This window comes from Amycolatopsis sp. NPDC045836, from assembly GCF_056431745.1.
The window spans coordinates 1-55,481 of sequence record NZ_JBWKKF010000027.1; the positions used below are offsets into that span (position 1 = coordinate 1).

At 71.6% G+C, this 55,481-nt stretch carries 54 protein-coding genes and 2 pseudogenes (1 of these 56 running past the window's edge); 27 read left to right on the forward strand and 29 right to left on the reverse strand.

From position 1 onward, the window contains the following. From AC07EG_RS34740 to AC07EG_RS34750, 3 genes are all read left to right on the forward strand, one after another. A partial coding sequence (locus AC07EG_RS34740) for a LysM peptidoglycan-binding domain-containing protein (protein ID WP_478257494.1) occupies window positions 1-535 on the forward strand: 535 nt, incomplete at its 5' end. Beyond that, entirely contained in the window at window positions 517-948 is a 432-nt protein-coding gene (locus tag AC07EG_RS34745; protein WP_478257495.1) for a hypothetical protein, read from the forward strand. The genes AC07EG_RS34740 and AC07EG_RS34745, both read left to right, overlap by 19 nt. Continuing rightward, window positions 941-1,123, forward strand: a complete 183-nt coding sequence (locus AC07EG_RS34750) for a hypothetical protein (protein WP_478257496.1) — start codon at window positions 941-943, stop codon at window positions 1,121-1,123. Before AC07EG_RS34745 ends, AC07EG_RS34750 begins: the two co-directional genes overlap by 8 nt. A gap of 58 nt (window positions 1,124-1,181) precedes the next feature. Here AC07EG_RS34750 and AC07EG_RS34755 read toward each other — a convergent pair whose 3' ends face one another. From AC07EG_RS34755 to AC07EG_RS34765, 3 genes are all read right to left on the reverse strand, one after another. Further along, the gene (locus AC07EG_RS34755) at window positions 1,182-2,843 is read right to left on the reverse strand and encodes a recombinase family protein (RefSeq protein ID WP_478257497.1); all 1,662 of its coding nucleotides are present in this window, start codon (window positions 2,841-2,843) and stop codon (window positions 1,182-1,184) included. Between the two features lie 879 nt (window positions 2,844-3,722). Then, window positions 3,723-6,116 (reverse strand): ATP-binding cassette domain-containing protein, encoded by a 2,394-nt coding sequence (locus AC07EG_RS34760; protein WP_478257498.1) that lies wholly within the window; start codon window positions 6,114-6,116, stop codon window positions 3,723-3,725. A gap of 105 nt (window positions 6,117-6,221) precedes the next feature. Next, complete coding sequence (locus AC07EG_RS34765; RefSeq protein ID WP_478257499.1) at window positions 6,222-6,512, reverse strand: Dabb family protein; 291 nt, start codon at window positions 6,510-6,512, stop codon at window positions 6,222-6,224. Between the two features lie 81 nt (window positions 6,513-6,593). Here AC07EG_RS34765 and AC07EG_RS34770 point away from each other — a divergent pair, with 81 nt between their 5' ends. Then, entirely contained in the window at window positions 6,594-6,905 is a 312-nt protein-coding gene (locus AC07EG_RS34770) for a hypothetical protein (protein ID WP_478257500.1), read from the forward strand. Between the two features lie 332 nt (window positions 6,906-7,237). Continuing rightward, the gene (locus tag AC07EG_RS34775; protein ID WP_478257501.1) at window positions 7,238-7,840 is read left to right on the forward strand and encodes a TetR/AcrR family transcriptional regulator; all 603 of its coding nucleotides are present in this window, start codon (window positions 7,238-7,240) and stop codon (window positions 7,838-7,840) included. Here AC07EG_RS34775 and AC07EG_RS34780 read toward each other — a convergent pair. Next, complete coding sequence (locus AC07EG_RS34780) at window positions 7,828-8,787, reverse strand: phosphotransferase (protein ID WP_478257502.1); 960 nt, start codon at window positions 8,785-8,787, stop codon at window positions 7,828-7,830. The genes AC07EG_RS34775 and AC07EG_RS34780 overlap by 13 nt on opposite strands. Window positions 8,788-8,869: 82 nt before the next feature. Here AC07EG_RS34780 and AC07EG_RS34785 point away from each other — a divergent pair, with 82 nt between their 5' ends. From AC07EG_RS34785 to AC07EG_RS34810, 6 genes are all read left to right on the forward strand, one after another. After that, the gene (locus tag AC07EG_RS34785; protein WP_478257503.1) at window positions 8,870-9,619 is read left to right on the forward strand and encodes a ZIP family metal transporter; all 750 of its coding nucleotides are present in this window, start codon (window positions 8,870-8,872) and stop codon (window positions 9,617-9,619) included. Between the two features lie 682 nt (window positions 9,620-10,301). Next, window positions 10,302-11,645: a sensor histidine kinase gene (locus AC07EG_RS34790; RefSeq protein WP_478257504.1), complete on the forward strand. Its 1,344-nt coding sequence runs from the start codon at window positions 10,302-10,304 to the stop codon at window positions 11,643-11,645. Window positions 11,646-11,706: 61 nt separating this feature from the next. Beyond that, the gene (locus AC07EG_RS34795) at window positions 11,707-12,123 is read left to right on the forward strand and encodes a roadblock/LC7 domain-containing protein (RefSeq protein ID WP_478257505.1); all 417 of its coding nucleotides are present in this window, start codon (window positions 11,707-11,709) and stop codon (window positions 12,121-12,123) included. After that, window positions 12,120-12,479, forward strand: coding sequence for a DUF742 domain-containing protein (locus AC07EG_RS34800; protein ID WP_478257506.1), 360 nt, complete (start codon window positions 12,120-12,122; stop codon window positions 12,477-12,479). Before AC07EG_RS34795 ends, AC07EG_RS34800 begins: the two co-directional genes overlap by 4 nt. Next, complete coding sequence (locus tag AC07EG_RS34805) at window positions 12,460-13,080, forward strand: GTP-binding protein (RefSeq protein WP_478257507.1); 621 nt, start codon at window positions 12,460-12,462, stop codon at window positions 13,078-13,080. The genes AC07EG_RS34800 and AC07EG_RS34805 overlap by 20 nt, the downstream gene beginning before the upstream one ends. Continuing rightward, window positions 13,077-14,345, forward strand: coding sequence for a cytochrome P450 (locus AC07EG_RS34810; protein WP_478257508.1), 1,269 nt, complete (start codon window positions 13,077-13,079; stop codon window positions 14,343-14,345). The genes AC07EG_RS34805 and AC07EG_RS34810 overlap by 4 nt, the downstream gene beginning before the upstream one ends. Window positions 14,346-14,385: 40 nt before the next feature. Here the strand turns inward: AC07EG_RS34810 and AC07EG_RS34815 are convergent, their stop codons facing one another. Together AC07EG_RS34815 and AC07EG_RS34820 are read right to left on the reverse strand one after the other, a co-directional pair. After that, window positions 14,386-15,603, reverse strand: coding sequence for a cytochrome P450 (locus AC07EG_RS34815; RefSeq protein WP_478257509.1), 1,218 nt, complete (start codon window positions 15,601-15,603; stop codon window positions 14,386-14,388). 284 nt (window positions 15,604-15,887) lie between these two features. Further along, on the reverse strand, window positions 15,888-16,331 hold the full coding sequence (locus tag AC07EG_RS34820) for an NUDIX hydrolase (protein ID WP_478257510.1): 444 nt from the start codon (window positions 16,329-16,331) through the stop codon (window positions 15,888-15,890). 23 nt (window positions 16,332-16,354) lie between these two features. Here AC07EG_RS34820 and AC07EG_RS34825 point away from each other — a divergent pair, with 23 nt between their 5' ends. Continuing rightward, complete coding sequence (locus tag AC07EG_RS34825; protein ID WP_478257511.1) at window positions 16,355-17,557, forward strand: PucR family transcriptional regulator; 1,203 nt, start codon at window positions 16,355-16,357, stop codon at window positions 17,555-17,557. Window positions 17,558-18,074: 517 nt separating this feature from the next. On the opposite strand, the gene AC07EG_RS34830 is transcribed toward AC07EG_RS34825, so the two are convergent. Together AC07EG_RS34830 and AC07EG_RS34835 are read right to left on the reverse strand one after the other, a co-directional pair. Beyond that, window positions 18,075-18,908 carry an SGNH/GDSL hydrolase family protein gene (locus AC07EG_RS34830; RefSeq protein ID WP_478257512.1) on the reverse strand — a complete coding sequence of 278 codons (834 nt, stop codon included), beginning with the start codon at window positions 18,906-18,908 and terminating at the stop codon, window positions 18,075-18,077. Window positions 18,909-19,010: 102 nt separating this feature from the next. Further along, entirely contained in the window at window positions 19,011-19,604 is a 594-nt protein-coding gene (locus AC07EG_RS34835) for a TetR/AcrR family transcriptional regulator (protein ID WP_478257513.1), read from the reverse strand. 86 nt (window positions 19,605-19,690) lie between these two features. Between AC07EG_RS34835 and AC07EG_RS34840 the strand changes: the two genes are divergently transcribed. From AC07EG_RS34840 to AC07EG_RS34850, 3 genes and pseudogenes are all read left to right on the forward strand, one after another. Continuing rightward, window positions 19,691-21,424: an ABC transporter ATP-binding protein gene (locus AC07EG_RS34840; protein WP_478257514.1), complete on the forward strand. Its 1,734-nt coding sequence runs from the start codon at window positions 19,691-19,693 to the stop codon at window positions 21,422-21,424. Then, entirely contained in the window at window positions 21,421-23,268 is a 1,848-nt protein-coding gene (locus tag AC07EG_RS34845; protein WP_478257515.1) for an ABC transporter ATP-binding protein, read from the forward strand. Before AC07EG_RS34840 ends, AC07EG_RS34845 begins: the two co-directional genes overlap by 4 nt. A gap of 156 nt (window positions 23,269-23,424) precedes the next feature. Then, a pseudogene (locus AC07EG_RS34850) lies at window positions 23,425-23,839 on the forward strand (YkvA family protein). A 10-nt stretch (window positions 23,840-23,849) separates the two neighbouring features. Here AC07EG_RS34850 and AC07EG_RS34855 read toward each other — a convergent pair. After that, window positions 23,850-25,010 (reverse strand): MFS transporter, encoded by a 1,161-nt coding sequence (locus AC07EG_RS34855; RefSeq protein WP_478257516.1) that lies wholly within the window; start codon window positions 25,008-25,010, stop codon window positions 23,850-23,852. 53 nt (window positions 25,011-25,063) lie between these two features. On the opposite strand from AC07EG_RS34855, the gene AC07EG_RS34860 reads away from it, so the two are divergent. Next, window positions 25,064-25,603 (forward strand): ArsR/SmtB family transcription factor, encoded by a 540-nt coding sequence (locus tag AC07EG_RS34860; RefSeq protein ID WP_478257517.1) that lies wholly within the window; start codon window positions 25,064-25,066, stop codon window positions 25,601-25,603. Between the two features lie 18 nt (window positions 25,604-25,621). On the opposite strand, the gene AC07EG_RS34865 is transcribed toward AC07EG_RS34860, so the two are convergent. The 4 genes from AC07EG_RS34865 to AC07EG_RS34880 all read right to left on the reverse strand — a co-directional run bounded on the left by AC07EG_RS34865 (window position 25,622) and on the right by AC07EG_RS34880 (window position 29,322). Next, window positions 25,622-25,888, reverse strand: coding sequence for a hypothetical protein (locus AC07EG_RS34865; RefSeq protein WP_478257518.1), 267 nt, complete (start codon window positions 25,886-25,888; stop codon window positions 25,622-25,624). A 149-nt stretch (window positions 25,889-26,037) separates the two neighbouring features. Beyond that, window positions 26,038-26,658 carry a TetR/AcrR family transcriptional regulator gene (locus AC07EG_RS34870; RefSeq protein ID WP_478257519.1) on the reverse strand — a complete coding sequence of 207 codons (621 nt, stop codon included), beginning with the start codon at window positions 26,656-26,658 and terminating at the stop codon, window positions 26,038-26,040. Window positions 26,659-26,705: 47 nt separating this feature from the next. Then, the gene (locus AC07EG_RS34875; protein WP_478257520.1) at window positions 26,706-28,475 is read right to left on the reverse strand and encodes a TIM barrel protein; all 1,770 of its coding nucleotides are present in this window, start codon (window positions 28,473-28,475) and stop codon (window positions 26,706-26,708) included. Beyond that, window positions 28,468-29,322, reverse strand: a complete 855-nt coding sequence (locus tag AC07EG_RS34880; RefSeq protein ID WP_478257521.1) for a shikimate dehydrogenase — start codon at window positions 29,320-29,322, stop codon at window positions 28,468-28,470. The genes AC07EG_RS34875 and AC07EG_RS34880 overlap by 8 nt, the downstream gene beginning before the upstream one ends. A 115-nt stretch (window positions 29,323-29,437) precedes the next feature. Here AC07EG_RS34880 and AC07EG_RS34885 point away from each other — a divergent pair, with 115 nt between their 5' ends. From AC07EG_RS34885 to AC07EG_RS34900, 4 genes are all read left to right on the forward strand, one after another. Then, window positions 29,438-30,079, forward strand: a complete 642-nt coding sequence (locus tag AC07EG_RS34885) for a TetR/AcrR family transcriptional regulator (protein WP_478257522.1) — start codon at window positions 29,438-29,440, stop codon at window positions 30,077-30,079. A 133-nt stretch (window positions 30,080-30,212) separates the two neighbouring features. Further along, window positions 30,213-31,625 (forward strand): MFS transporter, encoded by a 1,413-nt coding sequence (locus AC07EG_RS34890; RefSeq protein ID WP_478257523.1) that lies wholly within the window; start codon window positions 30,213-30,215, stop codon window positions 31,623-31,625. Beyond that, window positions 31,570-32,136 (forward strand): class I SAM-dependent methyltransferase, encoded by a 567-nt coding sequence (locus AC07EG_RS34895; protein ID WP_478257524.1) that lies wholly within the window; start codon window positions 31,570-31,572, stop codon window positions 32,134-32,136. The genes AC07EG_RS34890 and AC07EG_RS34895 overlap by 56 nt, the downstream gene beginning before the upstream one ends. Before the next feature lie 72 nt (window positions 32,137-32,208). Then, entirely contained in the window at window positions 32,209-34,101 is a 1,893-nt protein-coding gene (locus tag AC07EG_RS34900; protein ID WP_478257525.1) for a hypothetical protein, read from the forward strand. Between the two features lie 9 nt (window positions 34,102-34,110). Here the strand turns inward: AC07EG_RS34900 and AC07EG_RS34905 are convergent, their stop codons facing one another. Both AC07EG_RS34905 and AC07EG_RS34910 read right to left on the reverse strand, forming a co-directional pair. Then, on the reverse strand, window positions 34,111-35,409 hold the full coding sequence (locus AC07EG_RS34905) for an MFS transporter (protein ID WP_478257526.1): 1,299 nt from the start codon (window positions 35,407-35,409) through the stop codon (window positions 34,111-34,113). 27 nt (window positions 35,410-35,436) lie between these two features. Beyond that, on the reverse strand, window positions 35,437-36,327 hold the full coding sequence (locus AC07EG_RS34910) for an amidohydrolase family protein (RefSeq protein WP_478257527.1): 891 nt from the start codon (window positions 36,325-36,327) through the stop codon (window positions 35,437-35,439). 92 nt (window positions 36,328-36,419) lie between these two features. Here AC07EG_RS34910 and AC07EG_RS34915 point away from each other — a divergent pair, with 92 nt between their 5' ends. Next, on the forward strand, window positions 36,420-37,268 hold the full coding sequence (locus AC07EG_RS34915; protein ID WP_478257528.1) for a PaaX family transcriptional regulator: 849 nt from the start codon (window positions 36,420-36,422) through the stop codon (window positions 37,266-37,268). Between the two features lie 426 nt (window positions 37,269-37,694). Here the strand turns inward: AC07EG_RS34915 and AC07EG_RS34920 are convergent, their stop codons facing one another. From AC07EG_RS34920 to AC07EG_RS34935, 4 genes are all read right to left on the reverse strand, one after another. Continuing rightward, the gene (locus tag AC07EG_RS34920) at window positions 37,695-38,120 is read right to left on the reverse strand and encodes a hypothetical protein (protein ID WP_478257529.1); all 426 of its coding nucleotides are present in this window, start codon (window positions 38,118-38,120) and stop codon (window positions 37,695-37,697) included. Window positions 38,121-38,285: 165 nt separating this feature from the next. Beyond that, window positions 38,286-38,774 (reverse strand): nuclear transport factor 2 family protein, encoded by a 489-nt coding sequence (locus AC07EG_RS34925; protein ID WP_478257530.1) that lies wholly within the window; start codon window positions 38,772-38,774, stop codon window positions 38,286-38,288. Further along, window positions 38,774-39,682, reverse strand: coding sequence for a mycofactocin-coupled SDR family oxidoreductase (locus AC07EG_RS34930; protein ID WP_478257531.1), 909 nt, complete (start codon window positions 39,680-39,682; stop codon window positions 38,774-38,776). Before AC07EG_RS34930 ends, AC07EG_RS34925 begins: the two co-directional genes overlap by 1 nt. Continuing rightward, window positions 39,679-40,941: an MFS transporter gene (locus AC07EG_RS34935; RefSeq protein WP_478257532.1), complete on the reverse strand. Its 1,263-nt coding sequence runs from the start codon at window positions 40,939-40,941 to the stop codon at window positions 39,679-39,681. The genes AC07EG_RS34930 and AC07EG_RS34935 overlap by 4 nt, the downstream gene beginning before the upstream one ends. Before the next feature lie 82 nt (window positions 40,942-41,023). On the opposite strand from AC07EG_RS34935, the gene AC07EG_RS34940 reads away from it, so the two are divergent. After that, window positions 41,024-41,920: a LysR family transcriptional regulator gene (locus AC07EG_RS34940; RefSeq protein WP_478257533.1), complete on the forward strand. Its 897-nt coding sequence runs from the start codon at window positions 41,024-41,026 to the stop codon at window positions 41,918-41,920. 30 nt (window positions 41,921-41,950) lie between these two features. Here AC07EG_RS34940 and AC07EG_RS34945 read toward each other — a convergent pair whose 3' ends face one another. Together AC07EG_RS34945 and AC07EG_RS34950 are read right to left on the reverse strand one after the other, a co-directional pair. Continuing rightward, entirely contained in the window at window positions 41,951-43,324 is a 1,374-nt protein-coding gene (locus AC07EG_RS34945) for a GntT/GntP/DsdX family permease (RefSeq protein WP_478257534.1), read from the reverse strand. Then, window positions 43,321-43,818: a gluconokinase gene (locus AC07EG_RS34950; RefSeq protein WP_478257535.1), complete on the reverse strand. Its 498-nt coding sequence runs from the start codon at window positions 43,816-43,818 to the stop codon at window positions 43,321-43,323. Before AC07EG_RS34950 ends, AC07EG_RS34945 begins: the two co-directional genes overlap by 4 nt. Before the next feature lie 122 nt (window positions 43,819-43,940). Here AC07EG_RS34950 and AC07EG_RS34955 point away from each other — a divergent pair, with 122 nt between their 5' ends. Further along, the gene (locus AC07EG_RS34955; protein WP_478257579.1) at window positions 43,941-44,609 is read left to right on the forward strand and encodes a FadR/GntR family transcriptional regulator; all 669 of its coding nucleotides are present in this window, start codon (window positions 43,941-43,943) and stop codon (window positions 44,607-44,609) included. A 71-nt stretch (window positions 44,610-44,680) separates the two neighbouring features. Then, entirely contained in the window at window positions 44,681-45,616 is a 936-nt protein-coding gene (locus tag AC07EG_RS34960) for a sporulation protein (protein ID WP_478257536.1), read from the forward strand. A gap of 1 nt (window position 45,617) precedes the next feature. On the opposite strand, the gene AC07EG_RS34965 is transcribed toward AC07EG_RS34960, so the two are convergent. Together AC07EG_RS34965 and AC07EG_RS34970 are read right to left on the reverse strand one after the other, a co-directional pair. Next, window positions 45,618-45,911 (reverse strand): DUF6204 family protein, encoded by a 294-nt coding sequence (locus AC07EG_RS34965; protein WP_478257537.1) that lies wholly within the window; start codon window positions 45,909-45,911, stop codon window positions 45,618-45,620. Next, window positions 45,908-46,555 carry a TetR/AcrR family transcriptional regulator gene (locus AC07EG_RS34970; RefSeq protein WP_478257538.1) on the reverse strand — a complete coding sequence of 216 codons (648 nt, stop codon included), beginning with the start codon at window positions 46,553-46,555 and terminating at the stop codon, window positions 45,908-45,910. The genes AC07EG_RS34965 and AC07EG_RS34970 overlap by 4 nt, the downstream gene beginning before the upstream one ends. A 69-nt stretch (window positions 46,556-46,624) precedes the next feature. Here AC07EG_RS34970 and AC07EG_RS34975 point away from each other — a divergent pair, with 69 nt between their 5' ends. Further along, entirely contained in the window at window positions 46,625-47,071 is a 447-nt protein-coding gene (locus tag AC07EG_RS34975) for a MarR family winged helix-turn-helix transcriptional regulator (RefSeq protein ID WP_478257539.1), read from the forward strand. Window positions 47,072-47,145: 74 nt separating this feature from the next. Here the strand turns inward: AC07EG_RS34975 and AC07EG_RS34980 are convergent, their stop codons facing one another. Next, the gene (locus AC07EG_RS34980) at window positions 47,146-47,460 is read right to left on the reverse strand and encodes a hypothetical protein (RefSeq protein ID WP_478257540.1); all 315 of its coding nucleotides are present in this window, start codon (window positions 47,458-47,460) and stop codon (window positions 47,146-47,148) included. 145 nt (window positions 47,461-47,605) lie between these two features. Here AC07EG_RS34980 and AC07EG_RS34985 point away from each other — a divergent pair. Next, window positions 47,606-47,668: pseudogene (locus AC07EG_RS34985) on the forward strand (hypothetical protein); the annotation flags it as partial. A 111-nt stretch (window positions 47,669-47,779) separates the two neighbouring features. Here AC07EG_RS34985 and AC07EG_RS34990 read toward each other — a convergent pair. From AC07EG_RS34990 to AC07EG_RS35010, 5 genes are all read right to left on the reverse strand, one after another. After that, a complete protein-coding gene (locus tag AC07EG_RS34990) occupies window positions 47,780-48,082 on the reverse strand; it encodes a hypothetical protein (protein ID WP_478257541.1) in 303 nt (100 codons plus the stop codon). Further along, on the reverse strand, window positions 48,079-48,570 hold the full coding sequence (locus AC07EG_RS34995; protein WP_478257542.1) for an AAA family ATPase: 492 nt from the start codon (window positions 48,568-48,570) through the stop codon (window positions 48,079-48,081). Before AC07EG_RS34995 ends, AC07EG_RS34990 begins: the two co-directional genes overlap by 4 nt. A gap of 42 nt (window positions 48,571-48,612) precedes the next feature. Further along, the gene (locus AC07EG_RS35000) at window positions 48,613-50,826 is read right to left on the reverse strand and encodes a xyloglucanase (RefSeq protein WP_478257543.1); all 2,214 of its coding nucleotides are present in this window, start codon (window positions 50,824-50,826) and stop codon (window positions 48,613-48,615) included. Then, complete coding sequence (locus AC07EG_RS35005; RefSeq protein WP_478257544.1) at window positions 50,823-52,859, reverse strand: cellulase family glycosylhydrolase; 2,037 nt, start codon at window positions 52,857-52,859, stop codon at window positions 50,823-50,825. The genes AC07EG_RS35000 and AC07EG_RS35005 overlap by 4 nt, the downstream gene beginning before the upstream one ends. A 71-nt stretch (window positions 52,860-52,930) precedes the next feature. Then, window positions 52,931-54,160, reverse strand: coding sequence for an aminotransferase class V-fold PLP-dependent enzyme (locus tag AC07EG_RS35010; protein ID WP_478257545.1), 1,230 nt, complete (start codon window positions 54,158-54,160; stop codon window positions 52,931-52,933). Between AC07EG_RS35010 and AC07EG_RS35015 the strand changes: the two genes are divergently transcribed. Beyond that, window positions 54,159-55,481, forward strand: the 5' portion of a protein-coding gene (locus AC07EG_RS35015) for an aminotransferase-like domain-containing protein (RefSeq protein WP_478257546.1). It continues 66 nt past the right edge of the window; the window shows 1,323 of its 1,389 coding nt (coding positions 1-1,323); the start codon lies at window positions 54,159-54,161; the stop codon falls past the right edge of the window. The genes AC07EG_RS35010 and AC07EG_RS35015 overlap by 2 nt on opposite strands.

A 55,481-nucleotide genomic window follows, 5' to 3' on the forward strand; every position in this document is an offset into this window, starting at 1 on the left:
CATCCGCCCACACTGCTACCCCAGCGGTCAACCCACGCGAACATCAACCGGCGTGTCACCAACCCGGCCAACCTATGTGGTCACAGCACTAGCGCTGCACCAGCACACCTCCTCCGGCACCGTGCCGGGCATCCCGGGCAAGGTCGACCGCAACGTCACCCTCGGCGGCTACACCCTCGCGCACCTGCTCATCGACGGTGCCGCGCCCGCACCGACCCCGCCGCCCACCGACCATGGCGGCACCTACACCGTGACCGCCGGAGACACCCTCTCCGCGATCGCCGCCAAGTTCGGCACCACCGTGGCCGCCCTCGCCGCGCTCAACAACCTCGCCAACCCCAACCTCATCCACCCCGGCCAAGTCCTCACCCTGCCGGGCGTTATCGCCGGACCCAAGCGCTACCAGATCCGCCCCGGCGACACCCTCTCCCGCATCGCCACCCAGCACGGCACCACCACGGCCGCCCTCGCCTCGCTCAACGGCATCGCCAACCCCAACCGAATCCGAGCAGGCGCATGGCTGTCCCTGCCGTAGACCCGCTGGGCTCCCTACTCCTGCTGGCCATCGTCTTCGGCTGGCTGACCTGGAAAGCCGCCTGCGGCTTCGTCCGACTCTACGACTACCTCAACGACCTGCCACCCCGAGAAGAGAAGAGAACACCTGTGTCCCGTCACCCGCTGCGCATCGCCGCGTCCGTCGTCGGCGCCCTGTCCGCCGTCGTGTCCGGCCTGGTCGGCTCCGGCCTGTTCACCGCCGACCAGGGCAACGCCGCTACCGGCCTCATCACCGCCCTGCTCACCCTGCTTGCCGCGTTCGGCGTGGCCATCTCCACCGAGAAGAAGGTCACTCCGCTGGTCGACCCGCGCGACCAGGACGGACAGCCGCTGAGCCCGGCACCGGCCCCGCAGACCACCAAGCCGCAGGACTGGGGCACCTTCGGTGCCTGACAAGCCAGCCGAACCGGTCGCGCTCGACCCGGATTCCGTGCTGACACCGGCCGAACTCGCCCGGGCGCACGAGGCCGCAGCCGACGCACCACCGTTCACCGACGACCAGCGCGACCACCTGCGCAACATCTTCGGCCCCGCCGTCCGGCGCCTGCGCCAGTCCGCCATCTCCTAGACGACATTAAGGCCCCGGCGCTCGTTTCGAGCGCCGGGGCCTTTTCGTCGTTGACCGATCAGGCTGCCGTATCGTCCTGTGGTAGAGGAGCAGGTTTGCCCAGCCACGACAACGTGATTAGCGTGGGGTCGAACCCGCGCCGCCCTTTCCCCGCCGGTAGCAGTCTCGGACGCACGATCGCACGCAGAACTTCCCGCCGCTGAACGAGCGACAGGGTTTGCCATACCTCCGGCGCACGCGAACCGATCAAGTCGCTAACCAGCGGACTGACCGCAGCTTGCTTAGCGCGCGTTTCTGCCGCTTCGATCCGAGGAAGCAACTTCGCCTCGATCCGCGCCAACCGTTCCGGAGTCAATTCCCCGTCAGCGGCCTTATCTGCGAATCCGTTCAAGCGTGCCCGTAGGACTTTCGCGTCCTCGATCGCAGCCGAGACGTCCTCGGCTTGTTCTTCATAGCGAAACAGTTCTGCGGCACTGTCAGAGGATAGCCGCCGCAAGACAGCCTCGACCACAACGGAGTCCGTTTTCTGCATCGCCCGGCTGACATGCCCAACCTTGCACTGATAGACCTTCCTGTCGAGCTTCCCACTAGTGGTCACCGGGTCGTTGCACACATCGCAGACCAGAATGCCGCCAAGCAGATACTTGACTCGGCTTCCGTCGCGGACCGAACGACGAGAAGGGTCGGATAGTTTCGCCACAACATTGTAGTGGGTCTCCTTATCGATGACGGCAGGCCATTTACCGTCGCCGAGTACCTCCTTGCGAAAGACGCGCAAGCCTGCCACTGCGGGATTCGTTGCAACGTTGTAGACCTTCGCGCAATTCCACCGACCAGGGAACGGATGGGGCCACTGGCTGCGATTCATCAACTTGGCCACCTGGGACGGCGACTCCTCGCGTAAGTAATCGAGAGCCAGAGTAACCGCTTCCGCTTTCTCCGCTGAAAGCGTCTCATTGAAGCGCGCCCAACTGATCTCATCAGTGGACAACGAGTACAGCTTACGCACGTGACCCGCATGCCACGCGAGCCCCCGTGGAGCAACAATGCCGCGCCGATTCAAATCCGCCGCAATCAGGGAGGTACTTCCCGTCTCGAGAACGCGAGCCACGATCTCCTCGACGATGGGCCGTGCTTCCTCGTCGATCTCGCGACCCGCTTCACCGGTGTGCGGATCATAAAAGAGGCGATAGCCGTAAGGCACAGGGCCTGCCCACAAACCGGTATGAGCACGACTGGTGACGCCTCGCCGGACGCGCTTGCGCAGCTTCTCCGACTCGCGCTCGGCATCCATCGCGTCTTCGGCGGTGTCGATACGATCGTCGGGGTCGTCCATGTCGTACAGCCGATCGTCGTAGGCCCAGAAGCCACCGACTTTGACCAGAAGGCGCCGCAGCCTGACGAACGTGTCCAGCTCGCGCTGAGCACGACTGTTCTCCCAAGTCCAAAGCGTGTTCGCCGCCCCGGTCTCCAGCAGCCGCAACGCCTCTTCGAAGTTCACCCGCTCCTCAGTCGCGTAGCGAGAGGCCGACAGATCGTTGTCCACCAAGACAGCAACGATCTCCGCATTGGACTCGGCACACCAGCGACGTCCCTGCTCGACCTGCGACCCGACCGAAATCTTGCGCCCTTTGCCATCCTTCGACGCCCGCGCATAGATCACCACCCGCAGAGGCGCAGCCACTCGATCCCGCAGCCGACTGTTCAACGCCCTGCTCACCTGACCACTCCCCGCCGATTGACCCGGATACGCGCACGAGTTCGGAACCCGTCCTGCCGGTCGATCATAGACACAAAAGTCCAGGTCAACGGGGGTTTACCGACCGTGCGAGAGACACCGACCCTGTCGAGGACACCCCGACCGCGCCGAGAAAGACCCGACTCGTTATGCAGTGAGAGCAAGACCAGTGGATTGCCGGACCCTGCCCCCTTGTTCATGCAGTAGCTCATGGCAAACAACGTAAGTTGCAACGCAGCCGGGAGTACCTTGACAAAGCGATCTCCGCCGTGTTCTGGCTTCGGATCGGGGTGGGGCGGGGGGTGTGGGTGGTGGCTGGGTGGGGGGCCGGCTGCACGTTCGCAGCCCCGGGGCGATTGTGCTGTTTGGTGTGAGTCGCTCGGCTGGGTGAGCCGCCCGGTCGGGTGGTGACGCCACTTCACGCGCGTGGCTCGGCTGGCCGAGTCGCACAATCCGGGTGGTGGCGCCACTTCACGCCCATGGCTCGGCTAGTTGAGCCGCACAACCCGATTAGTGACCCCACTTCACGCGTGGCCGCTCGGCTGGGTGAGCCGCACGGTCCCGGTGGGGGCACCACTTCGCGCGCGTGGCTCGGCTGGCCGAGTCGCGTGCCTCGGGCAGCTGCGCCACGTCGCGAGGGCTCGGCTAAGCAAATCACCCGCGCCGGGCGGCTGCGCCACTCCACGCACGTAACCCGGCTGGGCACACCTCAGGTGGCTGCGCCACCCCGCGCCGGGCGGCTGCGCCACTCCGCACAAGCGGGCGGCTGCGCACTTCGGCGCGAGCTACCCGGCCGCACTCCTCACCAGCGCCACCCGGCCGCCTGCTCGGGTGAGGTGTCACCCGAGCAGGCGGTGCCGGTCAGGCGCCCACGTAGTCCGCCAGGTGTTCGGCGGTGAGGGTCGAGCGCTTCGCCACCAGATCGGCCGGGGTGCCTTCGAAGACGACCTTGCCGCCGTCGTGGCCGGCGCCGGGGCCCAGGTCGATGATCCAGTCGGCGTGGGCCATCACGGCCTGGTGGTGTTCGATGACGATCACCGACTTGCCGGCGTCGACCAGGCGGTCGAGCAGGCCGAGCAGTTGCTCCACGTCGGCCAGGTGCAGGCCGGTGGTGGGCTCGTCCAGCACGTAGATCCCGCCCTTCTCCCCCATGTGGGTGGCCAGCTTGAGCCGCTGGCGCTCACCGCCGGAGAGCGTGGTGAGGGGCTGGCCGAGCTTCAGGTAACCCAGGCCGACGTCGGCGAGCCTGCCGAGGATGGTGTGGGCGGCCGGGGTGCGGGCCTCGCCCTCGCCGAAGAAGGACTCCGCTTCGGCCACCGACATCGCCAGCACCTCGCTGATGTCGCGCCCGCCGAACTTCAGTTCCAGCACCGCGGCCTGGAACCGCTTGCCCTCGCACTGCTCGCACGGCGTGGCGACCCCGGCCATCAGGCCCAGGTCGGTGTAGATGACCCCGTTGCCGTTGCAGGTGGGGCAGGCGCCCTCGGAGTTGGCGCTGAACAAGGCCGGCTTCACCCCGTTGGCCTTGGCGAACGCCTTGCGGATCGGCTCCAGCAGGCCGGTGTAGGTGGCCGGGTTGCTGCGCCGCGAACCGCGGATCGCGCCCTGGTCGACCGAGACCACCCCGGCCGAGGCCGGCACCGAGCCGTGGATCAGCGAACTCTTGCCGGACCCGGCGACGCCGGTGATGGCGACCAGCACGCCGAGCGGGATGTCGACGTCGACGTCGCGCAGGTTGTGCTTGTCCGCACCGCGGATCTCCAGTGCCCCGGACGGCGTGCGCACCTCCGGCTTCAGCTTGGCCCGGTCGTCGAGGTGGCGGCCGGTGAGCGTGCCGCTGGCCCGCAGCCCCTCGATGGTGCCTTCGAAGCAGATGGTGCCGCCCTCGGAACCCGCGCCGGGGCCGAGGTCGACCACGTGGTCGGCGATCGCGATGGCCTCCGGCTTGTGCTCGACCACCAGCACCGTGTTGCCCTTGTCCCGCAGTTGCAGCAGCAGGTTGTTCATCCGCTGGATGTCGTGCGGGTGCAGGCCGATGGTGGGCTCGTCGAAGACGTAGGTGACGTCGGTCAGCGAGGAACCGAGGTGGCGGATCATCTTGGTGCGCTGCGCCTCACCCCCGGACAGCGTGCCCGACGGCCGGTCCAGCGAGAGGTAACCGAGCCCGATCTCGACGAAGGAGTCCAGGGTGTGCCGCAGGGTGGCCAGCAGCGGCGCCACCGACGGCTCCTCGATCCCGCTGACCCACTCGGCGAGGTCGCTGATCTGCATCGCGCAGGCGTCGGCGATGCTCTTGCCCTTGATCTTCGACGACCTGGCGGCCTCGGTGAGCCGGGTCCCGTCGCACTCCGGGCAGGTGGTGAAGGTGACCGCGCGGTCGACGAAGGCCCGGATGTGCGGCTGCATCGCCTCGCGGTCCTTCGACAGGAACGACTTCTGGATCTTCGGGATCAGCCCCTCGTAGGTCAGGTTGATGCCGTTGACCTTGATCTTGATCGGCTCGTGGTAGAGGAAGTCCCGCAGTTCCTTCTTGGTGTACTTCCGGATCGGCTTGTCCGGATCCACCAGGCCGGACTGGGCGTAGGTCTGCACCGTCCACTGGCTGTCCGACTTCCAGCCGGGAATGGTGAACGCGCCCTCCGACAGCGACTTCGAGTCGTCGTAGAGCTGGGTGAGGTCGATGTCGGAGACGTTGCCGCGGCCCTCGCACCGCGGGCACATGCCGCCGACGATGTTGAAGTCCCGCCGCTCCTTGGTGGTCCGCCCGCCCTTCTCGAAGGTCACCGCGCCCGCACCGCTGATCGAGGCGACGTTGAAGGAGAACGCCTGCGGTGAGCCGATGTGGGGCTTGCCGAGCCTGCTGAACAGGATGCGCAGCAGCGCGTTGGCGTCGGTGGCGGTGCCCACGGTCGACCGCGGGTTGGCGCCCATCCGCTCCTGGTCGACGATGATCGCCGTGGTCAGCCCGTCCAGCACGTCGACCTCGGGGCGCGCCAGCGTCGGCATGAAGCCCTGCACGAACGCGCTGTAGGTCTCGTTGATCAGCCGCTGCGACTCCGCCGCGACCGTGCCGAACACCAGCGAACTCTTGCCCGAGCCGGAGACCCCGGTGAACACGGTCAGCCGGCGCTTCGGGATCTCCAGGCTGACGTCCTTGAGGTTGTTCACGCGCGCGCCGTGCACGCGGATCCGGTCGTGGCTGTCCGCGGGGTGGGGCTCCGGCGCCTTGGTGCCCGCCCTCTTGGCCTTGCTCATCTTCTCTCCATCGGTTTCCTCGGAGCGCGGGTGTGCCGTCGCCCGCCGGCGGTCACGTTAGGTGGTGTTCGCGGCCGCGTGCTTCTCGATTCCTGATCGGTCCGGTCACAGCCGCTCGTAGTCGAGCTCGAGGAAGTCCTCGACCTCGGGCACCCAGCGCTCGGCGACGAAGGCGGTGTGCACGGGGTGCTCGTTGTAGGCGGTGTAGGCGGCCTGGTCGGCGAACTCCATCGAGAAGCCGAACCGGAAGTCGTTCTTGGCGCTGGTCTGCCGCAGCTGCTCGAAGCGCTGCACGCCGGGGATATCGGCGAGGGCGAGCGCGGCGTCGAGGAACTCGCGCTCCTCGGCCGAGCCGGGAGCGTGACGGAGCCGGAAGGAGACGGTGTGGCGGATCATGGGGCAACCTTAACCTCGGCCACCGACAGTCCGGCGCAAACCGGAAGAGGTCGCGGCCGGGGTCCGGCCTACCGTCGGGTCATGCGACTGCTGATCGCCCCCTCGGGTCCCGAGCTGGCCGAACCCGACGACTGCACCCGCTTCCACGTCGAGATCAGCGCGGACCTCGGCGGCGACCGGCTCCGCACCCAGCTCGCCGAACACGGCCTCGGCAGGCCCGGCGACGACGGGGACCACGTGTTCGTCGCCGTCGAAGCGCTGCGGGCGCTGGCCGCGGACCGCACCTCCGCCGACTGGGGCACCCGGTTCGACGGCATGCTCTCCTACGCCGCGTCGAAGGGCTGGCTGGACGAGTCCGGCACGCACGTCCGCGCCCACGTCGAACGGTCCTGAGCGGGTGCGAAGGCGCTCTCGCACCCGGACGCCTCGAAAGGCGCTCAGCTCAGGAACTCGAGGATCCGCCGGTTGACCTGGTCGGGCGCTTCGAGGAATCGGCTGGGTGGGAGTTGTCCCGGTAGCGCCGAGTCCCGCACGCGGGCTGACCGGCGAGCGCAGGGCGTCCTCCCCGGCCTGCCGGTCCACAGTGGAGTCGAAACCCGGTACGGGGCCGCTCCGGTGCTGCCGGAGCCAGCCGTGGGCGAAGTCGATGCCGACGGCGGTGACGCACTCGGTTTCCATGAGTCTCCTCGAATTGGAACGAACGTTCCAACCGGTACGGTGAGGAGATGAACGCCACCACACGCCGTCGGGCGGACGCGGGTCCCGGCACCCGTGACCGGCTGGTCCACACGACTTCACGGCTGATGCAGCGGCAGGGCTACGAAGCGACCGGCATCAAGCAGATCTCCCGGGAGGCCGGCGTCGCGCTCAGCTCGGTCTACCACTTCTTCCCCGACGGCAAGCACGAACTGGCCGCCGAGGCGGTCCGCCACGCCGATCACGAGTTCGCCGTCATGCTGCGGGAAGCGCTGGCGAGCGAGGACGACCCCGGCGAGGCGATCATCGCCTGCACCCGGCTGCTGGCCACCTCCCTGCGCGAGTCGGACTGGCTCGACGGCTGCCCGATCACCGCCACCGCGCTGGAGACCTCCGGCAAGGTCCCCGAGATCCAGCAGGCCGTCCGCGAAGCCTTCGAGCACTGGCGGGGCCTGGTCACCGACAAGCTCCGCGGCGCGGGCATCGGCGAGGACGAGGTGGCCGGCCTCGCGCACACCGTGATCAACACCCTCGAAGGCGCCGAACTCGACGCGCAGGTGTCCCACAGCGAAGAGCCCCTGCTGGTCGCCGGGCGGCACCTGGCCAGGCTGATCGGCTCCTACCGGTCCTGACCGAGCCGCTCGACGACCTCGGCCAGTCCGGCCCACGCCAGTCCGGTGTCCTCGGAACGGCGGTGCGGTGCCCGGAACCAGGCGGTGTAGATCGCCAGCTCGTCGAGGTCCCAGCGCAGGCGGTAGCACGCCAGCGCGGCCGGGTCCGGCCGGTGCCCGGTCAACTCCGCGTACCGCGTCAACTCGGCCTCGGTGGCGAAGGCGAAGTCGCGTTCACGCACGGCGAGGCCGACGGTGTCCCAGTCGAGCAGCAGCCGCTCCTCCCCCACCCGCAGCACGTTGCCGGGGTGCGGCTCGCCGTGGGTGACCACCCGGTCCGGGCTCAACCCGGCGATCCGGCGGTCGAACTCCGCCAGCCGACGCCGCAGCCCGGTCCGGTGCGCGGCCAGCAGCTCCCTGGCCGGTTCGGCGTACGGACCGCCCGTCCATCCGCCGTCCAGGTCCGCCAGGGACGCCGTCAGCTCCGTGCGCAGGGCCAGGTCCGGGTCGAGCACCGGCACGCGGCCGGGCGGGTCGGCGGCGTGCAGTTCGGCGAGCAGGTCGACCACCGAGCCGGCCGGTGCGTCCCCGAAGTCGCCGGAAACCCCGTCCAGGTGGGGGAAGACGCTGACGGCGAACCGGTCCCCCACCGGCCGGAGCACCGCACCGGCCGCCGCCGGCACCGGGGCCACCACAAAATCCAGCCCGCGTTCCGCCCGCAGGCGCCACGCGGTGTCCATCGCCCGCGCCAGCCCCCGCCCGGCCGCGGCCACCCCGAGTCCACAGTGGACTTTGTTGGCCAGGTCGGCCAGCGTGACGAACCAGCGGCGCCCGTCCGCCCCGGTGGCGGTCCAGTGGTGGTCACCGAAGCCGACCGCCGCGTATTCCAGCACCACGGCATCGATGTCCCAATCGCGCAGAGCCGCCCGGAGTTCCGGTTCGCCGATTTCGTCCGGTTGTTCCTTCATGCCGCGAAGCTAACCCGTCCGGTGTGCGCGGCCCAGCGATTTCCGCGGTGGCCGGGTACGGTTTTCCCGGGAAGGAGCGAACATGCCGGAACTGCTCGCCGCCGGGGGCTGGGGTCTGCTGGCCGGTTCGGCGCTGCTGCTCGGGGCGCTGCTCGGCTACCTGGTCCGGATTCCGGCCGGGCTGGTCGCCGCGGTGATGGCCTTCGGCAGCGGCGTGCTGCTCTCGGCGGTCTCCTTCGAACTGATCGCCGAAGCCCACGAACAGGGCGGCCTGCTGCCCACCGCGGCGGGCGCGCTGGGCGGTGCGGTGGTCTACACCCTGGCGAACGTGGTGCTGGCGCGCCGCGGCGCCCGGCACCGCAAGCGCTCCGGTGACCAGCAGCCCAGCGAAGCCGAGCAGTCCGGTTCGGGCACCGCGATCGCGCTGGGCGCGCTGCTCGACGGCATCCCGGAATCGATGGTGATCGGCACCAGCCTGCTCGGCGGCGGCTCGGTCAGCGCGGTCACGGTGATCGCGGTGTTCATCAGCAACGTTCCGGAAGGACTGTCCAGCGCCTCGGGCATGCGCCGCGCCGGGCGCGGTCCCCGGTACGTCTTCGCCTTGTGGGGCGGGATCGCGGTGCTCAGCGCGGTGGCTTCGATGCTGGGTTACGGCCTGCTGGGCGGGGTGCCCGGCGGGGTGCTGGCCGCGATCACCGCGCTGGCGGGCGGCGCCATCCTGGCGATGATCGCCGACACGATGATCCCGGAGGCGTTCGAGAACGCGCACCTGTGGATCGGCCTGATCACCGTGGCGGGCTTCCTCACCGCGTTCGCCGTCTCGCACTTGTGAGTTCCCGCCACGGTGATCAGGCGGGTTCGGCGCTCAGCCGCTGCCCGTCCTCGTCGATTTAGAGGGTGCGCACCGGCAGCCGGACGCGTGCCGCAGGGCGTGGACACCGGGGGCCACCTCGACGAAGGCGCCGAACGACACCTCCTTCCGCGTCATCCCCGGGAAACGGGAGGAACGCGCGGAGGCGGGCCCCTGGCCCGCCGGGCATCACGGCGTGGCTGGGACCCTGTTCCGCTCTTGGCGCGAGGCTGACCCGGTAGTCACGCGGGGAGCGCAGCAACCACGGACCCGCGCCGCCCGATCGTCCACTTCGGATAATTGCGGTGCCGAAATGAATTCCGCGGCCGCGAATCGCGAGCACACCGCGTGACCCCCATTCATCGCATTGTGCCCGGATACGCGGAGCTATCCCGATCATGGATTTCCCGCACATTATCCCTCGATCAGGTATTTCGCATTTTTCACTCGGACGGCCCAAGCTGGAAAAAGCAGCGCACCCGCCCTGGTCCCGTTGCCGACGGGGTACTAACATCCCTTCCCTGTCCGCCACCGGCGCCCGGCCGGTCCGGAATTCCCGCACAACGGCACGGCCCGCGCCGCGAAACAAAACGGCGGGCCGGAAAAGAGAACCACCAAGTCCGGGTGAAATCCGGAACCGCCACGAACGACGAGGACCTGAGCTATGCCGGAACAGCTGCCCGTTCGTCTTCGCGTGGAGCGGGGCCCGCTCGGCCAGGCCGTGCTCGCCGCGCTGGCCACCGCCGTCGTGGTGACCGGGCTGTGGCTGTGGGTGGTGCTGTCCACGGCCGCGGGCGACCGCGGGCCGGTGCTCGCGGCCGCGGTGTTCACCGGCGTGCTGCTCTGCGCCGCCGCCTTCGCCGCGGTGCAGCTCAACGGGGAGGCCCGGCGAGCGCGCGACACCGTCGACGCCCACGAGGCCGAGCTGACCAAGCTGGTCGAGCACACGCTGCCCGCGGCGGTGGCGATGCTGCGCGACGGCGCCTCGGCGGACACCGTGTTCGCCGAGGTCCCCCGTCCCCCTGGGGAGAACCACGCGCGGCTGCTGCGCGCGACGGTCTGGGAGATCAGCGTGGGCGAACGCCGCCGGGCCGCGGCCACCGCCGCCTGCGCCAACGCCGCCGGCCGGGTGCAGGCACTGGCCACCGGCATGCTGGCCAACCTCCGGGAACTGCAGAACCGCGCCACCGAGGACTTCCTCGGCGACCTGATGGCGCTGGACCACAGCACCGCGCAGACCGGCAGGCTGGCCGACAGCATCGCGGTGCTCACCGGCGCCCGCTCCGGCCGCCGCTGGACCAAGCCGATCGTGCTGGAGAGCGTGCTGCGCGGGGCGATGGGGCGGGTCGGGGCGTACCAGCGCATCCGGGTGCATTCGACCAGCGGCGCGGCGGTCGCGGGGTACGCCGCCGAGGACGTGATGCACGCGCTGGCCGAGCTGATGGACAACGGCACCCGGTTCTCCGCGCCGTCCGAAGAGGTGCACGTCTACGTCGAGGACCTGCACAACGGCGTGGTGGTGACCATCGAGGACGGCGGCCTCGGCATGAAGCCGCAGGCGCTGCTGCGGGCCGAGGCGACGGTGTCGGCCACCCAGCCGCTGGACCTGACCACGCTCACCGGCACCCGGCTCGGCCTGGCCGTGGTCGGCTGCCTGGCGCGCAAGCACGAACTGCACGTGTTCTTCCGCCCGTCCTCACGCGGGGGCACCGGCGTGGTGCTGCGCATCCCGCCCCAGCTGATCACCCAGGTGCGCCCGGACCCGGTCGAGCTGACCCCGCGGCACCTGGCCTCGCGCGAGCTGCCGCAGCCGGCGACCGTCGGCGCGCCCGCGCTCGAGCCGGACGAGGGCGCCGGGCTGCCCAAACGGCCACGCGGGCAGACGCTGGCCGCCTCGCGGCCCTCCCCCGCACCACCGGCCGACACCCCGCGGCCGCGCACCGACTCCGGTTCTCGGTTCGGCGCCTACCAGGCGGGCCGCGCGCGCAAACCGGACACCGACCGGTGAACCCACGTCAACCGGCACAGACGAGCGGAGAGGAGCGCGGGCGTTCGCGCCCCGGCACTCGATGAACACGACTGATCCGAGCCTCGAGTGGCTGCTGGAGAACCTGGTGCGGAACACCCCCGGCGCCCGCCACGCGCTGGTGCTGTCCAAGGACGGCCTCAAGCTCTGCCACACCCCCGCACTGGGCGCGGACCAGGCCGACCAGCTGGCCGCGATCGCCGCCGGGGTGCAGTCGCTGTGCTACGGCGCCTCGGTGGAGTTCGGCGACGGCACCGGCGGGGTGCGCAACTCGATGACCGAGTTCCACGGCGGCCTGCTGTTCATCGTCGACGCCGGGGAGGGCGCGCACCTGGCGGTGATCGCCGGTGAGGACGCCGACGTCGGCCTGATCGGGCACAACATGGACGAGCTGGTCGAGCAGATCGGCGCGTACCTGACCGCACCGCCCCGGCAGGCGCGGCCCAGCGCGCTGACATGAGCCGCGGACCGCTCGAGGACGAGGACCCGGACCGGCTCTACACCGTCACCGGCGGGCGCAGCCGGGCCGGGGAGGCCGGCCTCGACCTGGTCACGCTGGTCGTCAGCGAAACCGAGCCGTCGGCGGGCATGCAGTCCGAGCACGTGCGGATCCTGCAGCTGGGCCGCCACCCCACCTCGGTGGTCGAACTGGCCGCCGAACTCGGCCTGCCGGTCAGCGTGGTCCGCATCCTGGTGGCCGACCTGCTGCGGGACGGCCGCGTCTCCGCCCGCCACCCGTCCCCGGTCGGTCCCGGGACCGATCTGCCCGAGCTGGAATTCCTGAAGAAGGTGCTCGTTGGACTCCGCAACCTCTGAGGCGGCCGCCGGACCGCCCACCCGCGCTCCGCTGCGCGGGTCCGCCGCCCACGGGCTGAAGGTCGTCGTGGTCGGCGGCTTCGGCGTCGGCAAGACCACGATGGTCCGCTCGGTCAGCGAGATCCGCCCGCTGAGCACCGAGGAGACGATGACGCAGGCCGGGGCGGGCGTGGACGTCAACGCCGGGGTGCACCGCAAGACCACCACCACGGTGGCCTTCGACTTCGGCCGGATCAGCCTGGACGAGCAACTGGTGCTCTACCTGTTCGGTGCGCCGGGCCAGGAGCGGTTCTGGTTCCTGTGGGACCGGCTGTTCTCCGGCACGCTCGGCGCGGTGGTGCTGGTGGACACCCGGCGGCTGGCGGACTCCTGGTACGCCATCGACCGCCTGGAGCACCACGGCACGCCGTTCATCGTGGCGCGCAACAACTTCGGCCCGCCCGCGCACGGACTCGACGCCGTGCGCGAGGCGCTGTCCCTGCCCGAGGAGGTCCCGCTGATCGACTGCGACGCACGGCGCCGCGGCTCGTCGAAACAGGTGCTGATCTCCCTCGTCGACCACCTGTACGCCCTGTCAGCCGCCCGGGAGACCGCACCATGACCGAGTTCCGCCACACCGCCGACCCCACCTGGCCGGCGGAACGGGTCCGGCTCTACGGGCCCGAGTTCAACACCGATCCGGGCGCGCTCTACGCCGCCATCCGCGAGGAGTTCGGGCCGGTGGCCCCGATCCTGCTCGACGGCGACATCCCGGCGTGGTTCGTCTCCGGCTACCGCGAGATGCACCGGATCACCAGCGACGCGCAGTTGTTCGCCAGGGACACGCGCCGCTGGAACGAATGGGAGCGCGTGCCTGCCGACTGGCCGCTGCTGCCGTACGTGGCGCACAACCCGTCGGTGATGTTCACCGAGGGCGCCGAGCACCGGCGGCGGGCGGGCGCGATCAGCGACGCGCTCGCCGCGGTGGACCAGTTCGAACTGGGCACGCACTGCGAGCGGATCGCCGACCGGCTGGTCGACGCCTTCGCCGGCAGCGGTGAGGCGGACCTGGTGGCGCAGTACGCGGTGCGCATCCCGCTGCTGGCGGTGGCGAAGGTGTACGGCATGCCGGAGGCGGAGACCCCGGCGCTGGTGCGGGACGTGGCGATCTCGCTGGACGTCGGGCCGGACGCGATGAACGCGCACCTGCGGGTCCAGTCGGCGATGCGGGCGCTGGTGGCGCACAAGCGGGACTTCCCCGGCACGGACGTCCCGTCGCAGCTGCTGCGGGCGGGGCTGGCCGAGGAGGAGATCGTGCAGGACCTGCTGGTGGTCACCGCGGCGGCGCAGCAGCCGACGGCGAACTGGATCGGCAACACGCTGCGCCTGATGCTGACCGACCTGCGGTTCGCGATGACGCTGTCCGGCGGGCGCGGCAGCGTCGGGCAGGCGCTGAACGAGGTGCTGTGGCACGACACGCCGACGCAGAACTTCATCGGCCGCTTCGCCACCAGGGACACCCAGCTGGGCGGGCGGCGGGTGCGCGCGGGCGACCTGCTGGTGATGGGGCTGGCCGCGGCGAACTCGGACCCGCTGGTGCGCCCGGCGGGGGACGCGCCCGGTTCGCTGGGCAACCACGCGCACCTGTCGTTCGGCCACGGCGAGCACGGCTGCCCGTACCCGGCGCCGGAGGTGGCCGAGGTGATCGCCAGGACCACCATCGAGGTGCTGCTGGACCGGCTGCCGGACCTCGCGCTGGCGGTGCCCGCCGAAGCGCTGGTGTGGCGGCCGTCGGTGTGGATGCGCGGGCTGGAGAGCCTGCCCGTCACCTTCACCCCGACCCACGTGCCGGGTGAGCTGGGCCCGGCCACCACCGGCGCCTGGTGACCGGCCTTCTCCGCCCGGCGCGGGGCGGAGAAGGCCGGTCCTAGCTCCGCGGGCTGAACCGCACCGGGAGCGAGGCCGGGCCCCTGGTGAAGACGCCGGTCTCGGCCGGGGTGAAGTCATCGGCGAACCGCAGGTCCGGCAGGGCGTCCAGCAACTGGTTCACCCCGACCTCGACCTCGGTCTTCGCCAGCAGGGCACCGACGCAGAAGTGGCGGCCCAGCGCGAAGGAAACGTGGCCGGCCGCGGCGGAGAAGGCGGTCTGGACCGGCAGGTCTTCGCGGAAGATGTCGAAGCGGTCCGGTTCGGCGAACCGGCCGGGGTCGCGGTTCGCGGCGCCGATCAGGCAGGTCACCGTGCTGCCCGCCGGAATGGTGCCGCCGCCGAGTTCGACGTCCTCGGCGGGCTGGCGCATGATCATGTGCACCGGCGGGGAGTACCGCAGCGTTTCGGCGAAGGCCCGCGGGACCAGGCTCCGGTCCGCCCGCACCGCGGCGAACTGGCCGGGGTGCTCCAGCAGGTTCTTGAAGATGCTGGCGATCGCCTTGTCCGTGGTTTCCCCGCCCGCGGTGAGCAGCAGGCTGCAGAACGCCTTGATGTCCTCGTCGCTCATCTTCGTGCCGTCGACCTCGGCGGTGCACAGGGTGGAGAGCAGGTCGTCACCGGGTTCCCCCCGGCGGCACCGGATGATCGGGATCAGGTACTCGGCGAATTCCTCGCTCGTCCGCATGCCATCGGCGGTGACTTCCGGATCCTGGCTCAGGTTGCCGAGGAAGGCGATGATCGAGGTGTACCACCGGTGGAACCGGTCGTGGTCGGCGCGGTCGAGGCCGAGCATGTCCACGATCACCCCGATCGGGAACCGGCGGGCGAATTCGGCGACCAGATCGGCGGAACCCCGGTCGCGGAACGCGTCGATCAACCGCCGCGCGTTCGCTTCGATGACCGGGCGGAACTTCTGGTCCAGTTCGCTGCCGCGGAAAGCCGGTGCGACCAGCGCCCGGCGCACCGCGTGCTCGCGTCCGCTCAGCTGCAGGATCGTCTTGCCGTGCACCGGTTCCAGCTGCCAGTCGTAGTTGGCCGTGGTGAACACCGGATCCTTGAACGCCCGCGCCACGTCTTCGTACCGCGAAATGAGGTAGCTCTCCGTGGCTTCGTGCCAGATCGGCGGCCGCTGCTCGAGCATGATCCGGTAGGCGGCGTACGGATCCGCGGCGAATTCGGCGGAAAGGATGTCCGGCGCTTCACGTGCGGTGGTCATGAACGCTCCTCGGGTGGGGAGCCAGCCAGGTTAGCCGCTCGGGGGGTGCTGGGGTGAAAACCTGAGCCGAATGCCGTAATCGCGGTTCCTTGCTGACAGATCGATCCAGAAAGGGAAAACCGGCGGCGCCCGTTACCGGATCGGGCTTTCTGGCCCCGGGCCGGTCTGCGAGTGCCGCGCTCCGCTCCCGGACGGCGCCGACGAACTGCGTGGCTGCTGGGAGAAGCAGATGCGGGACGACGAATTCGGCGCCTGCGGAGACCGCTACGGCACCCGGTGGGTGATCAGCGTCGGCTGACCACGTGCCGGGCGATCCCGGCGTCCAGCGGGCTCAGGTCCTCGGGGACCGGCGTGGCCGGGTCCCACCAGCGGAAGTCCAGCGCCTCCTCGCTGACCACCGGACGCGGCCTCACCCCGAAGCGCAGCCGGTAGACCGCCGCGTACTCCCGCCGGACCGGGGCCACCAGGGCGAATCCGGCCACCGCGGCGAACTGCGCCGCGGCGGCCCGGATCCCGGTTTCCTCCGCCAGTTCCCGCAGCGCCGCCTCCTCCGGCGACTCCCCCGGCTCCAGCATCCCGCCCGGCAGTTCCCACGACCGGCGGAACGCGTTGAGCAGCACCAGCACCAGCCCGTCCGATTCGGCCACCACCAGTGCCAGCGGCATCGGGCGCACCCGGAGGTCCCGGTGGAAGCCGAGCAGCGTGTTCCCCGCGGCGTCACGAAGCACAGCGGTCAACCTAGACTGTTGTGATGGATAACAAGGGCGCACCGCTCGTGGTCGGGGGCAGGCCGCTGCACGAGCGGCTGGCCGAGGACCTGCCCGCGTTCACCGGGCTGGTGCTCGCCGCGGTCACCGACCGGGTGCCCGCCTACCGCCTGCTGCCCGCCGAGGAGCTCACCGGCGACATCACCAGGGTGATCGAGCAGAACCTGCGGTCGTTCACCGCCGTGCTCCGCACCCGCGCCCTGCCGTCCAGGGCGGAACTCGACTTCCTGCGCGAGTCGGCCGCCCGCCGGGCCGAGGAGGGCATTCCGATCGACATCGTGCTCACCGCGTACCACATCGGCATCCAGGTGATCTGGGATTCGCTGGCCGGTGAGGTGCGCCCGGCCGAGGTCGGTGACGTGCTGGCGGTGAACTCGCTGGCCCTGCGCTACCTCGAGCTGGTCACGCCCGCGGTCGGGGCCGGATACCTCGACGAGCGCCAGGCGGTGTTCGACGACGAGCGGTCCGCGCGGCACACGCTGCTCTCCGCCCTGCTCGACGGCACGCCGGCGCCGGCCACCGGCCTGCGCCTGCCACCGGCGTACGTGGTGCTGGCGGTGGAGATCGGCCCGCACGCCGACGAAGCCGCCGCCGGGGTCGACCCGACGGTGGCCGGCCGCCGCAAGCTGCGGCGGCTGCGCGTCGAACTGGAACGGCAGCTCCGCGGTCCGGTGCTGTCCTCGTTCACCCCGGAGGGCGGGATCGCGCTGGTGCCGGACACCGCCACCCCGGACTGGCCCCGGCTCGGCCGCGTGCTCGCCGACGCCGGTCGCGCGGCCGGAGCCGACATCACCGCGGGCGCGGCCGTCGCCGAACCGGCGGAGGTCCCCGCCGCGGCCAACCTGGCCAGGGAGGTCCTGCGGGTGGCCCGCCTCTCGGGCCGGCCACCGGGCCTGCACCGGCTCGACGACGTGCTGCTGGAGTACCAGATGTCGCGGCCGGGTGCCGCGCTCGACCGGCTCTCGGCGATGCTGGCCCCGCTGGCCGGCAACGCCGAACTGCTGCGCACCCTGGAAACCTACCTGCGCCACGGCAACCGGCGGCCGACCGCGACGGAACTGCACGTCCACCCGAACACGGTCGACTACCGGCTGCGCCGGATCGCGGAGCTGACCGGCCTCGACCCCACCCGGATCAGCGATGTCGCCTTGCTCCGGGCCGCCCTCGCCGCGCGAGCGGCCAGGTGAGATGCCAGGGGCGGGGACGGCACCCAACTCAGGCCACCACCGCGCCTTGTTCCGGGCCACCCCGACCGCGCGGGTGAGGAGATGCCTGGCACGGCGCGGACACGTCCGACTCAGTCCCGCCACCACGACCTCACCCCTTGTTCCAGGCCATCCTGACCGCGACGGCCAAGTGGACGATGCCAAGCGTGGCGCGGCCACACCCGACTCAGACCCACCACCACGACCTCGCCCCTTAGTCCAGGCCACCCTGACCACGGCGCCCAAACAGGCAAAGCCCAACGTAACGCGGACACACCCGACTCAGACCCACCACCACGACCTCGCCCCACCCCGAGGCCGTCCCGACCACGGCGCCCAAACAGGCAAAGCCAAGGGTGGTGCGCCCGACTCAGTCCGCCACCACGCCTCACCTCCGTTCTGAGCCGCCCTCGCCACGCGATCCGCTGCCCCGGGCGGCGGAGGCGCCCGCTCGCCCCAGCGTCGAGGCGCGCGGGCGGTCACCGAGGCAGATCCCGGCTCAGTTCGCCGCTTCGGCCACCGCGCGGCCGAAGGCGGCCATGCCCTTGGCGTTCGGGTGCAGCGGCGCCGCCGCGTGGACCGGGACGAGGCCTTCCAGGTAGCGCTCCGCCGGCGCGGCGCAGATGTCGTGGCCGACGGTCAACTCGGCGAAGTCGACGAACTCGGCACCCCGCGCCTCGGCGGCTTCCCTGGCCACCGCGCTGATCTTGTCCAGCACGCCCTGCAGGTAGTTCGCGTCGCGTGCCCACACCGGCTGGATCGGGTGGCAGCCGTCCGGCCGGAGGTAGGTGCCGTACCCGGTGACCACGATCTTCGCCTCCGGGGCGCGCCGGGCCACTTCGTCGAGGGCGGCGCCGAATTCGGGTGCCCAGGCATCGACGGCCTCGCCGAGGCTGTCCTCCCCACCGGCGGTGAACCGGTCCGCGCAGGACAGCCCGACCGGCTCCGGCAGCGGGTTGAGACAGCTCAACGCGGCCTGGAACAAGCCGGAATCGTTGGCACCGATGGTGATCGAGACCAGGTCGGTGTCTTCGCCCAGCGCGTCGAACTGGGGTGGCAGCACCCCGAGGCGCCGTCCCGCGAAGTCGTCGGTGGTGGCGCCCGAGCAGGTCACGTCGGTCAGGTGCGCGCCGAGCAGTTCCGCCGCGACCGCCGGGTAGTCGCGGTCCGAGCGCAGGCACAGCAGGTTGGGGTGCTGGTCCGGGATCAGCGGCCCGGCCGCCGCGGAATCGCCGAGTGCCACGTACTCCAGCGGTTCGGCGGCCTGCGCGGGCGCCGCCAGCAGGACCAGCACCGCCGCCAGTCCCGTCCCGATCTGCCTGCCCACTGCCATCCCGACCTCCGAAACGCCGTTGCCTGGACAACATCCTGCGGGCCCGGCGGCGTCGCGGCGCTGGGAACTTGCCCAGAGTCCTCGGATGGGCTTTGTGATCGGTCACAAATCGGCGAGTCCACGCAGCAGTGGCAGGAAGATGTCGTCGACGATCTCGTCGATCCGCTCCCCGGTCAGCTGCCTGCCGTAGAGCACGGCGTCGGCGCGGATCAGGTCCAGCGGCACGGTGAGCACCCGCGCGCTCAGCCGCGGCTCGGCGAGTTCACCCCGGTCGACCGCGCGCCGGATCAGCGCTTCGACGGCCACGCCCGGCCCCGCCTTCGCGAGTTGCTTGCGCAGCAGGGCGAACACCTCGGGATCGCGGAAGGTCTCGGTGGCCAGCCCGGACAGCAGGTCCGGCGAGCAGTCCTCGAACCGGCGCAGGGACCGCCCCAGCAGTTCCTTCAGGTCACCGGAAAGGGTGCCGGTGTCCGGCAGTTCGACCGTGGCGGGCAGCCGGTGCCGCCAGGCCGCCAGCACCAGTTCGGCGCGGCCCGCCCACCGCCGGTAGAGCACGGCCTTGCTGGTCCCCGCCCTGGCGGCCACCGCCTCCATGGTGAGCTTGGCGTAGCCGACCTCCAGCAGTTCCGCCCACACGGCCTCGAAGATCGCCTGCTCCAGGTGTTCTCCCCGGCGGCGCGACCTCGCCTCTGCCACGATGCCCCTTTTATCCCGTTGCGTTGCTGGGGGGAGACTGTAGCCTGGCGCCGTAAGATACGGAACGTTTCTTCCTGGGGGTCCGGGTGCTGAGTCGTCTACTGCGGGGCCACCTGCGGCCGTACCGGCGTGAGCTGACCGGGGTGGTGCTGCTGCAACTGGTCGGCACGATGGGCTCGCTGTACCTGCCCAGCCTGAACGCCGACATCATCGACCGGGGCGTGGTCACCGGCGACACCGGGTACATCCTGCGCACCGGCGGCTGGATGCTGGCGGTCACGCTGCTGCAGATCCTCTGCTCGACCGCCGCGGTCTACCTCGGCGCCCGGGTGGCGATGAGCTTCGGGCGCGACCTGCGCGCGTCGATCTTCCAGCGGGCGGGCCGGTTCTCCGCCAGGGAGGTCGCCGGGTTCGGCGCGGCCTCGCTGATCACCCGCAACACCAACGACGTGCAGCAGGTGCAGATGCTGGTGGTGGTGGGCTGCACGATGCTGGTCACCGCGCCGATCATGTCCGTCGGCGGCATCGTGCTGGCGGTGCGCGAGGACGCCGGGCTGTCGTGGCTGATGCTCGTCGCGGTGCCGGTGCTGCTGATCGCGATGGGGCTGATCATCGTCCGCATGGTGCCGCGGTTCCGCACCATGCAGGACCGCATCGACACGGTGAACCGGGTGCTGCGCGAGCAGCTGTCCGGCATCCGGGTGGTCCGCGCGTTCGTGCGCGAGCCGGTGGAGACCCGCCGGTTCGCCGAGGCGAACACCTCGCTGACCGAGACGGCGCTGGCGGTGGGCCGGTTGCAGGCGCTGCTGTTCCCGATCGTGATGCTGGTGCTCAACGCCTCCAGCGTGGCGGTGGTCTGGTTCGGCGCGAGCCGCGTGGCCGGCGGGCAGTTGCAGGTCGGCGCCATGGTCGCCTTCCTCAGCTACCTGATGCTGATCCTGACCTCGGTGATGATGGTGACCTTCATCGCGACGATGATGCCGCGCGCGTCGGTCTGCGCCGAGCGGATCGTCGAGGTGCTGGAGACCGATTCCTCGGTGCTGCCGCCGGAGGACCCGGTGCGGGAAGCGGGCCGGCGCGGCGAAGTGGAGTTGCGCGACGTCGAACTGCGTTACCCAGGCGCCGCCGATCCGGTGCTGCGCGGGGTTTCCTTCCGCGCCGAGGCGGGGCGGACCACCGCCGTCGTCGGCAGCACGGGGGCCGGGAAGACCACGCTGGTGTCGCTGATCCCGCGCCTGCTCGACGTCACCGGCGGCGCCCTGCTGGTGGGCGGCGTCGACGTGCGGCAGCTCGATCCCGAGGTGCTCCGCAGCCGGATCGGCCTGGTGCCCCAGCGGCCCTACCTGTTCACCGGGACCGTCGCCACCAACCTGCGTTACGGCAATCCCGAAGCCACCGACGAAGAACTGTGGGAAGCGCTGGAAATCGCGCAGGCACGCGATTTCGTCGAAGCGATGAACGGCGGGCTCGACGCGCCGATCGCCCAGGGCGGCACGAACGTCTCCGGCGGCCAGCGGCAACGGCTTTCCATCGCCCGCGCACTGGTGCGGAAACCGGAGATCTACCTGTTCGACGATTCGTTCTCCGCGCTCGACCTGGCCACCGACGCGGCGCTGCGCACGGCCCTGCGCCCGCACACCGCCGACGCCGCGGTCATCGTGGTGGCCCAGCGGGTGTCCACCGTGCTCGACGCCGAGCAGATCGTCGTGCTGGAGAACGGTTCCGTGGTCGGCCGCGGCACGCACGCCGAACTGCTGGAGAACTGCCCCACCTATCTCGAGATCGTCCAGTCCCAGCTGACCCCGGAGCCCGCGGCATGAGCGCCCCCACCACGAACCGCCCACCGCAGCCGCAGGGCTCGATGTTCGGCCGCGGGCCCGCCATCGGCCTGCCCGCGGCCAAGGCGGAGAACTTCACCGCTTCGGCCAAGCGCCTGCTCGGCCGGTTGCGCGGGGAACGCTCGCTGCTGCTGGTGATCGTCTCGTTCGGGGTCGCCGGCGTCGCGCTTTCCGTGGCCGGGCCGAAGGTGCTCGGGCACGCCACCGACGTGGTCATCGAAGGCGTGCAGCGCGGGGCGCTGGACTTCACCAGGCTCGGCGTGGTGCTCGCCTGGGTGCTGGGCCTGTACCTGGCGTCGTCGGTGTTCTCCTGGGCGCAGGGCCGGATGCTGAACAACGTGGTGCAGCGCTTCGTGTTCCGGTTGCGCTCCGACGTCGAGGACAAACTGCACCGGCTGCCGCTGCGCTACTACGACCGGCAGCCGCGCGGTGAGCTGCTCAGCCGCGTCACCAACGACATCGACAACGTCTCGCAGACCCTGCAGCAGACGCTGAGCCAGCTGCTGTCCGCGGTGCTGACCGTCGTCGGCGTGCTGGTGATGATGCTGGTGATCTCGCCGCTGCTGGCGCTGATCGCGCTGCTGGCCGTGCCGGCGTCCCTGGTCATCACCCGGCTGATCGGCAAGCGGTCGCAGAAGCTGTTCGTGGCGCAGTGGAAGCACACCGGTTCGCTGAACGCGCAGATCGAGGAGGCGTTCTCCGGGCACGAGCTGGTCACCGCCTTCGGCCGCCGCGCCGAGGTGGAGCGGGAGTTCCGCGAGCGCAACGACAAGCTGTTCGGCGCCAGCCTCGGCGCGCAGTTCGTTTCCGGCATCATCATGCCCTCGATGATGTTCCTGTCGAACCTGAGCTACCTGGCGCTCGCGGTGGTCGGCGGACTCCGGGTGACCACCGGCGCGATGACCATCGGGGACGTGCAGGCGTTCCTGCAGTACTCGCGCCAGTTCACCCAGCCGCTGACCCAGGCGGCGTCGATGGCGAACCTGCTGCAGTCCGGGGTGGCCTCGGCCGAGCGGGTGTTCGAACTGCTCGACGCCGAGGAGCAGGAACCCGATCCGGCGGAACCCGAGCGGGCGGCGCAACGCCGCGGCCGGGTGGAGTTCGAGCACGTGAGCTTCGCCTACGACCCGGAGACCCCGCTGATCGAGGACCTGTCGCTGGTCGCCGAACCGGGCCAGACGGTGGCCGTGGTCGGGCCGACCGGCGCGGGCAAGACCACGCTGGTGAACCTGATCATGCGGTTCTACGAGCTGGACGCGGGCCGGATCACCCTCGACCACACCGACATCACCCGGCTCGACCGGGCCGGGCTGCGCGGGCAGGTCGGCATGGTGCTGCAGGACACCTGGCTGTTCGGCGGCACCATCCGCGACAACATCGCCTACGGCAGGCCGGGAGCCACCGAGGAGCAGATCGAGGCGGCGGCGAAGGCCACCTTCGTCGACCGGTTCGTGCGCAGCCTGCCCGACGGCTACGACACGGTGATCGACGACGACGGCACGAACATCAGCGCCGGGGAGAAGCAGCTGCTCACCATCGCGCGGGCGTTCCTGGCCGATCCGTCGCTGCTGATCCTGGACGAGGCGACCAGTTCGGTGGACACCCGGACCGAGGCGCTGGTGCAGCACGCGATGGCGGCGCTGCGGTCCAATCGCACCAGCTTCGTCATCGCGCACCGCCTGTCCACCATCCGCGACGCCGACCTGATCCTGGTGATGGAGGCGGGCCGCATCGTCGAACAGGGCACGCACGCCGAGCTGCTCGCCGCCGAAGGCGCCTACCACCGCCTCTACGCCGCCCAGTTCCGCCAGCCTGCCACGGACTGAGCCGGTGTCCCCCACCTCCGCGGCGACTTGCTGCGGTTTTCCGCCACGAAGCCCGGGTACGGGTTCGTCGCCACCGGCGTCCCCGAGCTTGACTATCGGCGTCGTCGAGGAGCGCCGTACCTGGCGGAGCGTCCGGGAGCACACTCTCGCCGTAGCATGCGGGGCGTGTGGTGGGAGCTGCTGCTCGGGATCGCCGCCGCGCTGGTGGTGGCCTGGGCGGCGCTGGTGCTCGCGCTGGTGGTGGTCCGCCCGCGCGGGGGTCTGCTGCGGGAGGCGCTGCGCCTGCTGCCCGACGTGCTCCGGCTGGTCCGGCGGGCTCGCCGCCGATCGTGAGCTGCCGCGCGGGGTGCGGGTGCGGCTCGGGCTGCTGCTGGCCTACCTGGCTCTGCCGATCGACCTCGTGCCCGACTTCATCCCCGTGCTCGGCTACGCCGACGACGCGATCATCGTCACCGCCGTACTGCGCGGCGTGGTCCGGCGCGCCGGCCTCGACGCCGTGCGCACCCACTGGCCGGGCACCGACGACGGATTCGCCGCCCTGACCCGGCTGACCGGGTTGCACCGCGGTTAGGCCAGGTGCTTCACCGCGGCCCGAGCACCAGCAGACCGGGCAGCAACAGCAGGGGCAGCACCCCCATCACGGCGAACGTCGCGGGCAGCCCGAGCCACTGGGTGAGCAGGCCGCCCGCGGCGGCGCCGAGGGGCATGGTGCCCCAGGCCAGCAGCCGGTGCACGCTGTTCACCCGGCCCAGCAGGCGGTCCGGGGTGCTCAGCTGCCGCAGCGAGACCAGTACGACGTTGACCACCATCAGCCCGGTCCCGCCGAGCAGGAAGGCGGCGCCGATGGCGAACGGGTCCGCCGTGACCGCCGGGAAACCGAGCATCACCGCGCTGGTGGTGAATCCGAGGCCCAGCGCCCGCACCCGCCCCAGCACCCGCTCGGCCCACCCGGCGGCGAACGAGCCGAGCAGCCCGCCCGCGGCGATCGCGGTGAGCAGGAAGCCGAACGCCTGCTCGGACAGGCCCATCGCGGACTCCGGCCCGACGGCGTAGAGCACCAGCACGGCGAACACCGCCTTGCTGGCGAAGTTGAACACCCCGACCATCACCGCGATCACCCGCAGCACCCGGTGACGCAGGACGAAGCGCAGGCCCTCAGCGATGTCGGCACGCAGGGTCGCGGGCTGCCCGCGCGGCAGCCGGAACGAGCCGGGCACGAGCAGCAGCGCCCCGGCCGCAGCCACCCACAGCCCGGCCGGGGTGGCGAACGCGGTGAGCGCGCCCGCGGTCACCAGCAGACCGGCGAGCGGCGGGCCGGCGAACTCGTTCGCGGTCAGCTCGGCGGCGAAGAGCCTGCCGTTCGCCCGCGAAAGCCGGTCGCGCCCGACCAGTTGCGGCACGATCGACTGCGCGCAGGTGTCGTAGAGCGTCTCGGTCGCGCCGACGGCGAACGCCACCAGGTAGAGCACCCAGATCGAGTCGGCGCCGAACGCCAGCACCACGAGCAGGGCGGCTCGGGCGAGGTTCGCGCCGATCATCGCCCGCCGCCGGTCGAGCCGGTCGGCCAGCGCACCGGCGGGCAGCGCGAACAGCAGCCACGGCAGGGTGACGGCCAGGGTGAGCCCGGCGATCAACGCGGGCGAGCGCGTGAGGCCGACCGCGAGCAGCGGCAGCGCCACCTTGAACACGCCGTCGGCGAGGTTCGACAGCGCGGACGATAACCACAGACGCCAGAAGTCCACTGATGGAGGATCACACATCGATGGGGAAAACTCCATCGATGTAGTCTGCCGCCATGACAGAGCGGAAACGCCGTGCGGCCACCGCCCGGGAGGTCAAGGCCCTCGGGCACCCGCTGCGCCTGCGCATCCTCCGCTTGTGCAAGGAGCACGAGCTGACCAACAAGCAGCTGGCCGACCGGCTCGGCCGCGACCCCGGCACCGTGCTGCACCACGTCCGCCAGCTCACCGAGGCCGGCCTGCTGGAACCGGCGCCCGTCCGCACCGGGGTGAGCGGCGCGCTGGAGAAGCCCTACCGCTGCGCCACGCACACGTGGTGGCTGGACGGCCCGCTGGTCGACGCCGAGACCGAGGAGGCGAGGTCGGCGCCGGTGGTCGCGTTCCAGGAGGAACTGCGGGAGGCGGGGCCGGAGTCGGTGCGGTTGTACGAGCGGTTCACCCTGCACCTGTCCGACGCGGACCTCGCGGAATTGGACCGCCGCATCCTCGAAGTGCTCGACGAGTACGTCCGCACCGACGACCAGCGCGCGGGTGAACCGGTGCTCAGCGGGATCTTCCTGTTGCACTCATCGGACCGGCGCGGAGCGCTCAGTTGAGGGTGGCGGTGGGAGGGCTCAGTGGCCCGCGGCCTCCATCGCCATCAGGAACACCGTGAAGAACAGCTGACCGGCGGCGATCGAGGCGCCGGCCACCGCGGTCCAGTCGAGCCGGTACTCGCGGTCGGTGAGCATGGACGCGCTCGCGCAGGCGATCGCGGCACCGGCCACCACCGGGCCCAGCGGCAGGAACCAGCACAACACGGCCAGCAGCAGGGAGATCGGGCCGAGCCAGGCGCGCCGCCCAGGACGGTCCCGCACCGGCAGCGTTCGCAGGGAAGTCACTGCTCCCCAAGCTACCCGGTTCTGCGGTGGCGGGTGGTTCCCCGATGCGGTGGAACCGACCGCCGCGGACGAACTCCCGGCGATCCAGGCGCTCCGCTCGTCGTGCGAGCGCGTGGCCGGCACGGCCACCTCGAACTGTGGCTGCCGGTTCAGGCGGCGTAGGCCCGCAGGAAGGTGTCGACCGCCGCGTCGGCCACGGCCCGCACCTCGGCGGCGGGCACCTTGCGCGTGCCCAGGCGCGAGCGGGTTTCCAGCGGCCCGGTCAGCAGGGCCAGGAACTGCTCCGAAGCCGTCGCCGGGTCGCACGGGCGCAGGTGGCCCGAGAGCGAGAGCCGCGCCAGCCGGTCGGCCAGCGCTTCGCCGACCTTGTCCGCGGTCCGGCCCTGCACCAGCTCGATCAGCTCGGGGAAGCGGCCCACCTGGCCGTGGACCAGCCGCCGCAGGGAGCGCGAACGCTCGTCGTCGCCCACCTGGACCAGCCGGTGCGCCACGTCCGCCAGTGCCGCACGCGGGTCCTTCCCCGGCTCGCGCAGCCGCTCCACCACATCGAGCTGGGCGGCCAGCACCGCGTCGGCAGCCGATTCGACGGCGTGGCGGAACAGGTTTTCCTTGTCGCTGAGGTGGTTGTAGACGGTCGGCTTGGCGACGCCCGCTTCCTCGGCGATCTCCTGCACGCACGCCTCGGCGTAACCACGGCGCGCGAACACGGCGAACGCGGCGGTCAGGATGGACTGCCGCTTGTCGATCCGCCCGCGGGAGGCAACTGTCACCCCCGCAGCATAGGTGAGTTCGGGGTGGTGCCGGGGAAAGCCCGGTCTCACGGGCGCTGTGAACGGTGCAGCCTCCGGTCCCGGTGCGCGGCCATCCGGATCGGGGCGTTCGCCACGCCGTACCCGCGGTAGCCGCCGATGCGCTGCACCACTTCGAAGAACACGCGCTCCCCCGCCAGTTCGGTGTAGAAGTGCAGGAACTCGCCGTGCTCGTCGCGGTCGTGCAACACGGACCCGGCACGCAGGCCGGCCAGCAGGTCCGCGGGCAGGTCCAGCCGGGCTTCGAGGTCGTCGTAGTAGTTGGGCGGCACGTCCAGCAGTGGTGCGCCGAGCGCACGCATCGCCTTCGCACTGGCGATCGCGTCGCCGGTGGTGAAGGCGATGTGCTGCGGTTCGCGCACGGCGGGCGCCCATTCGCCGCGGCGCACCAGCGCGGTGTCCAGGGTCAGCCGCACCCCCTGGTGCGCGGCGGCGCGGCTGCGCACCAGGCCGAACGGCGCGGCGAACTCCACCACCGGCTCCAGCCGCAGCCCCAGCACCGCCCGGTAGAACAACGCCGCTTCCTCGAACTGGTCGAACGGCTGCGTCAGCGCCACGTGGTCGATACCGGTGATGCCCGCGCCCGCACCGGGCTCGCCGTCCAGGTCGAAATCAGCGAGCCAGTCTTCGCTGCCGCAGAAGAACAGTTCGGTGGAGTCGGGGGCGGCGACCGCCGCCCGGCCGCGGGACAACGGCTGCGCGAGGAAGGCCGCGGCCCGCCGGGCCGAGGCCGCCGGGTCCTCGCTCTCGACGGCGATCGCGGTGCGCTCGCCGGTTTCGTTGACCAGCACCCGAGCCCCGCCCTGCGCCCACAACCGCACCGGTTTGGTCCGGTGCTGCCCCACGCTGGTGAACCCGAGCCCGGCGAGCACCTTCTCCACGTCCTCACCGGAACCGGAGGACGCGGCGAGTTCGGCGAAGGCGTGCCCGTGCAGCGCGGGGGCCGCCGGCAGGTCCGCCAGGCCGACCGACTCCCGCAGCGCCAGCAGCGACCGCATCGCGTCGACCGCGGTGAGCCGCGGATCGGCCTGCCGGAAGACGTCGTTGAACACCTCCAGCGACAGCGGCCCGCGGTAGCCGGTGGCCAGCACGTGCCCGGTGAACGCGGTCAGGTCGAACTCGCCCTGGCCGGGGAACAGCCGGTGGTGCCTGCTCCACTGCAGCACGTCCATCGCCAGCCGGGGTGCGTCGGCGAGCTGCACGAAGAAGATCTTCTCGCCGGGGATGGTCCGGATCGCGGCGGGGTCACCACCCACCGAGAGGATGTGGAAGCTGTCCAGGCAGAGCCCGAGCGCGGGGTGCGCGGCCCGGCGCACGAGCTGCCAGGAGTGCCGGTAGGTGCGGACGAACCGGCCCCAGGCCAGCGCCTCGTAGGCGACCCGCATCCCGCGCTTCCCCGCCAGTTCGGCGAGCGCGTGCAACTGCTCGGCGGCGAGTTCGTCGTCGTCGACCGCGTCGGGGGAAACCGACGAGCAGGCCAGGATCGTGCCCGTGCCCAGTTCGGCCATCAGGTCCAGCTTGCGGCCCGCCCGCCGCAGGTTCGCCCGGAACCGCTCCGGCGGCACCGCTTCGAAGTCGCGGAACGGCTGGTAGAGGTCGATCGACAGGCCCAGGTCGGCGCAGTGGCGCCGGATCGCGGCCGGGGACAGCCGCGAGGCGAGCAGGTCGTTCTCGAAGATCTCCACCCCGTCGAAGCCCGCCGCCGAAGCGGCCGCGAGCTTGTCCTCCAGCGTGCCGGACAGGCAGACGGTGGCGATGGCGGTGCGCCGGTCAGCCACGGGCCCCCACCCCCTCGGCCGCGGCGAGTTCACCGAAGTGCCGCAGCATCCGCTCGGCGTCCGGTTCGACGCCGGTGAACAACCGGAACGAGTCGGCGGCCTGCAGCACGACCATGCCCCCGCCGTGCAGCACCCGGCACCCGAGTGCCGCGGCCCGGCCCAGCAGCTCGGTCTCCAGCGGCCGGTACACGATGTCGGCCACCCACAGCTCCGGCCGCAGCAGCGAGGCCGGGACCGGGCTGCCGGGGTGCTTCGCCATGCCGGTCGGGGTCGCGTGCACCAGCCCGTCGGCGAAGCGGAGCACATCGAGACCACCCACCACCGCCCGGCCGTCGCCGAACCGGCGGCACAGCGCGGAAACCAGCACCTCGGCCCGTTCCGCGTCGACGTCGTGGACGTGCAGCGTGCCGGTGCCCAGCGACAGCAGCGCGTGCCCGACCGCCGTGCCCGCCCCGCCGGCGCCCAGCAGCAGCACCGTGTCCATGGCGGCGTCGGGCAGGCCGCGGCTGAGGCTGACGGCGAAGCCGGTGCTGTCGGTGTTGTGCCCGATCGCGCGCCCGCCGTCGAACACCACGGTGTTCACCGCGCCCAGCGCGGCGGCCTCCGGGGACAGCTCGTCGAGCCGGCCGAGCACCTGCTGCTTGGCCGGGTGTGTCACGTTCACCCCGTCGAACCCGGCCAGCCGCGCGGCTTCGAGCACCTGCGTGGCCGGGCGGCCCAGCCGGTCGAGGTCCAGGCGGCGGTAGAGGTAACGCAGGCCGAGTTCGGCCGCCTCCCGCTCGTGCAGGGCGGGGCTGAGCGACGGGCCGATGCCCGAGCCGATCAGCCCGATCAGGTAGCTGGTCACCGCGCACCCTTCGGCAGTTAATGTACTAACTGGTGAGTTCACTCTAGCGCGCCCCGGTGGCCACGGGAAGGGCTGGGCTAGAGTTGGGGTTTCCGCGAACGAATCCGGAGGGACCGTGGCCGCACCGTCGTCCGACGTCGAGCGGCAGCGGGACAAGGAACGCACCCGCGCCGACATCCTCGCGGTGGCCACCAGCGAGTTCGCCGACAAGGGCTACACCGGGGCCAGGGTGGACGAGATCGCCGCCAGGACCAGCACCACCAAGCGGATGATCTACTACTACTTCGGCGGCAAGGAACAGCTCTACATCGCCGTGCTCGAACGGGCGTACTCGGCGATCCGCGCCCTGGAGCAGCAGCTGGACGTCGACCACCTCGAACCCGAGGACGCCATCCGCCAGCTCGCCGAGCTGACCTTCGACCACCACGAGGCCCACCCGGACTTCATCCGGCTGGTCAGCATCGAGAACATCCACCGCGCCGAGCACATCGCCCGGTCCGAGGTGCTGTCCGGCCTGGCCAATCCCGCGCTCGACGTGCTCACCCGCATCCTCGACCGAGGCCGCGCGGCCGGCCGGTTCCGCGCCGACGCCGACGCGCTCGACATCCACATGGTGATCAGCTCGTTCTGCGTGTTCCGGCTGGCCAACCGGCACACCTTCGCCGCGATCTTCGGGCGCGACCTGCTCGACCCCCGGCGCCGGGACCAGCAGCGCCGGATGCTCGGCGACCTGGTGATCGACTACCTCACCGCCTGACCCGCCCGGCGGAAAACGATCCTTGACATCGGACGGCCGCTTGTCCAGCCTGTGTTAACTAACTAGGTGGTACATAGTTGACCTCGCCTCCCCGCTGTGCCTGAGCAACGGAGCACGGACTTCAGGAGCCCCGGTGACCCCAGAGACCCACGCCACGGGCACGCCGCGCAAAGCCGCGGTGGCCGCCTGGATCGGCAGCGCGCTCGAGTACTACGACTTCTTCAGCTACGGCACCGCCGCCGCGCTGGTGTTCAACAAGATCTTCTTCCCCGCCTCCTCCCCCGCCACCGGCACGCTGCTCGCGCTGGCCACCTTCGGCGTCGGGTACCTCGCCCGGCCGCTCGGGGCGGTGGTGCTCGGCCACGTCGGCGACCGGTTCGGCCGCAAGAAGGTGCTGGTCTTCACGCTGCTGCTGATGGGCGTGGCCACCTTCGCCGTGGGCTGCCTGCCGACCCACGGCGACGTCGGGGTGCTCGCCCCGGTCCTGCTGGTGGTGCTGCGGCTGCTGCAGGGGCTGTCCGCGGCCGGTGAGCAGGCCAGCGCCAACTCGATGTCGCTGGAACACGCCCCGGCGCACCGGCGCGCGTACTACACCAGCTTCACCCTCAGCGGTACCCAGGCCGGGCAGATCCTGGCCACCGCGGTGTTCCTGCCCATCGCCGCGATGCCGGAGGAGCAGCTGCTGTCCTGGGGCTGGCGCCTGCCGTTCTGGGCCAGCGCGCTGGTCGTGGTGGTCGGTTACGTGGTGCGGCGCAAGCTCGACGAGACTCCGGTGTTCGAGCGCGCCGAGGTGGCGAAGCTGCCGGTGGCGGTGCTGTTCCGCGACCACTGGGCGGACGTGCTGCGGGTGGTCGTCGCGGCCACCATCGCTTCGGTCAGCACGATCTTCACCGTCTACGCGCTCAGCTACGCGGTGAACACCGTCGGCCTGGCCCGCACGCCGATGCTGTGGGTGGGCGTGCTGGCCAACGCGCTGGCGCTGGCGGCCATCCCGGCGCTGGCCGCGCTGGCCGACCGGATCGGCCGCAAGCCGGTGTTCATCGGCGGCTGCCTCGGCTGCGGGCTGCTGATCTTCCCGTACCTGTGGTCGATCTCCGCCGGGCAGTCCTGGCTGGTCTTCGGTTTCGGGCTGCTGCTGTTCGGCGTGGTCTACAGCGCGGTCAACGGGGTGTGGCCGAGCTTCTACGGCGAGATGTTCAGCGCGCGGGTGCGGTTGTCCGGCATGGCGATCGGCACCCAGATCGGCTTCGCCGTGGCCGGGTTCGCGCCGAGCGCGGTCGCCGCCATCGGCTCCGGTAAGGAGGACTGGCTGGGCGTGGCGATCTTCACCGCGGCGGTCTGCCTGGTCGCCGCCGCCGCGGCGGCCACCGCCCGCGAAAAGCACCGCGTGCCCACGGAACAACTGGGGGTGAACGAAAGGGGCGGGCCGGCCGTAGGTACGGGAAACACAGGCGAGCCAGTTTCCCCGGCCCCGGACGACAGGTTGCCCGATGTCAGCACACCACCTGCGCAGCACGACCCTCGGCCCCAGGCCCCTCGGCGATGACACCCGGCACACCATCGCCTTCTACCAGCACTGGGTGCCCGACCGCACGGTGCTCGAACTGGGCGCGAACCCGGACGGCCCGGCCACGGCGCTGGCCTCGGCGGGGTTCACCGTGGTGGTCGCCGACGACTCCCCCACCGCGATCGAGCACGCGGCGCGCCGGCCCGGCGCGGAATCGGTCTACTTCGTGCACGCCGACCTGCGGCGCGAATGCCTCGACGACGTCTTCGGCGCGGTGCTGGTCGAGCCGTCGGCGCTGGCGCGGCTCCACACCCTGCGTGCCCAGATCGAACTGCTGATGGCCGCCGCCGACCACATCGTCGACGACGGTGTGGTGATCGTGGAGACGCCGTCGCTGCCGGTGCAGTTCGGGCCCCACCACCGGACCGCCGAGTTCCCGCCGCTGGCGGAACTGGACATCATGGCGGGCACCGCGGACCTGCGCCTGCTGCACCGGACCGGCGGCTTCGGCGGCAGCCGCACCCGGTCGGTCTACGCCCTCGGACTGTGACCTGGGTCACCAGCGGGAGCCGCAGCCGGTGAGCGTCCGTCCACCTGGTGTCGAACTGGGGGGGACGGACGCATGCGCAAGGCTGTTTCCGGGGTGCTCGCCGCGCTGTTGCTCACCGGCTGCCAACCGGCACCGGCCGTGGACGAGAGCGAGCCCGCGCCGGTGCCGCTGCCGGCCGGGCTCGACCTCGGCCGGGCCAACCGGGCGGCACCGCTGCCGGGCCTGCCCGACTGGAGCCGGGCCGGTTACCGCGACGGCGAGGACCTGCCGGGGGAAGCGGCCTACAACCCCGATCCGGCCTGCCGCATCACCCCGGGTGAACTGGCCAGCCAGTTCGGCGTGCGACCGGACGACGGTGAGGACGACTCGGCGGGCATCCAGGCGGCGATCGACCGGATCCGCACCGACTGCACGCCGTCCGCGGGCTTCGACAAGCTTTCGCTGCTCATCTTCCCGGCTGGCACGCTCGAGGTGAGCAAACAGCTGTGGGCCGACGCCTCGTACCTGACCCTGCGGGGCGCCGGGCACCGCACGCGGCTGGTGTTCCGCCCCGACGAGCACACCCGCTACGACACGCTCACCGCGGACGGTTCGGCCTGGGACCCCGACGCGATGCGGTGCGGTGACGCGAAGGGCGGCTGGCTGTGGCCGGGCCGGGGCCTGTTCCGCGTGCAGTCGCAGGCGGTCGAAGAGTCCTATCGGGATAGTTGCCGGGAGGAGAACCGGCTGGACCTGGTCAAGGGCACGGTGAACGTGCACTGGAAGGCCGGGGTGAAGCTGGTCGCCAAGCCGGGCGGCGCCGGGATCGCCGCGCACGCCGGGGACACCGAGGTGCACCTGGCGAAGAAGGCGAAGGGCTTCCGGGCCGGCGGCCTGGTGAACATCCGGGCCGCGAACACCACGCGCATGTACGAGGAGCAACAGGCGCTGCCGACCGAGCACGCGCTGCAGAACCTGCACCTGCGCCAGCGGATGTTCCGGATCACCGCGGTCGGCGAAAGGTCGATCACCCTGGATCGGCCGCTGGACTTCGACGTGCCGGTCAGCTCCACCTCCGACGGCTCCGCGCCGATCGACGGCGACGAGTACGACAGCAAGGCCGCCCCGGTGGTCGATCCGGTGGTCGGCGTGGGTTTCGAGAGCTTCGCCGCCACGCAGGAGGTGCCGGGGCTGACCCCCGGCCGGGTGCGGCACGACTACGGCAACTTCGCCCCCGGCTCGGCGATGCACGGCATCGTGTTCAAGTGGGCCGCCGACAGCTGGGTGCGCGGCGTGCGGATCGAGATGGCCGGTTCGCACCCCGTCGTCACCGAGGAGGCCAAGAACCTGCAGATCGTCGGCAACCAGTTCGAGGGCGCGTGGAACAAGGGCAGGGGCGGCAACGGTTACCTGCGCGGCAGCCGGGTGTGGGACAGCGTGTACGCGAACAACACCACACGCGGGCTGCGGCACTTCACCTTCCAGTGGTCGGCCGCCGGGAACGTGGTCATCGGCAACGACTTCGACAGCGACCTCAACCTGCACGGCGGCTGGGAACGGCACAACCTGTTCGAGCACAACACCGTCCGGGTGCCCGCCGGGCACGGGCCGGGGAACTGCACCACGCACTGCGGTGACGAGGGCGGTGGTGACGAGCGCGGCACCTGGTACCCGATCTGGTGGGGCGCGGGCAAGAAGGCGGTCAAGTGGTCGGGGTCCACCGGCCCGCAGAACGTCTTCTTCCGCAACACCATGGCGAAGCAGTCCGCTCCGGACGGCCCGTTCGACGCCTACGCGCCCTACGGCACCGACCAGCGGACCGTGTTCCAGTTCGGCTGGCACGCCGGGCGGTGGCAGCACCTCGGCCGCGACGGCACGCCGATCGCGGACTGGGCGGGCCACGAGACCGCGGACTTCGCCGGGCACGGCGTGGACACCGGCCTGGTCCACGACGGCCCGTCGCTGTTCCTGCGTGACTTCCGCTGACCGGGCGGATCAGGACGCGGGTGCCTGGACCACGCCCCCGCTCAGATCCTGGCGGCTGGTTTCCTTGAGCGCCAGCACGCACACCACGGTGAGCACGCAGAACGCCGCGATGATCCACGAGATCACCGCCGTGCCCGGACCGCGGCGCAGTTCGGCGAACAGCAGCGGCGCGAACCCGGCACCGAGCCCGGCGAGCTGGTAACCCAGCGACGCCCCGGTGTAGCGGTTCTCGGTGCTGAACAACTCGGTGTACAACGCGGCCAGCGGCCCGTACATCATCGGGTGGATCACCCCCTGGCCGAGCACCAGCGCGAGCACCAGCAGCGCCCCGCTGTCCGCCGCCACCAGCGGGAACAGCAGGAAGCCGTAGACCGCCATGGCCAGCGCACCGGCCACCACGACCGGCCGCCTGCCGAATCGGTCCGAGGCCGCCGACCAGGCCAGGATGCCCACCACCGCGCAGGCCGACGACAGGGTCAGCGCGTTGAGCACGCTCTGCCGCGCGTGCCCCTCCTGCACGCCGTAGGCCACCACGAAGGTGGTCAGCGTGGACTGCGCGACGAACGCGGAAAGGCCGACGCCCACGCCGAGGGCGAGCACCCGCGGGTGCCTGCGGAACACGTCGAGCACCGGGACCCGCTTGCGGCCGGTGTCGCGCACCGCCTGGAACACCGGGGTCTCCTCGACCTTCAGCCGGACGAACAGGCCGACCGCGAGCAACGCGATGCTGAGCAGGAACGGGATCCGCCAGCCCCAGGCCAGGAACGCCTCCTGGCCGACGAGGGCACCGGTGCCGCTGAGCGCGGCGGTGGAGAGCACCATGCCGCACGGCGCGCCGGCGTTGGTGAACCCGGCCCACAGCCCGCGCCTGGTGCGGGCGTGCTCGGCCGACATCAGCACCGCCCCGCCCCATTCACCGCCGACCGAGATGCCCTGGACCACCCGCAGCAGCACCAGCCCGATCGGGGCGAGCGCGCCGGCCTGGGCGTAGGTGGGCAGCAGCCCGATCAGGAAGCTCGCCACGCCCATCACGGTCATCGTCAGCAGCAGCATCCGCTTGCGGCCGAGCAGGTCACCGAAGTGGCCGAACAGCACCCCGCCCAGCGGGCGCGCGAGGTAACCGGTGGCGAAGGTGCCGAGGCTGGCGATGGTGGCCGCGAACGGGTCCAGCGAGGAGAAGAAGACCTTGTCGAACACCACCGCCGACGCCGTGGCGTAGAGCAGGAAGTCGTAGTACTCGATCAGGCTGCCGAGAAAGCTCGACGCGACCGCGCGCCGGAGCTGAACGGGGTCGTGCGGCACGGACATGGCGGAACTCCCTCGTCGTCGGGGGTGCTACCTCTGGCCACCTCGGTCGTCGGCGAGGCCGAGCAGCTTCGCCGCGTTGTGCTTGAGGATCCGCGGGCGGACCTCGTCCTTGATCTCCAGCTTCGCGAAGTCGGCGAGCCACCGGTCCGGCGTGATCACCGGGTAGTCGGAGCCGAAGAGCACCTTGTCCTTGAGCAGCGAGTTGGCGTAGCGCACCAGCTGCGGCGGGAAGTACTTCGGCGACCAGCCGGACAGGTCGATGTAGACGTACGGCTTGTGCGTCGCCACCGCGAGCGCTTCGTCCTGCCACGGGAACGACGGGTGCGCGAGGATGATCCGCAGCTCCGGGAAGTCCACGGCCACGTCGTCGACCAGCATCGGGTTCGAGTACTTGAGCCGGATGCCGCCGCCACCGGGCACACCGGCGCCGATGCCGGTCTGCCCGGTGTGGAACAACGCGGGCACGCCCAGTTCCTCGATCGCCTCGTACAGCGGGTAGGCCATCGGGTCGTCGGGGGCGAAGCCCTGGATGCTCGGGTGGAACTTGAAGCCGCGCACGCCGTGCTGTTCGACCAGCCGCCGGGCCTCCCGCACCCCCGCGCGGCCCTTCCACGGATCGACGCTGGCGAACGGGATCAGCACGTCGGCGTGCTCGGCGCAGCTCGCCGCGACCTCCTCGTTGGCGATCCGGGGGTGGCCGGTGGCGTGCTCGGCGTCCACGGTGAACACCACCGCGGCCATCCGGCGTTCGCGGTAGTAGGCGGCCATCTCGGCGATGGTGGGCTGGCGGTGGCCGTGCGCCCCGAAGTAGTCGGCGGAGGCACCGAGCAGTTCGGGGCTCAGCGACGGGTGGCCGTCCGCCGAGACCTCGGCGTGCGTGTGCACGTCGATGGCGACGAGTTCGGCGGGGTTCACCATGGGCCTCCTGCGGATCGCGGTCCAACATAGGGCGTACTCGTGACGAGCGTCAAGATTGTGCCCAACATTCGGCGGGCGGTTACCCTGGCGCCGTGCCCGCCAGTGACGAATCCCCGCTCAGCTACTCGGCGCGCCCGCAGTCGCTGATGCTCAGCTTCCTGGGGCTGCACGTGATGGGCCGGGACACCGCGGTCTACTCCGGCAGCGTGATCGCCGTGTTCGAGCGGGTGGGGATCTCGGAGGAGGCGGTCCGCTCCACGCTGACCCGGATGGTCAAGCGCGGCCTGCTCACCCGGCACCGGCGGGGGCGGCGGGTCTACTTCGGACTCACCAGCCGCGCGGCCGGGGTGCTCGAGGACGGCAGCAGGCGGATCTGGCAGACCGGCGCGGTCAACCGCGACTGGGACGGCAACTGGACGCTGGTCGGCTTCTCGCTGCCCGACACCCGGCGCAGCGATCGGCACGACCTGCGCTCGCAGCTGGTGTGGGCGGGTTTCGGCCCGCTGCAGAACGGCCTGTGGATCGCGCCGGGGGTCAAGGACGCGGCCGCCATCGCCGAGGAACTGGACCTGGGCGAGCACGTCAACGTGTTCACCGCCCAGCACGCGAAGCCCACCGAATCGGCGGACCTGGTGCACCGCGCCTTCGACGTGGAAGCGATCGCGACGCGCTACCACGCCTTCCTCAGCCGCTGGGGCGCCCCCGAGCCGCTGCCCGCCCTGCCCGACGACCTGGCACGGCAACTGGTGCTGCACACCGACTGGCTGCAACTGGTGCGGCAGGACCCCCACCTGCCCGCCGAGCACCTGGCCGCGGACTGGCCTGCCATCCGCGCCGAACAGCTGTTCCACCGGCTGGCCACCCGCTACCGCGAGACCGCGGACACCCTGGCCGCGGAGGTGCTCGACGAGATCCCGCTCACCGGGGAGGGGGCCGGGTAGTGCTTCGCCGGGTTGGCGTGCGGTGCAGGTGGTCCTGCTCTGGTGACCCCGGATGAGCTTTCGGCGTTCGGAGAACGCGTCGCCGGCTGCGCCCGCCGATGCCGCGGCGGTCCACAAGCGCACCCTGTCGGCGCTGTTCGGAGCGGACCCGGTGCCCGCGAAATTCCTCGGGTCGAGCACGAGTGAGGGCGATCTGGCTGGGTAACCACCCCGATACCGGAACGGTGGAGGTGCTTTGCCCCCAGGTGCACCGGACCGCCGTTCCCGCGCGAGGTGGCTCGTCGAGCGCGCGCCGTGCCGGGCGACGCGCTCGGCGAGCCACCCCAAGAACGAAGGGCCGAAGGCACCCTGCCCGCAGATCACTGCGGAGCAGGGCTCCCCGCCGCTTCGGCGGCCCGGCCGCCTGCCTTCCGGCACCCAGCAGCGTCAGCAGAAGATCGCCAGCGAATACGGCCGGTCGTGGTCCACGTGGAGCGGCGATGCCCCCGAGGGGGTGGCGGTGCGGACGAACAGGGTGTTCGCACCCACCGCGCCCACCACGATCGACGCGCTGCCCGGGCCGGGATCGTTGCCGCCGTTGGTGTTGACCGCTCCGGTCAGCGCGCAGTTGGTGATGCTGGTGCTGGTGGTGAGGTTGTAGCGGCCGCTGCCGAACTTGCTGACCCCGGTCACCCCGGCGCCGGCGAGCAACTGCCCGTTCGCGCTGACCTTGACCCACACCGACGCGGACATCGCACCGGGCGCGCTCCCGGCGCCCGTGTCCGCCGACGCGGCGATGCCCGCGCCGCCGGCCCCCAGCACGACGGCCGCCGCCGAGGTCATGGCCAGACGCTTCGCTCGTGACGTGTTCATCGGTTCCTCCCCGTGTTCCTGCCGAGCTGCCAGGGTGTGCGACGAGGGCGGCTCAAGGGAAGGCTTCGGTCCGCTCAACGGGACGCCGGGAATACTCCTGGGGTCGCAGCCGGGCTCCAGCCGCGTCGCGGGAGGGCACCCACCGCCGCGGTGGGTGGACCGCTCCTAGACCGGCGGCAGGCCGATGATGGTGCGGTCGCCGGTTTCCCAGACCGGGGTCATCGTCACCGCGGTGATCCGCCATCCCCGCACCAGGCGGTAGCGGTACCGGCCCCCGAGTGTCCACAAGCGACTCCCCAGCCGGTGCACGGCCTGGAATTCCGCGGTCACCTCGGCTTCGCCGCCGCGGGTGCGGGCCAGCTGGTTCCCCAGCAGGTGCTGGGTGGCGTCCAGGTGGCCGAGGCCGGTCCGCCAGCTCTCCACCAGGTCGTCCGCCGCGACCGGGCCGGCCGGGACACCGGTCAGCGCGCTGTAGTCGAGCCACACCTCGTCGGCGAACACCCGTCGCAGGCCGGCCCAGTCCCGCAGGTCGAACCGCACCGCCATCTGGGTGGTGACCTCCACCGGGTCACCACCGGCGCTCGCGTCGGCCCGCAGCGGCACGGTGGCCGCCACGCCCGCGACTCCCGCCACCAGGGCGGCTCGCCGCTTCATCACGCCGACCAGCGGGTGCTGGCCCCGGCGGTCACGTCGAGCACCGTGCCCGAGACGTACCGCGCCCGCGGCGAAGCGAGGAAGGCGATCGCCTCGGCCACGTCCCCGGGTTCGATCAGCCCGACCGGCTGGGTGTGGTAGGCCCGCAACGCCTTCTCCAGGTCCTCCGGCCCGGTGCCGCCTGCCCATTCGTAGGTCGCGTCGTTGAGCACCATCGGCGTGCGCACCCCGGTCGGCGCCACCCCGCTGACCCGCACCCCGGCCGGGCCGACCTCCGTGGCCACGCCCTTGACCAGCCCGATCACCCCCCACTTCGCGGCCTGGTAGTGCGCCAGCTGCGGGGCGCCGTGCCTGCCCTCGCTGGAGGAGACCACGATGATCGCCCCGCTCCCCCGCGCCACCAGGTGCGGGACGGCCGCGCGCACGGTGTTCGCCACGCCGATCAGGTTGACGTCGATGACGTCGGCGAACTGCCGCGCGCTCATCTCGGCGAGCGGGCTGTAGGTGTTGATCCCGGCGTTCGCCACGGTGATGTCCAGCCTGCCGTGCGCGCGCCGGACCTCGTCCGCGGCCTGCTGCATCCGCACCGCATCACGCACGTCGGCGCGGATGGTGGTGCAGCGGCGGCCGAGCGCGCGCACCTGCCGCGCGGTGTCCGCCAGTTCCGCTTCGCTCCCGAGTGGATAGTCCACTTGGATCGCCGCGGGGTCGGCGATGTCCAGTGCCGCCACGTGGGCGCCCGCCTTCGCCAGCGCCAGGCAGGTCGCCCGGCCGATGCCGCGTGCCGCGCCGGTGACCAGTGCGACCTGCCCGTCCAGTTCACCCGTGGCCGTGGCCTCGGCGGTGCCGGCCGCCGCCATCGCGACGGCGGCCGTGCCCGCGCCCGCCAGCAGGGTCCGTCTGCTCAATCCGTCCATGCCACGGAGCTTGACCCCGCCCGGCGGCCGCCGTCCAAGACCCGCGACCATAACGAACCCGCATGAGCCAGCAAACCCAGCTCCAGCAAGGAAAAGCCGATCAGCGCCGCCGAGCTGGGCAACCACACCAGCGCGAGGCCGATGAACAGGACGGGCAGCACCAGCCCGGCGTAGGCGGCCAGGAACAACGCCGCGAGCACCTCCCCGCGACGGGCCGGTCCGGCGAGCGCGGCCACGGTCGCCACCGACGCGCGGAAGCCCAGCCCCACGCCCGCCCCGGCGGCGACGCCCCCGGCGAGGAACAACCACAGCAACGAGGCGGTCACCGCCACGGGCAGCGCCACCAGCCCGGTGACCATCAACGCGAAACCCAGCCGCAACTGGGTGCGGGTGGCCAGACCGGCGCACACCAACTGCGCCACGGCCGCCGCGGCGAACACCGAGAACGACGCGAACCCCGCCAGCAGCCGGGAGTCCTCGTGCAACCCCTGCGCCAGCAGGGTCGGGGCCAGTGCCATGAACAGGCCCGAAATCGCGAACGCGGCGAAGGCGCCGATCGCCGCGCCGGAGAACACCGGCCGCGCGCTCACCGGCAGGGACACCCGCTGCGGGCGGTACGCCGGGCGTTCCTCCGCCCGCTCCACGGTTTCCGGCACCAGTGCCACCGCGAGCGCGGAAACCAGCAGCAGCACCAGGAAGAAGACGAACGGTGTGCGCAGCGGCTCGGCCGAGTACCGCGCGAACACGCCACCGGCGATCGGCCCGAGCGACAACCCGCCCATGTTCACCGCGGTGGCGACCAGCCCGGCGCGCCCGGGCCCCTCGGCGGGCCGGGCGACGGCCCGCAGTTCGGACAGGTGGGCCGTGGCCGTGGCGGTCAGCGCGCCGATGCCCGCCCCGCCGGCCAACCTGGCCAGCACCAGGCCCGGCACCTCGGGCCAGGCCAGGAAGAGCGCCGCCGACAACGCCTCCGCGAGCGTCGCCGCGAGGATCACCCGGCGGCGGCCCAGCCAGTCGCTGACGTGCCCGGCGAGGTAGAGGCTCACCATCACGCCGACCGCGTAGGCGGCGAACACGATGGTCACCACGAACGTCGGGAACCCGTCGCGCTGCTGGTAGAGCACGTAGAGCGGGGTCGGCACGGTGGAGAAGGCCAGTGCGGCGGCGAAGGCGGCCACGACGACCCAGAACCCGGTGCCGTGGCTGATCCGCCCCGGCGCGGGGCGGCTCGACGAGATGAGGTGGACCATGCCTCCACGATGGACCGGTGGATAATCCAAGTCCAACGAACAATCCTGGTCACAGCTATCGCCATCGGCGATAATCGCCGCCGTGGAAACCCGTCAGCTCGAACACTTCGTCGCCGTCGCCGAAGAACTCAGCTTCACCCGGGCCGCGCAGCGGTTGTACGCGGTGCAGTCCACCGTGTCCGCGACGATCCGGGCGCTGGAAACCGAACTGGGCGTCAAGCTGTTCCACCGCTCGACCCGGCGGGTGGCGCTTTCCCCGGCGGGCGCGGTGTTCCTGCCCGAGGCGAAGGCCGCGCTGGAAGCGGTCGACCGGGCACGCGAGGTGGTCGCGGACGCCTCCGCCGGGCTGCGCGGCCGCCTGCGCATCGGCACCCTCACCAGCGTCGGCGAACTCGACCTGCCCGACCTGCTCGGCGCCTTCCACCGGCGGTACCCGCTGGTGGAGCTGCACGTGACGGTGTCGGTCACCGGCTCGACCGGGCTGGCCGAAGACGTGCGGCAGGGCCGGCTCGACGTGGCGCTGGTCGGCCTGCCCGAATCGGACCTGGCCGGCCTGGCCACCCGCCCACTGGGCTCGGCACCCTACGTGGTGGTGCTGCCGGACGGCCACCGGCTGGCGGACCGCCGCTCGCTCACGCTCACCGAGCTCACCGGCGAGTCGTTCGTCGACAACCCGCGCGGGTTCGGCAACCGGATCGCGCTGGACCGGGCGTTCGAAGCCATCGGCGCCCCGCGGCGGGTCACCGTCGAGGTCGCCGACCTGCGCACCGTGCCCGCGTACGTGGCCGCGGGCCTGGGCATCGCCGTGGTGCCGGACCTCCGGCTGCTCTCGGGCGTCCGGACCATCCCGCTCGAGGACACCCCGGTGTGGCCGTTCACCATCGCCACCCGCGCGGGCCGGCCGAGCCCGGCGGTGCGCACCCTGCTGGACCTGATCGCCGCCCGTGGTTTCTCCGTCGGGCCGAAGGGGGGCGCGTGAGCTGGGAGGTGGGGAACGGGATCAGCGCAGCTAGAGCACCGCGCCCAGCGGCAGGATCAGCAGGATCGCCACCACCGAGATCACCGTCTCCATGATCGACCAGCTCTTCACCGTCTGCCCCACCGACAGGCCGAAGTACTCCTTGACCAGCCAGAACCCGGCATCGTTGACGTGCGAGAAGAACAGCGAGCCCGCGCCGATCGCGAGCACCAGCAGGGCGCTGTGCGCGGGGTCCAGGGTGGCCGCGAGCGGGGCCACGATGCCCGCCGCGGACACCGTCGCCACCGTGGCCGAGCCGGTGGCCAGGCGGATGGCCACCGCGACCAGCCAGCCCAGCAGCAGCGGGGAGAAGTTCGCCCCGGTGGCCAGTTCGGTGATCACGTCGCCGACCCCGGCGTCCACCAGCGTCTGCTTGAACCCGCCACCGGCACCGACGATGAGCAGGATGCCGGCGATCGGGCCGAGCGAATCGGCCAGCGTGCCCGACATCCGGCCCCGGCTGAACCCGGCGGCCCGGCCGAGGGTGAGCATGCCGACCAGCACCGCGGCCAGCAGCGCCACCAGCGGGTCGCCGACGAAGTCGAGCACGCGCCGCAGCTGGTTCTCCTTGTCCAGCAGGATGTCCGCCAGCGCCTTGCCCATCATCAGCACCACCGGCAGCAGCACGGTGGCCACCGTGGCGAAGAAGCTGGGGCGGCGCGTGTTCTGCTCGGTGTCACCCACCGATTCCGGCACCAGGTGAGCGGGGGCCTGCGCGTCCGGCACCAGCCGCGCGGCCAGCCTGCCGAACAGCGGACCGGCGATGACCACCGTCGGGATCGCGATCAGCACGCCGAAGGCCAGGGTGATGCCGACGTTGGCGTTCAGCGCCCCGGCGGCGGCGAGCGGGCCGGGGTGCGGCGGGACCAGGCCGTGCAGCACCGAGAGCCCGGCCAGCGCCGGGATGCCGAGCAGCAGCAGCGGCTGCCCGCTGCGCCGGGACACCAGCAGCACCACCGGGATCAGCATGACCAGGCCGATCTCGAAGAACATCGGCAGCCCGATCAGCGCGGCCACCAGCGCCATCGCCCAGGGCAGCAGCTTCGGCCCGGACCGCGAGATGATGGTGTCCACGATCTGCTCGGCCCCACCGGAATCGGCGAGCAGCTTGCCGAGCATGGCCCCGAGCGCGATCAGCACCCCGACCGAGGCCACGGTCGAGCCGACCCCGCCGCTGAAGCTCTTGATCAGCTTGTCCACCGGCAGGCCGGCGACCAGGCCCAGCACCCCGGAGGACAGGATCAGCGCGAGGAACGGGTGCAGTTTGAGCTTGGTGATCAGCACGACGATCAACGCGATGGCCAGCGCGGTGGCCCCGAGCAGGCGGAGGTCGTGCCCGCCTGCGGCCGCGGCGAGTTGGTTCACGGGTGGTCCTTCCGGTAGGCGGTGAGCGCGGCTTCCACGAGTTGCTCCGGCGGGGCGCCGACGTCCAGCGTGCGGCCTCGTTCGCCCGGCCGCAGCGGACCGAGCTCGGCCAGCTGGGAGTCCAGCAGGGACGCTGGCATGAAGTGGCCGGACCGCCCGCCGATGCGGGCGGCGAGCAGCTCGCGGACTCCGTCGAGGTGGAGGAACCAGACGTTCCCGCCGGCGCGGAGCACGTCGCGGTATTCGTGCTTCAGCGCCGAGCAGGCGACCACTCCACCCGATCGGGTGTGCGCCCGCACCCAGCCGGCGATCGCTTCCAGCCACGGCCACCGGTCGGCGTCGGTGAGCGGGACCCCGGAGGACATCTTCGCGATGTTCGACGCCGGGTGGAACGCGTCGGCTTCGGCGAACTCGACGCCGATGCGCCCGGCCAGCGCGGCGCCGACGGTGCTCTTGCCCGCCCCCGCCACGCCCATCACCACGATGACCGCCATGAATGACCTCCTCGTCCGCGGGAGAGCCTAAACCCAATAGGTACTACTTAATCAAGTGAAAGTACTACTTAATCGAGTCAGTGCGTTACCGTCACGACATGGCCGACGGGGTGCACGCGAAGATGCTGGACGAGCTGGGCACCGCCATCGCCGGCGGCGAGCTGCCCCCGGGCTCGGTGCTGCGACTGGAAGAACTCCAGGTCCGCTACGGCGCGTCGCGCACGGTCGCGCGCGAGGTGGTGCGGGCGCTGGAGACCATGCGGCTGACCTCCAGCAAGCGCCGGGTCGGTGTCACCGTGCGGGACCACGGCGACTGGAACCACTACGACCCGCGGGTGATCCGCTGGCAGCTCGACGGGCCGCGGCGGCAGGCGGCGCTGCGGGCGCTGACCGAACTGCGGTCCGCGATCGAGCCGAGCGCGGCCCGGTTCGCCGCCCTGCGTGCCACCCCGGAGCAGCGCGGGCAGCTGCGTGCCCTCGGCTCACGGCTGGCGACCACGGCGAAGGCCCGCGACCTGGTCACCTTCCTCGGGCACGACATCGCCTTCCACGACCTGCTGCTGACCGCCTCGGGCAACCCCATGTTCAGCCAGCTCGCCGCCGTGGTGGCCGAGGTGCTCACCGGCCGCACCGGGCACGGGCTGATGCCGCCCGAACCGCAGCCGGAAGCCGTGGCGCTGCACCAGGAAGTCGCGCTCGCCGTGGACCGGGGCGAAGCCGACCGGGCCGAGCGCGCCATGCGCGACATCGTCATCCAGGCGCGGGACGAAATGGCGGAACTGCTCGGCTGAGCCTCCTGCTAGTGTCCGGTTTGCGCCTTTCACTACCAGGGCGAGCCATCCCACTCCCGGAGGATTTCCTGATGTTCAAACGGATGCTGAGCGCCTTCGGCGTCGGCGGACCGTCCGTCGACACCGTGCTCGACTCCCCCGACGCGGTGCCCGGCGGCACGATCACCGGTCAGGTGCGCATCCAGGGCGGCAAGCACGAAGCCAGGATCGACCGCATCGAACTGTCGCTGGTCACCAGGGCCGAAGCCGAGCGGCACGACCGCGAGCAGGTCGGCACGCTGGACTTCCACCGCATCGTGGTGCGCCAGGACGTGCGCGTGGCCGCCGGTGAACCGCTGGACGTGCCGTTCGAGCTGCCGGTGCCGTGGGAAACACCGATCACCGCGGTGGGTTCGGCGCAGCTGCGCGGCATGGTCGTCGGCGTGCGCACCGAACTGGTCATCGCCGGGGCGCCGGACAAGGGCGACCTCGACCCGGTGGCGGTGCACCCGCTGCCGTCGCAGGAGTCCGTGCTCGACGCGTTCGGCGAGCTGGGTTTCCAGTTCCACAGCGCCGACGTCGAACTGGGCAGGCTGCACGGCGTGCCGCAGCGGCTCGACTGCTTCCAGGAACTGGAGTTCTACCCGCCGCGCGAGTTCGCCGGCCGGATCAACGAGGTCGAGCTGACCTTCGTGGCCACGCCGCACGAACTGCACGTGGTGCTGGAGGCGGACAAGCGCGGTGGCGTGTTCCGCGCCGGCGGGGACGCATTCGGCCGGTTCGGTTACGCGCACGAGGAAGCCGAGCGGGTGAACTGGGCCGAGCTGATCGGCCAGTGGCTGACGCGGGTCGCCGAGAGCAGGCCCGCGCACGGCGGGCACTACGGGGAGTACGGCCACCACGGCCACCACGGGCACGGCCCCGGCATGGGTGCCGTGGTCGGCGGTGTGGCCGCCGGGGTGGTCGGCGGCATGGTGCTCGGCGAGGTCTTCGACGAGATGGGCGACCTCGGCGAGTTCGAGGAATAGGTCACCTCCGCTTCACCTTGATCTCACGCATGTCCGTGACCGCGACCTTGAGGTCTCGGTAGGGCAGTTCGTGGGCGTCCAGTGCGGCGATCGCGCGGTTCTTCGCCGCGCGGTCGTCGTCGTCCCGGCGGGCGGGCACCTGGCACCGGAAGGTGAACACGGTGGCGTTCGCGTCGTGGGTGAACGTGCCCGCCTCGCTGAACACCAGGCCGCCCGCGCTTTCGGCCAGCCGGGTGCGCTGGGCGTCGGTCAGGCCGTCGAACTTGCCGCGGATCGTCACTCGGAACACGTTCACCGGGGGTCCTCCGTTCGCGTGGCATAGGTCAGCACCCGCTCGCCGAGCAGGCCCTCGATCGCGTCGAGCAGGGTCAGGGCGGTTTCGGCGATCCGCTCGGGGTCCTCGCCCGCCACGGTGCGCCTGCCGATCTCGCCGAACACCACGCCGTGGAACCAGCCAATCTGGCTCGCGACCAGGCGGGGCACCGGGTCGTGCTCGGGTGCACCGGTCTCTTCGGCGAGCAGTTCGGCGAGCCGGTGCACCATCTGCGCGCTGACCTCTTCGAGCCGCGCGGCCAGGGTCGGCGCGGCGAGCATCATCGCCAGCACGCGCCCGAAGCCCTCGGTCAGCCCGATCGTGCGATCGCGGCGGCGCACCTCGTCACGCAGGCGCGCGAGCACCGCTCGGGCCGCCGATTCGCCGGCGGCGCGTTCGCGCACCATGTCGGCCAGCCGGTCCGGCGACGCCTCGTCCGGCGGCAGCACGAGGTCTTCCTTGGCGGCGAAGTAGTTGTAGACGGTGTTGACCGCGACGTCCGCCGCTTCCGCCACCTCGGCGATCGTCACCTGGTCGAAGCCGCGTTCGACGAACAGCCCGAGCGCCACGTCGGCGATCCGGCGGCGGGTCAGCCGCTTCTTGCGTTCCCGCAAACCTCCACTCACACCCATGATTGAAGCACACTGCAATTTTGCAGTCGACTCCATTTTGACCGGCGTCCGTATGCTGTCGCCGTGACCGACGACGCACTGGAGGAGTACCGGCTGCTCATCGCCGACGTGTACGAGCTGGCCGGGATCTCACGGCGCACCAGCGAGGACATCGCACGCGAGGCGGGGCAGACGGCGGCCAGGTGGCACGTGCTGAGCGTGCTGTCGGACGGCCCGCGCACCGTCCCGAACGCGGCGCGGCGCCTGGGCCTGACCCCGCAGAGCGTGCAGCGGGTGGTGACCGACCTGCTGGACACCGGCCAGGTCGAGGCCACCCCGAACCCGGACCACGCCCGCTCCCCGCTGATCGCCCTGACCCCGGACGGCCGGGCCACCCTGACCCGCCTGTTCGCCCGCTCCGACGATGCCCGGCGCCGCCTGCTCACCCGCTCCGCCACCACCGCCGAAGAGCTGCGCCAGGCCAGGGAAACCCTGCACGCCCTCCTGACCTCTCTCCGAACGCCCCCCTGAGCCCTCGCCGATCACTCCGTTGCGGACAGGCCGGAGAAGTCGCCGGCTGGCGGCAAGTGGCGCCGGCCTTCGGCTCAGGAGTGGCGCTGCAGGAGGGCGTAGTGCTGCGGACGGGGATCGAAGCGGGTCAGCAGGGCCCGGGCGGCGGGCGGCACAACGGAGGCATCGGGATCTCCGTTGGTGAAGGCGTGGATGGCGGGCCAGTCGTCGAAGGTCATGATGGTGACGAATTCCGACTCCCCCTCGGAGTCCCGGCGCAGGACGGAGAGGTCCTGCAGGCCGGGGATGCCCCGCCGCAGGATGGCCGGGGCGATGGTGTTGTTCAGCAGCTCTTCGTAGGCGTCCGCCCGGGCGCCGGACGCCCAGCCGTGCCACATCCGCAGGATCATGCCACCACCATAGCCATAAGGCTGTCAAAACGACAGCATGTTGGCGAACAAGCCGGCCACGCCTGCCAGATGTCCGCGGGCACCCGCCTGCCCACGACCGGCCTCGTGCGCACCGGCGTGGTGAACGCGGCCGGGCCCAGCCCTGCTGAAGTCGGACGCCACCTTCGTCGTCCGGCGCGGGCTCGCGGATTCCTCCTGCCACTCCCCGGAAGCGCGGAACTCGCCGGGGCAGTTCCGCGGCACTCGGCTTTTCCGGGTGCGGCTGGGCACCAGCGTCCGGCACTACGCGCGGGGCGTGAGCCGGGCGGTGGTCACCCCGTCACCGCCCGCCGCGGCGGACGGTGAGCTGGGCGCCCGGCACCAGGGCGGCGTATTCACGGGCGGCCGAACCGCCTGCCGCGCCGCCGAACACCACCAGGTGCCGGGCGCCCGCTGCGGCGTAGACCCGCCACAACGCGGCGAAGTTGCGCCGGAGCAGCCGTTCGTCCCCGTTCCAGCCGATGTCGTTGAGATCGATGTAGGCGGCTTTGGTGCCGTTGGTGAACAGTCCGGTGTAGATCGCCCAGGCTTCGGCGGACTGCCCGCGCTCATCGGGGTCGTACAGCCAGATCACTTCGGTCATCGGCCGAACCCCGTGCGCTCCAGCACCAGCGCCGCCGAGTCCGCGGCGGACAGGTGCGTGGTGTCGACGGTGCAGTCGGCGAACTCCGTGCGGTCCAGCTCGCCGGCCAGCTCCAGGCACAGGTCGACCAGGTCGGTGAACCGGCCGCGGCGCAGGAACCGCGCCTCGTGCACCTCGGCTTCGGCACGCAGGCGGCACAGCACGAGCTCGACGCCGTCCAGGTGCCCGCGGTAGCGGTCCAGCTCGCCGGCGGTGCGCAGGTTGCCGGAGACGACCAGCCCCCGGACCCCGGCGTCCCGGTAGTTCGGCCACACCGCGGCCAGGGCGGCGGCCTTGACCCGGTGGTTGTCCTGGTCGTCCTCCGGCGCCGGGTAGCACAGCCCGATCTGGTCGGTGTCGACGTGGGCGAGGTCCGGGTGGCGGCGGGCGATCTCCCGCGCCACCGTGGTCTTGCCCGCCGCGGGCGGACCGAAGAGCCAGAGGATCACGGCGGCCACCCTGCCAGGACGAGCCCGGCTCGGGCCACCGATTTACCCGGCGGTGTCGGCGTAGACGATGCCGCGGCCGTTCGTGCCGACGTACACCCGGCCGTGGATCCGGGGATCACCGGTGATCGCCTCGCCTGCGTTGCCGAACTGGTGGGCGTCGTCGTTGATCCGCACCCAGGTGGCCCCGGTGTCGTCCGAGCGGAAGAACCCGTTCTCCCGCACCAGGTACAGCGCGGGATAGGCCCTGCCGGGCGCGGCCTTGCCGAAGCCGGCGTTGACCGCCTTGTCCACGCCGGGCAGCCGGGTCGCGGTGGCACCGGAATCGGTGGAGTGGAACAGCCCGCCCGCACCGGCGAGCCACAGGTCGCCCTCGCGGCCCGGCACGGCGTGGAGCTTCGCCGCGTCCACCGTGGCGGCGGCGGTGAAGTTCGCGCCGCCGTCGGTGCTCACGTAGAGCCGTCCGGCGGCCAGGCCGTAGAACTTCATCGGGTTCACCCGGTCGGCTTCGACCACCGCACCGGCCGGGATGCCCGCCGACGGTGTCCACGAGTTGCCGAAGCCTGCCGAGTGGTGCACGGCCGCGCCCTGCGGGCTCCAGACGAACCGGCTGCCGTTCGCCGCGGCCGCGACCGTGCCACCCCCGGTCACCCCGCCGGGTTCGGTGGCCCCCCACCAGTTCGCGCCGCCGTCGGTGGAGAAGGCCACGCGGGGTGCCTGCTCGGCGTTGCCGGCGCGCACCATCGTGCCCGGCGACAGCTCGGCGTAGTCCAAGCTGGTGGCCGAGGTGAACACCGGACCGGTGAACATCATCTTCGGCACCTTCGCCAGGTCGTCGTGCCGGAAGCCGCCGAGGTCACCGAGCCCGCTGACCAGCGGCGGCCCGGACGGCGGGCTGATCAGGTCCAGCACCGCGGTCTCCTCCAGCCCGGCCGCGGCGGGGGTGATGCGGATCTTCCCGCCGCGGTCCCAGGCGGTGAGGTTCCCGGTGCCGTAGATGGTCGCGCCGGTGCCGTACATCATCCGGTCCGAGTCGAACGGGTCGATCTCCAGCGATTCGGTCATCCAGCCCAGTTTGGGTGCTGTTTCCGGTGGTGCCGGGTTCGCGCCGAAGGTCAGCCACGGCGCGGCGGAGATGTCCATCTCGTAGCGGTCGATCCGCTCGGGGTAGTTGCCCCAGTCCCAGCTCCGGGTCCAGGTGGCGCCGCCGTCGGTGCTGCGGAAGATGATCGTGTCCGGCCACCAGGAGATCTGCGTGGTGACCATCAGCGTGCCGGGGTGCTGCCGGTCCACGCTCAGCCCGCTGTAGCCGAAGTAGTTGTCCCCGCTGTCCGAGGGGATCGGGCTGATCCGCGTCCAGGCGCCGGAGGCCGTGTCGAACTTCCACACGTCACCCCCGCCGCCGTCGTACGGGCCGCCCTTGTCGCTGGTGGCCAGGTAGAGGAAGCCGCCTGCCTCGTCCAGCACGCCCTTGTGCGCCAGGTAGCCGGTCGGCTGGCCGGGCAGCCGCTGCCAGGTCGCACCGGCGTCGGTGCTGCGGTAGACCGTGTTGTCCTTGTCGGCCACCCCGGCGTAGATCGTCCGGCTGGGGCCGCCCGCCGTGCCGGACCGCGAATCGTAGGTCACCCAGACCACACCCTGGTTGTCGCTGGCGTAGCCGTTGGGATCGGCCGGGTCCTCCACGTAGTTGCCCGGGTTCGGGAACGCGGTGACCTCGGCCCAGGTCACGCCGGAGTCGGTGCTGCGCCAGAGGCCGTGGCCGCTGGGCGCACCGAGGTAGAGCACGCGGCCGTCGTTCGGGTCGACGGCGAGCCGCTCCCCCATGCCCCGGCCCGGCATGTTGCCGCCGAGCTTGAACGGCAACCGGCTGACCTGCCAGGTGGCCCCGCGGTCGGCCGAGCGCAGGACGGCGCCGTTGTTCGGGTCCCAGCTGTTGGTGTACATCCCGGCCGCGGCGTACACGCGGTTCGCGTTCTTCGGGTCCGGTGCGATGCTGACCACGCCGTTGTAGCCCCACCGGTCCCAGCCCACCCAGTCCAGCAGCGGCACCCACCGGCCGGTGGCCCGGTTCCACCGGTACGCGCCGCCGATGTCGGTGCGCGCGTAGACGAGGTCCTTCTCGGCTCGGCTGAACACGATGCCGGGCACGAAGCCGCCCCCGGCGATCTCGACGTTGCGCCAGGTGATCGCCGCCGGGGCGGCGGCCGGGGGCGCCGGGGTGGACAGGAGCAGCAGTACCGCGGTGAGCAGCCACCTCATGGTTCGACTCCCCAGGTCCGGGTTCCGCCGAGGTAGGCGGGCAGCTGGGGCGCGGCGGTGTGGGCGGCCGCCGTGCCGTGGCTGTGGTCGTCGGTCTCGTCGAAGTTCGACCAGTCGCTCTTGCCCAGCCGCAGCTGGAGCTCCCCGGTGGACTGGCCGGGCGCGAGGGTTCCGGTGGTGAAGCCGATTTCCAGGTGGGCGCCGGGCACCGCCGTGATCGGGTGCACCGCGGTGGTCAGGTTCGCGCAGCCCGCGGCGGCCCGGTCGCAGTGGGACGAGACGGCGCTGGAGCCGTCACGGGTGGAGTAGTACCGCACCTCCACCGCCTTGAGATCTACAGTGGACTGACCGGTGTTGACCACCTGGATCCCGGGCCGGATGGCGTTGTCCGCCGGGTTCGAGTCGTTGTTGCGGTGACGCACCTCGAGACTGCCCGGTGGAGCCGCCGCGGTGCGCACGGCCGGCGGGGCCGGGGGCGCGGAGGAGTTGCCCGCGGCATCCCTGGCCCGCACGGTGTAGGTGTACTCGGTCTCCGGTGAGAGGCCGCTGCCGGTGAACGACGTGCCCGCCGAGTTGCCGGCTTCGGTGCCACCGCGGAAGGTGTCGTACTCCCGCACACCGACGTTGTCCGTGGCGGCGCCCCAGCCGGGGGTGACGCTCGCCGAACCGGTGGCCGTGCCCACCAGGGCGCCGGGTGCGCCCGGGGCCTCGGTGTCCGTGCCGCCACCGCCGCCGTACCGCTCCCCCAGGCTGATGCCGGTGGTGCTGCCCGTGCCGCCGAGCGGCGCCTCGTGGTCGAGGCCGACGAACTTGCCGCCGTGCTGCCAGAGCGCCGGTTCGAGCAGGTCGTACTTGGTCTCGTCCCAGGTCTTCCAGTCGTCGAGCAGCAGGCCGCCGGTTTCCCCGGAGTTGGGGTTCAAGCACCAGAACGTCTGGTGCAGCCCGTTTTCGGTGATCAGGTCCCGCAGCGCGGTCATCCACTCGTCCTGCCTGGCGTCCTGGCCGAGCCGCCCGCCCCATTCGCCGAGCAGCAGCGGTGCGGTGCCGTTCTCGTGGAGGTGGAACCAGTTCGGCTGCCACACGTCGTCGGTCAGCGTGGTCTTGCCGAACTCCTTCTTGAACCACGGCTGCTCGAACACCAGCGGCCCGTAGTCGTGCGGTGAGCAGACCAGCTGGTCCTGGTGCCCGCCGAGGTCCACCGGGTGGTCCTTCACCCCGCGCAGGTTCCCGCCCCACCAGCTCCCGTGGTAGTCGGTGGGCGTGACCGAAGCCCAGTCCTTGCCGTCCTTGGGGTAGATCTCGTTGCCCTCGCAGAGGATCAGCACTTCCGGGTTGATCGCCAGGATGCGCTTGCCCGCGGTTTCACAGGCGTGCTTGAAGTTGTCCTGGTCCGCCGAGCCGTCCCGCTTGGCCCGCGGGGTGGCCGACGCGGTGCCGTGCGGTTCGTTCTTGACGTCCATCGCGATGATGGTGTCGTCGTGCCGGTACCGCGCGGTGACCCATTCCCAGCCCTGGTAGAACGGTTCCGGCGTGATCGCGCCCTTCCACCACACCGGGTGCACGTGGCCGGAGTCGTCCGCCTCGGCGCTGTGCACGTCGAGCAGCACCTTCAGCCCGTACTCCTCGCACAGCGCCAGGAAGTGGTCGAACACCTCCAGCGTGGTCCGGCCCGCGAGCTCCGGGTTGACGTAGGTGTTCACCGCGCTGGCCACGCCCGCCTGCCCGGCCTTCCACTCCAGCAGCAGCTGGGTGGAGATCGGCACGCGGACCAGGTTGATCCCGCGCTCGGCCATCGACCGGGTCACCTGCTCGATGTTCGCGCTCCACGGGCCGTGGAACACGCGCTCGCCGGCGTTGGAGCCGAACCAGTTCGCGCCGGTGAGCCACACCTCGCTGCCGTCGGCGTCGACGATCCTGTTCCCCTCGGTGCGCAGCCAGTCGCCGGTGGCCGCGGCCGCCGGTGGTGCCGCCGACCCGGTCGGCGCCACCACGGCGGCGGGCAGCAGGAACACCACGACCAGCAGTTTCCGCACCGGAACTCCTCACCGCTTGGGAGCGCTCCCAGTCCTGCTCGGACAGTAGCCAGCCGGGAACTCCGGTGTAACTAGGCCGTTGGGATGATTTCGGCCACCGCCTCGACCACCCGGTCCACTTCGTCCTCGGTGTTGTAGTAGTGCGGCGACAGGCGCAGGCACCAGTCGACGTCCTTGTCGCCGAAGTCGAACTGGGCGAATTCGCGGAAGCTCAGCGCCGAGTTGATGCCGCGCTCGTCGAGCGCAGCCTTGAACGGTTCCGGCGCCCAGCCGGACGGGGCGAAGGTGACCAGCGCGGCCGGGTCCGGACCGCGGTCGAAGGTGCGCACCCCGGGCAGTTCCCCGAGACGGGCCCGGAGGTCCGCGGCCAGGGCGGGCGTTCGCCGGGACACCGGTTCGATGCCGACGCCGAGCGCGTAGCGGACCGCCGCGGCACAGCCGAGCACGGTGGCGTAGGGGAACTCCCACTCCTCGAACCGCGCGGCGGTGTCGAGCAGCCGGTAGTCGCGTGGTGCGGTCCACCGGGCGCCGTGCATGTCGGCGAACAGCGGTTCGTAACCCGCCCGCAGCACGCGGTCGGCGACGTAGAGGAACCCCGATCCGCGTGGGCCGCGCAGGAACTTGCGGCAGGTCCCGGTGAGCAGGTCGCAGCCGATCTCCTCGACGTCCAGCGGGAACTGACCGGCCGACTGGCAGGCGTCGACCAGGTAGAGCAGGTCCTGCTCACGGGCGTGGCGGCCGATCTCGGCGATCGGCTGCACCAGCCCGGAGTTGGTCGGCACGTGGGTGGCCGCCACCAGCCGCGGCCGGCGCGAGCGCATCAACGCGGCCATCACGTCCACGTCCACCCCGCCGTCCGGCCGGTCCGGCGCGTGCAGCACCTCCACGCCGAACCGCTTGCGCAGGGACAGGAACGCGATCTGGTTGGAGACGAAGTCGTTGCGCGTGGTCAGGATGACGTCGCCGCGTTCGAACGGGATGGCCGAGAGCGCCTTGCTGTAGGCGTGCGTGGCGCTGCCGGCGAAAGCCACGTTCTCCGGGGCGCAGTTGAGCAGTTCCCCGACGGCCGCGTAGAAATCCCGGACCTGTTCGGCCTTCGCGGCGGCGGCCTCGTAACCGCCGATGTTCGCTTCGAGGTGCAGGTGGTCGAGCACCGCCTGGAGCACGGGACGGGCCAGCAGGCCGCATCCGGCGTTGTTGAAGTGGATCACCGATTCGCTGCCCGGGGTGTCGGCCCGCAGCGCGGCGACGTCGAGAAACGGTTCTGCGGTGGCGGCGAAAGCGCTACTCTGTTCTCTCATGTCCGAGAGTAGCAGTATCGAGGCGCTGGTGACGAGCCTCGCCGCCGAGGTCGCCGCGCTGGCGCCGGGGCAGCGGCTGCCGAGCAGCCGGGAACTGGTGCGCCGCCACGGGGTGAGCCCGGTGACGGTCACCCGTGCCATCTCGCAGCTGGCCGCCGAAGGCGTGGTGGTGACCCGGCCCGGCAGCGGCACCTTCGCCGCTCCCCGCCGGGCCCGGCCGGACCAGGTGCCGGACACCTCGTGGCAGTCGGTGGCGCTCGGCGACCGCAGCGTCGAAGCCGGTTCGGTGGCCGGGCTGCTCCGGCCACCGCCCGCGGACGCCGTCCCGCTGGGCGGTGGTTACCCGCATTCCTCGCTGTGGCCGGGAAAAGCGCTCGGTGCCGCCCTCGCCAGGGCCGCCCGCCGTCCCGACGCCTGGCACCGCGCGCCGACCGCGGGACTGGCTCCGCTGCGGGCGATCTTCGCGCGCACGGCCGGGGCGGACCCGGAGGACGTGCTGGTCACCGGTGGCGGGCAGGGTGCGCTGGCGATGGCGTTCCGGGCGATCGGCGCGCCGGGCAGCCCGGTGCTGGTGGAGTCGCCGACCTATCCCGGTGCGCTCGCCGCCGCCCGCGCCGCCGGGCTGCGCCCGGTCCCGGTGCCGATGGACGGCGACGGCATCCGGCCGGACCTGCTCGCCGAGGCGTTCGAGATGACCGGCGCGCGGCTGCTGTACTGCCAGCCCGCCTTCCACAACCCGACCGGTGCCGTGCTCGCCCCCGGGCGGCGGGACCAGGTCCTCGCCGTGGCCAGGGCGAGCGGGGCGTTCGTGCTCGAAGACGACTTCGCCAGGCACCTCGGGCACGGCGGCCCGGTGCCGCGGCCGCTGGCCGCCGACGACCGGGACGGCACGGTCGTCTACTCGACCTCGCTGACCAAGGCGGCTTCACCCAGCCTGCGGGTCGGCGCGCTGGTCGCCAGGGGGCCGGTGTTCGAGCGCCTGAAGGCGATGCGCCTGGTCGACGACTTCTTCCTCGCCCGCCCGCTGCAGGAAGCCGCGGTCGAACTGCTCAGCAGCCCCGCGTGGGAACGGCACCTGCGTGCGCTGGGCACCGCCCTGCGGGAGCGCTGCGCCGCGCTGGCCACCGCGCTCGACCGCGAGGTCCCGGACTGGACGGTCGACCGCCTGCCCCGGGGTGGCCTGCACCTGTGGGTCCGCCTCCCCGGCCCGCGGCCGCTCCCGGACGGTGTGGCGGTCGGGCTCGGGCGGGACTTCTTCCCCGCCGAGGCACCCGGCGAATACCTGCGGCTGAACTTCGCCGCGCCCGCCGGCGTCGAAGAC

Bases quoted from the DNA above. Each gene is read 5' to 3' on its own strand.
- AC07EG_RS34920 (WP_478257529.1), bottom strand. From the start codon at position 38,120: ATGAACACGTCACGAGCGAAGCGTCTGGCCATGACCTCGGCGGCGGCC.
- AC07EG_RS35000 (WP_478257543.1), bottom strand. From the start codon at position 50,826: ATGAGGTGGCTGCTCACCGCGGTACTGCTGCTCCTGTCCACCCCGGCG.
- AC07EG_RS34950 (WP_478257535.1), bottom strand. From the start codon at position 43,818: ATGGCGGTCATCGTGGTGATGGGCGTGGCGGGGGCGGGCAAGAGCACC.
- AC07EG_RS34745 (WP_478257495.1), top strand. From the start codon at position 517: ATGGCTGTCCCTGCCGTAGACCCGCTGGGCTCCCTACTCCTGCTGGCC.
- AC07EG_RS34860 (WP_478257517.1), top strand. From the start codon at position 25,064: ATGACAGAGCGGAAACGCCGTGCGGCCACCGCCCGGGAGGTCAAGGCC.
- AC07EG_RS34955 (WP_478257579.1), top strand. From the start codon at position 43,941: ATGCTGGACGAGCTGGGCACCGCCATCGCCGGCGGCGAGCTGCCCCCG.
- AC07EG_RS34830 (WP_478257512.1), bottom strand. From the start codon at position 18,908: ATGGCAGTGGGCAGGCAGATCGGGACGGGACTGGCGGCGGTGCTGGTC.
- AC07EG_RS34785 (WP_478257503.1), top strand. From the start codon at position 8,870: ATGCCGGAACTGCTCGCCGCCGGGGGCTGGGGTCTGCTGGCCGGTTCG.
- AC07EG_RS34790 (WP_478257504.1), top strand. From the start codon at position 10,302: ATGCCGGAACAGCTGCCCGTTCGTCTTCGCGTGGAGCGGGGCCCGCTC.
- AC07EG_RS34815 (WP_478257509.1), bottom strand. From the start codon at position 15,603: ATGACCACCGCACGTGAAGCGCCGGACATCCTTTCCGCCGAATTCGCC.
- AC07EG_RS34800 (WP_478257506.1), top strand. From the start codon at position 12,120: ATGAGCCGCGGACCGCTCGAGGACGAGGACCCGGACCGGCTCTACACC.
- AC07EG_RS34780 (WP_478257502.1), bottom strand. From the start codon at position 8,787: ATGAAGGAACAACCGGACGAAATCGGCGAACCGGAACTCCGGGCGGCT.
- AC07EG_RS34760 (WP_478257498.1), bottom strand. From the start codon at position 6,116: ATGAGCAAGGCCAAGAGGGCGGGCACCAAGGCGCCGGAGCCCCACCCC.
- AC07EG_RS34810 (WP_478257508.1), top strand. From the start codon at position 13,077: ATGACCGAGTTCCGCCACACCGCCGACCCCACCTGGCCGGCGGAACGG.
- AC07EG_RS34960 (WP_478257536.1), top strand. From the start codon at position 44,681: ATGTTCAAACGGATGCTGAGCGCCTTCGGCGTCGGCGGACCGTCCGTC.
- AC07EG_RS34980 (WP_478257540.1), bottom strand. From the start codon at position 47,460: ATGATCCTGCGGATGTGGCACGGCTGGGCGTCCGGCGCCCGGGCGGAC.
- AC07EG_RS34845 (WP_478257515.1), top strand. From the start codon at position 21,421: ATGAGCGCCCCCACCACGAACCGCCCACCGCAGCCGCAGGGCTCGATG.
- AC07EG_RS34990 (WP_478257541.1), bottom strand. From the start codon at position 48,082: ATGACCGAAGTGATCTGGCTGTACGACCCCGATGAGCGCGGGCAGTCC.
- AC07EG_RS34925 (WP_478257530.1), bottom strand. From the start codon at position 38,774: ATGAAGCGGCGAGCCGCCCTGGTGGCGGGAGTCGCGGGCGTGGCGGCC.
- AC07EG_RS35010 (WP_478257545.1), bottom strand. From the start codon at position 54,160: ATGAGAGAACAGAGTAGCGCTTTCGCCGCCACCGCAGAACCGTTTCTC.
- AC07EG_RS34825 (WP_478257511.1), top strand. From the start codon at position 16,355: ATGGATAACAAGGGCGCACCGCTCGTGGTCGGGGGCAGGCCGCTGCAC.
- AC07EG_RS34765 (WP_478257499.1), bottom strand. From the start codon at position 6,512: ATGATCCGCCACACCGTCTCCTTCCGGCTCCGTCACGCTCCCGGCTCG.
- AC07EG_RS34900 (WP_478257525.1), top strand. From the start codon at position 32,209: ATGCGCAAGGCTGTTTCCGGGGTGCTCGCCGCGCTGTTGCTCACCGGC.
- AC07EG_RS34935 (WP_478257532.1), bottom strand. From the start codon at position 40,941: ATGGTCCACCTCATCTCGTCGAGCCGCCCCGCGCCGGGGCGGATCAGC.
- AC07EG_RS34775 (WP_478257501.1), top strand. From the start codon at position 7,238: ATGAACGCCACCACACGCCGTCGGGCGGACGCGGGTCCCGGCACCCGT.
- AC07EG_RS34770 (WP_478257500.1), top strand. From the start codon at position 6,594: ATGCGACTGCTGATCGCCCCCTCGGGTCCCGAGCTGGCCGAACCCGAC.
- AC07EG_RS34905 (WP_478257526.1), bottom strand. From the start codon at position 35,409: ATGTCCGTGCCGCACGACCCCGTTCAGCTCCGGCGCGCGGTCGCGTCG.
- AC07EG_RS34795 (WP_478257505.1), top strand. From the start codon at position 11,707: ATGAACACGACTGATCCGAGCCTCGAGTGGCTGCTGGAGAACCTGGTG.
- AC07EG_RS34910 (WP_478257527.1), bottom strand. From the start codon at position 36,327: ATGGTGAACCCCGCCGAACTCGTCGCCATCGACGTGCACACGCACGCC.
- AC07EG_RS34895 (WP_478257524.1), top strand. From the start codon at position 31,570: ATGTCAGCACACCACCTGCGCAGCACGACCCTCGGCCCCAGGCCCCTC.